The sequence below is a fragment of the Nocardiopsis listeri NBRC 13360 genome (assembly GCF_001570765.1).
Classification (GTDB): domain Bacteria; phylum Actinomycetota; class Actinomycetes; order Streptosporangiales; family Streptosporangiaceae; genus Nocardiopsis; species Nocardiopsis listeri.
The window spans coordinates 1-52,317 of the sequence record NZ_BCSH01000027.1 but is presented as its reverse complement, the minus strand read 5'-3'; the positions used below and the strand labels follow the sequence as shown (position 1 = coordinate 52,317).

Below are 52,317 nucleotides of genomic sequence, written 5' to 3'. Positions count from 1 at the left end.
GAGCGACTCGTGTACCTCGGTGAGGATGTCGGCATGCCTGACCGTGGGCGTAGGCGACACGATGATGCTCCCGTTGATGATCTCCGTGCGGTAACCATCCGGGAGTTCGATGCTTTCGGCCAGTGCGTGGAGGTCCATCTCAGACTTCTCCGTCCGCTCCTGCACAGCACACGTCATAGGTGACTCCCCGTGGTATCCAGAACGTTTCCGAGCGTAGCGAGATCACCCTCCCAGCGTACGCCTTTCCTCGAAGGATCCCCGGGAAAGCGACGTGTGGGCAGCGCGAAGTGGGAGAAGTTCGATGCCCCCCGAATTCGAGGAGACCACACGCCGAAGGCCCGGCGCCACCGTGGACGGCCGGGCCTTTGGACAACGTCTGGAAGGGCTCTATCGTAGACCGGGGTCGCGGCGCAGGGCGGTGGTGATCATGCGCTCCACCAGGGTCGCGTAGTCCACGCCGGTGGCCTCCCACATCTTCGGGAAGGCCGACGCCAGGGTGAAGCCGGGCATGGTGTTGAGCTCGTTGACGAGGACTTCGCCGTCCTCGGTGTAGAAGAAGTCCACCCGGGCCAGGCCCTCGCAGCCCATGGCCTCGAACACGTCGGCGGCCATCTGGCGCAGACGTGCCGTGACATCCTCCGGGATCTGCGCCGGGATGGTCAGGCTGGAGGTGGACAGGTACTTGGCCTCGAAGTCGTAGAAGTCGAAGCCGTCGGCCACGTGCACCTCGGCGGGGAAGGACACGTCGGGAACGCCGCCGTCCTGGGACTCCAGCACCCCGCACTCGATCTCCCGGCCGATGACCTGGGCCTCGACGAGCACCTTGGGGTCGTGCTCGCGGGCGGCCTCGACGGCGGCCACCACCGCGTCGGTGTCGGAGGCGTCCCGCACCCGGGTGATGCCGACGCTACTGCCGGCACGGGCCGGCTTGACGAACACCGTCGTGCCCAGTTCGGCGACGTCGTCCAAGACCTTCTTGCGCTCGTTGCGCCAGGTGCGTTCGGTGATGGCGACGAACGGGCTGGTGGGGATGCCGTTGCCGACCAGCAGCGCCTTCATGAACACCTTGTCCATGGCGGCGGCGCTGGAGAACACCCCGGCGCCCGCGTAGCGCACGCCCATCATCTCGAACAGGCCCTGGATGGTGCCGTCCTCGCCGAAGGGGCCGTGCAGCAGCGGCAGCACGACGTCGACCTCGGCCAGACGCTGCGTGCCCTGGTCCGGGGAGACGGTCATGAGCCGACCCGGGCCGTCGAACGGCAGCGCCAGCTCGACGCCCTCCTCGGAGACCGACGGCAGCGCCTTGGTCACCGCGTCGATGCGCAGTACCTCGGGGTCGCCCGAGGTCAGGACCCAGTTTCCGGAGGGGGTGATCCCGACCGGGACGATCTCGTAGCGATCGGGGTCGATGACGGACATGACGCTGCCCGCGGTGACGCAGGAGATCTCGTGCTCGGAACTACGACCGCCGAAGACGACGGCGACCCGAATCTTGCGCTGCTCGGACGACATGCTGACAGACCTTATCTCGCCTAACGATGGAACCGGAACGAGTGGAATTCGTCCCGAGTGTCACTTTCCCCCGTCGAGCGCCGTCAAGGCGTCGTCGATGAGGTCCTGGGGATCCTCCAAACCGATGGAGAACCGTACCGCGCCCGGTGAGACGCCCGCGGCCGCCAGTTCGGCCGCGCTCATCAACCGGTGCGAGGTCGAGCCCACATGTCCGACCAGGGTGTGGGTGCCGCCCAGGGACGCGGCGATCGTGGCCACCCGCAGACGGTCGACGAAGGCCATGCCGTCGTCGCGTCCGCCCTTGAGGTGCACGGTGACCACGGCGCCGTAACGGCCCGCGTCGAACAGCTTGTCCGCGAGGTCGTGTTGGGGGTGGGCGGCCAGTGACGGATGGTCGACCCGTTCCACGGCCGGGTGGTCCTCCAGCGCGGCGGCGAACGCCGCGGCGGTCTCGCACTGGCGCCGCACGCGCAGCGGCAGGGTCTCCAGACCGCGGTGCAGCAGGTACGCCTCGTCCGGGGCCAGGCACGGGCCCAGGTCGACGCGGGCCGCGCGGATCCGCTCGATCAGCGAGGGCGAGGCCACGGCCACACCACCGGTGGTGTCGCTGTGTCCACCCAGGTACTTGGTGGCCGAGTGCACCACCACGTCCGCGCCGAACTCCAGGGGACGGCAGATCGCCGGGGAGGCGAACGTGGAGTCCACCACCAGCGCGGCGCCCGTCGAACGGCAGATCCCCGCCAGCTCCGGCAGGTCGGAGACGATCATGGTGGGGTTGGACAGCGTCTCGGTGAACACCATCCGCGTGTTCGGAGTGATCGCCGCCCGCACCGCGTCCAGGTCGGTGATGTCCACGAAGTCGGTGCGCACGCCGAACCTGCGCATCATCCGGTCCAGCAGCGAGTAGGTGTTGCCGTAGATCGAACGGGACGCCACCACGTGCGCCCCCGCCTCGGTCAGGGCCAGGAACACGGTGCTGATCGCCGCCATGCCGGAGGCGAACGCCTGGCCCAGGATCGGATCCGGGACCCCCACGCCCTCCAGCGCGGCGACGGCCTCGGCGAAGGCGTCCGAGGTGGGGCCGTCGATGCGCGCGTAGGAGTAGCCGTCGGTCCTGCCCTCCAGCACGTCGGCGAACCCCTGCGAGGTGTCGAACGCGTACGTGGTGGCGCGGTGGACCGGCATCCGCATCGGGCGTTGGGCGGGGGCGGAGGACTCCGGGAGGGAGACCGCCCTGGTGTGCTCGCCCGCGTTCCCGGACCCAGGTGTGTGTGACATCGTGCTCGCTCTCAGACCCCGTACCGCTCCGGCTTGCTGCTACGGGACATGAATTCCGCGAGCGCCCGGGCAGGACTCAGGTCGTGGTGCATCATCTTGACGACGGCCTCGGTGATCGGCATGTCGACCCCGTTGGCCCACCCGAGTTCGAGGATCGACTCGGACGACTTGACCCCTTCGGCCGTCTGCTTGGTCTCTTGGACGACCTGTTCCAGGGTCTTACCGGCGCCTAGTTTCTCACCGAAGGTCCGGTTCCGCGACAGCGGGGAGGAGCATGTCGCGACGAGGTCGCCCATTCCGGCCAGGCCGGACAGGGTGTGCTCGTCGGCGCCGAGCGTCACCGCCAGGCGGGTGGTCTCGGCCAGACCACGGGTGATGAGCGAGGCCTTGGTGTTGTCACCGAATCCCATGCCCTCCGCCACGCCCACGGCCAGCCCGATGACGTTCTTCATCGCGCCGCCGATCTCCACGCCCACCAGGTCGGTGCTGGTGTAGGGGCGGAAGTAGGCCGACTTGAACAGCGACTGCAACCGCACCGCCGTGGGCTCGTGCGGGCAGGCCACCACGGCGGTGGCCGGCTGGCGTTCGGCGATCTCCCTGGCCAGGTTGGGACCCGATACCACTGCGATCTGTTCCTCGGGCAGCTCCAGGACCTCGCCGATGACCTGGCTCATCCGCAGGAGGTTGCCCAGCTCGACGCCCTTCATGAGGCTGACGGCCACGGCGTTCCGGGGGAAGACGTCCTTCAGGTCGGCGAGGTTGGCCCGCAGCGACTGGGAGGGCACCGCCAGCACCACCACGGAGGCGCCTTCCAGCGCCTCGTTGACGTCGGTGGTCGCCCGTAGCTCCGCGTTGAGCATGAGCCCGGGGAGGTAGTCGGGGTTCTCCGAGGCCTCGTTGATCGCGTCCACGATCGTGGCCCGGCGCGCCCACAGGACCACCTCGGCGGCCTCCTGTCCCGACTTGCGGGCGAGATCGGCGGCGTCGGCGACGACGTTGGCGAACGTGGTCCCCCACGAGCCACCGCCCAAAATCGCGACCTTCACCTTGTCATCGCTCATGTACTCGGTCATGCCCCCGTGTCGTTCTTCCCGTTGTCGCCTTCGACGGCCTCGGCCCGCCCGGTCCCGTTCCCCGCGACCTCGGCGTCCCGTTCCTCCAGGGCACGCTCGGCGCGCTTGGCCTCGGCCTGTTCCCGGCGGGCCTTGGCGAAGTCGAAGGGCACCGCGGGCGGCTCCTCGCCACGGATCTCCGCCTGTAGGGCGGTGATGTCGGCCATGATCGCCTTGGTGGCCCCCTCCAGGACGGTGGCCGTGATCGGCTCGCCCCTGTAGGCGGACAGGTCCACCGGAGGGCCGGCCTTGAACTGGATGCGCTTGCGCGGTGGCAGGAGACGGGGCTTCTTCGAGCCGTAGGGCAGGATGTTCTGCTCGCCCCAGTGCGCCACCGGGACGACCGGGACGCCCGTGGTCAGCGCCAGGCGCGCCACACCGTTCTTGGCGGTCATCGGCCACAGGTTCGGATCACGGGTGCAGGTGCCCTCGGGGTAGAAGATCACCGAGGAACCGTCCTGGGTGAGCGCCTTCTCCGCCTCGCCCAGCGCCTTGACCGCGTCGGAGCTGCCGCGCTTGATCGGGATCTGCCCCGTGGCCTTGGCGACCGAGTTGACCACCGGGATCCTCATGACCGAGTCCTTCATGGTGAAGGTGGGCCAGCGCCGGGCACCGATGTAGAGGAAGTGGGCGACCGTCAGCGGGTCGGTCACGGACAGGTGGTTGGCCGCGATGATCGCACCGCCCCGCTCGGGGACGTTCTCGGTCCCCCGCCACTCCGGCTTGGTGATCATCCAGAGGACGATACGGACGATCCGGGACACGACCCAGACGACCCATCGTGATTCTCGTTGCTTGGCCACGGGACTCCTCACTTCAACACAACCGACTCATTCTAGGGTGTCCGCGCCGCGCCGATCCCCGAACATCTACCCTCGTCAGTGTCGTCGCCGTATCAAGTTCCGGGGGAACCGTGACCGGCTGTGGAGAGCGTGGCGGGTCCGCCCTGCCCGGGGTGCGCTGGTCCCTGATCGTCCCAGTCAAGCACCTCGGTCTGGCCAAGAGTCGACTGGCCCGGGCCGCCGGGGGGCTGCGTGAGGAGCTGGCGCTCGCGATCGCCTGCGACACGGTGGCCGCCGCGCGCCGGTGTCCTTCGGTGGGGACGCTGTTCGTGGTGACCGACGACCCCCGCGCGGACGCGGCCCTGTCCGCCCTGGGCGCCGTGGTGGTGTCCGGGGAGCCGGGAGGCGGTCTGAACCCGGCCCTGGCGCACGGGGCGCGCACCGCACGTGCCCTGGAACCCAGGCTCGGAGTGTGCGCGCTGTCGGCGGACCTGCCGGCGCTGCGACCGGTGGAGCTGGAGCGGGTCCTCACCGCCGCGGCCGACCACGAGCGGTCTTTCCTCGCGGACTCGCCCCGGGTGGGGACCACCCTGTTGGCCGCGGCACCGGGCCGGCCGTTCGCCCCCGCCTTCGAGGGAGCCTCCCGGGCCCGGCATCTGGCGGGTGGGGCACACGAGCTCTCACCGCCGAACGTGGAGTCGGTGCGCCGTGACGTGGACACGTCCGAGGACCTGGTCTCCGCGACCTCCCTGGGCCTGGGTCCGCGCACACGCACCCTGGTGGGGCGCGTGTCGACCAGGGAGGCACAGAAGAGCCCCTGAGGCGCTCTCGGTGCGCCTGAGCGCCGCCCAGGGCGTTCGGACGCCGAGCCCGGCCCGACGAGGACCCCCGAACCGGTGTCGAACGACCCCGGACAGCACTCCGCCCGGATTCCCATGGAGGGAACCCGGGCGGGTACTTCCACTCGCTCGGGGCGAGAGGACTACTTCTTGTCGCCGTTGACCAGAGCCTTGAAGTCAGCGCCGGCGCGGAACTTCGGGACGAAGCTCGCGGGGACGTTGATCGTGGCGCCGGTGGCGGGATTGCGAGCGGTACGCGCCGCGCGCTCGGACTTCTCGAACACTCCGAAGCCCGTGATGGCGACCTTGTCGCCCGACGCCACGGTGGCCTGAATGGTTTCAAGCACAGCGTTGACCGCTTCGGTCGCGGTCTTCTTGTCTCCGAGCCGGTCGGAGATCGCGTCGATCAGGTCACGCTTGTTCATAAGGTTCCTCCGGTTCCCCCTTGCTCGCACGAAATTAGGGGAAGCAGCGGCCCTTACACAAATACAAACGCCCGTGGGCAAGGCGTGTCGGGGCCTTTCCGACCTGCGGGGTCACGCTCCGCAACTACCGGGGCGGATGCACCCGGACGGGGAACGCGTCCTTTTTGCCCCCTTCTGTAGGCCTCAAAAGCCTACGTATAACCGGATTCCGGACTCCCCGACCTCCCGCCTTAAGGACACAAAGTCGGTAAGCGAATGCTCACGTCAAGTAAAGGTAAAATTATTCGGGATCGAGGGTGCGCTGCGTCACAACGACCCTCGATCCCGTGGTTCGAAGGGGCTTCCGGCCCTCGCGACCAAGCTCCGTCGTACACCGTTCGGGCGCCGTCGAGACCCGTCCTCCGACGAACCCGGGGAGGCGCCGTAGGTGGGATCGCGAGGAACGAGCCATCACACCGTAGGCGTCGAAGGCTCCTGAGCCGGTGGGCGCACGAACACCCCGAGGCGCCGGCGGAGGCCCCGAAGAACACCGCCTAGAGCGTGACCGGCTTCCAGTCCGGCCGGGTGCCCTCGAAGACCGTGATGTCGTCGGTGTGACGGAGCGTCAGGGCGATGTCGTCCAGGCCCTCCAGCAGCCGCCAGCGGGTGTAGTCGTCCAACTCGAACGGCTCCACCACGTCCGCGGCCGGCACTCGGACCCGACGCTCCACCAGGTCGACGGTCACCTCGGTGGTCGGGTCGGCCTCCACGGCCGCCCAGATCCGGTCGATGACCTCCTGGGGCAGCAGCACCGTGAGCAGACCGCCCTTGAGCGAGTTGCCACGGAAGATGTCGGCGAAGCGCGAGGACAGCACGGCCTTGAATCCGTAGTCCTGCAAGGCCCACACGGCGTGCTCACGGGACGAACCGGTACCGAAGTCGGGGCCGGCCACCAGCACGCTCGCGCCCTCGTACTCGGGACGGTTGAGCACGAAGTCCGGGTCGGACTTGCGCCACTCGGCGAACAGGCCGTCCTCGAAGCCGGTGCGGCTGACCCGCTTCAGGTAGACGGCGGGGATGATCTGGTCGGTGTCGACGTTGCTCGCGCGCAACGGCACGGCCCGACCGGTGTGGACGTCGAACTTCTCCATGGGAGGACTCTCCTTGACGGGTCGGGGCGACTACAGGTCGGCCGGGGAGGACAGGGTTCCGCGGACCGCGGTGGCCGCCGCCACCAGCGGCGAGACCAGGTGGGTGCGTCCGCCCCTGCCCTGGCGGCCCTCGAAGTTGCGGTTGGACGTGGAGGCACTGCGCTCGCCGGGCTTGAGCTGGTCCGGGTTCATGCCCAGGCACATCGAACAGCCCGCCTCACGCCACTCGGCGCCGGCCTCCTTGAAGACCTCGCCCAGGCCCTCCTCGTTGGCCTGCTCCTTGACCCGCATGGAGCCGGGCACGACCAGCATGCGCACGCCGTCCGCGACCCTGCGGCCGCGGATGACCTCGGCCGCGGCCCTCAGGTCCTCGATGCGACCGTTGGTGCACGAGCCCAGGAAGACCGTGTCGACGGAGACCTCGCGCATGGGCGTGCCGGCCTTCAGGTCCATGTAGGCCAGGGCCTTCTCGGCGGCGGCGCGGGCGGAGGGGTCCTCGAAGGAGGACGGCTCGGGCACACCGGCGTCCAGCGGTACGCCCTGCCCGGGGTTGGTGCCCCAGGTGACGAACGGACTGAGGTCGTCCGCGTCCAGGACCACCTCGGCGTCGAACTCGGCGCCCTCATCGGTGCGCAGGCTCTTCCAGTGCTCGACGGCGGCGTCGAAGTCGGCGCCCTGCGGGGCGTGCGGCCGCCCCTTGACGTAGTCGAAGGTGGTCTGGTCCGGGGCGATCATGCCGGCGCGGGCGCCCGCCTCGATGGACATGTTGCAGACCGTCATGCGCGATTCCATGGACAGGGCCTCGATGGCCTCGCCCCGGTACTCGATGACGTAGCCCTGGCCACCGCCGGTGCCGATCTTGGCGATGACGGCGAGGATGATGTCCTTGGACGTCACCCCGGGCCGGAGCCTGCCGTTGACCGTGACGGCCATGGTCTTGAACGGCTGCATCGGCAGGGTCTGGGTGGCCAGGACGTGCTCGACCTGGCTGGTGCCGATGCCGAAGGCCAACGCGCCGAACGCGCCGTGGGTGCTGGTGTGGCTGTCGCCGCAGACCACGGTCATGCCGGGCTGGGTGAGACCGAGCTGGGGACCGACGACGTGGACGACGCCCTGGTCGATGTCGCCCATGGGGTGCAGGCGCACGCCGAAGTCCGAGCAGTTCTTGCGCAGCGTCTCGACCTGCTTGCGGGAGACCGGGTCGGCGATGGGCGCGAGGAGGTCCATCGTGGGGACGTTGTGGTCCTCGGTGGCGATGGTGAGGTCGGGACGTCGAACGGGGCGACCGGCCAGACGCAGGCCCTCGAAGGCCTGGGGGCTGGTCACCTCGTGGACGAGGTGGAGGTCGATGTAGAGCAGGTCCGGCTCGCCTTCGGCACGTCGAACGACGTGCTCCTCCCAGACCTTCTCGGCCATCGTGCGTGCCATGGGAGATCGCCTCTCTCGTGTCTTCTCGGTCTTGGGTCCCGCCGTGCCTCGCACGTACCCGGACCCTTCGCGCGGATGGTCGGCCCGACTTGCATTCCATATATCGAGACGGCAATATCAAGCCATGGACAACTCTAGCTCATCCAGCGGTGTCGGTGTCCTGGACAAGACGATGTCCGTCCTCGACGCCCTGGAATCGGGGCCCGCGTCGCTGGCGCAACTGGTCCAGATCACCGGCCTGGCCCGCCCCACCGCCCACCGCCTCGCCGTCGCCCTGGAACGCCACCGCATGGTGACCAGGGACAGCCAGGGTCGATTCGTGCTCGGGCCACGCCTGGGTGAGTTGTCGATAGCCACCGGAGAGGACCGTCTGCTCGCCGTGGCCGCGCCGGTCCTGGTCCAGCTACGCGACCTCACCGGGGAGAGCGCCCAGCTCTACCGCCGACAGGGCGACCTTCGTGTGTGCGTGGCCGCCTCGGAGCGCAGCAGTGGTCTGCGCGACACCGTGCCCGTGGGCAGCGAACTCCCCATGAACGCGGGTTCGGCCGCCCAGGTGCTGCTCGCCTGGGAGGACTCCGATCGCATCCGTCGCTCCCTGGTGGGCGCGCGCTTCACCGCCGCGAGCCTTGCGCAGGTACGCCGTCGCCGTTGGGCCCAGAGCGTCGCCGAACGCGAGCAGGGCGTGGCCTCGGTGTCGGCCCCCGTCGCCGGCCCCGGTGGACGGGTGATCGCCGCGGTCTCGGTGTCCGGCCCGATAGAGCGCCTGACCCGCTCGCCCGGACGCATGCACTCCCAGGCCGTGGTGTCGGCCGCGGAGAAGATCAGCGAGTCCCTGCACACCTACGAGGGAGGTCACTGACCACCCGCCCCCGTCGACCCGATCCCCTGAGGGCGACACCCGAACCGGGAGTCGCCCTCGACACGTCCTGACCGCGCCGGAAGGCGTCTCCCTCGAACGACCCCCGAAAACGACGAAAGGCCCCACCCGAATGGGTGAGACCTTCAGTTCTTGTACCCCCGAGCGGATTCGAACCGCCGTTACCGCCTTGAGAGGGCGGCGTCCTAGGCCACTAGACGACGGGGGCCGGACGTGATCCGCGCGGATCATCGAAACCATGATAACCACACGAACCGGACACCGATGGCGAACATCGGCTCAGAAAGAAGGCTTCCACACCGTGGAAGCCGCTTCCTGTTGGTACCCCCGAGCGGATTCGAACCGCCGTTACCGCCTTGAGAGGGCGGCGTCCTAGGCCACTAGACGACGGGGGCGCACTTCTCGGATCCGAGGATCCGTGCGTCCGATGCGAAGACATCGAACTCGCTGGCCTACCAGGACTCGAACCTAGACTAACTGAACCAGAATCAGTCGTGCTGCCGATTACACCATAGGCCAATGTTTTGAGGGGATCCGGCCGCTTTCGCGCCCCTGTCCCCCTCGGCGACGTAGATAACTCTAGCGGACATTCAGAGTGCTCGCGAACCGAATACGGGGTGGTGGGGCCCACAGCCCCACCACCCCGTGACATCAGCCCTCCTGGGCGTCCTTCTCCTCGGTCCGCAGCTTCTCCAGCGCGGCCTCCAGACGTGCCTGGACGCGCTCGCGTCCCAGCAGTTCCAGGGACTCGAACAGCGGCAGCCCCACGGTCCGACCGGTGACGGCCACGCGTACCGGGGCCTGAGCCTTGCCCAGCTTCAGCCCGAGTGAGGCGCCGGTCTCCTCGGTGGCGACCTTGAGGTCGTCGGCGGTCCAGGGCAGCTCGGGGTCGGCGAAGCGCGCCAGGGCGGCCTCCACCATCTCCTTGCCCACGCCCGGCTTCATCGCCTTCCTCCAGCTCTTCTCGTCCTCCACCGGCTCCTTCAGGAACAGGAAGTCCACGTTGGGGACGATCTCGCTGAGCAGCGCGACCCGGCTCTGCGCCAGCGGGGCGACGGCGGCGAAGACGTCGGCGTCGTAGTCCTCGGCGTTCCAGGGGGTGTCCTCCCCGGTCAGCCACGGCCGGCAGCGCGCGATGAAGTCCTCGACCGACAGCGCGCGAATGTACTCGCCGTTGAAGGCGCGCAACTTCTTCTCGTCGAAGAACGCGCTGGAGCTGTTGACGTCCTGGATCGCGAAGAGCGGCATCATCTCCGACCACGGCATGATCTCGCGGTCCTCACCCGGCGCCCAGCCCAGCAGCATCAGGTAGTTGACCATCGCCTCGGCCAGGTAGCCCTCCTCCTGGTAGGACTCCAGGGCGACCTTGTCGCGGCGCTTGGACAGCTTCTTGCGCTGCTCGTTGACGATGACCGGCAGGTGCGCCCACACCGGCGGGGTCAGGTCCAGCGCCTCCCACAGCAATTGCTGCTTGGGGGTGTTGGACAGGTGCTCCTCACCGCGGATGACGTGCGTGATGCGCATCTCGACGTCGTCCAGGACGTTGGCCAGCACGAAAAGCGGGGAGCCGTCGGCACGGGCGATGACGAAGTCCTCGATGGCGGCGTGGTCGAACTCCACGTCGCCGCGGATCTGGTCGCGCACGATGGTGGGGCCACCGGCCGGCACCTGGAAGCGCAGCGCCCGACCCGGTCCGGCCTCCAGACCACGGTCTCGGCAGAAACCGTCGTAGCCCAGGTTCGGGTTGTCGCGGCGCTCCTGCACCTGCTCACGGGTGCAGTCGCAGTAGTAGGCGCGGCCGGAGCGGTACAGCTCCTGCGCGGTCTCGCGGTGCTTTTCGACGTAGGCCGACTGGAAGTAGGGGCCCTCGAAGTGCGGGTCGCTCTCGTCGATGCCGATCCACGACATCGCACGGATGATGCCCTCGGTCCACTCGGGCCGGTTGCGTGCGGCGTCGGTGTCCTCGATGCGCAGCACCATGCGACCCTCGGGCCGTTGCTGGGCCAGAGCCCAGTTGAAGAGCGCGGATCGAGCGCCACCGACGTGGAACATGCCCGTCGGGGACGGGGCGAAGCGGGTACGAATCGGAGTCTCAGTCACGGACCCCAGGGTATCGGTGGCCCATCTGCCGCATCGCGCTTTACCGGACCCCCGCCAAGACACCGCCTAAGGCGCGATGGGCAGTGGCCTCGGGTAGCCCGTCCCCAGACCGAAGTTCTCCGACAGGGCGTCGGCGAACCCGGCCGCGATCTTGATCTCACCGCCGTCGTTGGGGTGGGTGCCGTCGTAGGTGTCGGCCTTCACGTCCCAGGACTCGGCCTTGGCCAGGTCGAAGCCCACCACCGGCGAACGTTCGCTCGACAGTTCCAGGGTCAGCTTGCGGACCAGCTTGTTGTACGCGTACAGGCGCAGCGCGAAGCCTTGGTCCTGGTCGGCCATGGTGATGGGCAGGGCCTCGGCGAACAGGATGTGGATGTCCGGGTTCGCCTCGCGGGCGTCCCGAACATAGGCGCGGATGTTCGCCTCCATCTCCTCGGCGGTGATCGGGTGCAGCAGGTCGTTGAGACCGATCAGCACGCACAACACGTCGGGGCGGTGTTCGGCCACGTCGGCGCCGATGGTGGTGGCGGCGTCGGCCAGGGTGCGGCCCCAGCGGGCGTTGTGGTCCTGGTCGAAGTCCGGGTCGCGGTAGTCGACACCCTCGGGGTCTCCCCCGACCGGATCGGTGGGCTCGGCCCCCATCATCTCCGGCGGGATGATCTGCTCGGGGGTGGCGGGCGCGCTGTAGGGGCCGACGAAGTCCAGCCCGTCCACCTGCGGTTCCAGGTGGTTCCACAGGTGGTAGCGCCAGGTCCGGTCCCCGTCGGCGCCGTGGGTCATGGAGTCCCCGGCGAGCATGAGCCGCACCAGGGCGCGGCCGTCGCCGTCGGCGTCCCGCTCGGGTTCGCCCATGCTCCTGCCGAGGATCCACAGTCCCGAACCCACCAGGGCCAGGACGAGGGTGATGGCACCGGTGAGGGCGAAGGGCGGGATGCGGCGTTTTCGGGGGGCCAAGGTCGGACCTTCCGCTCGGTCGGGGCACGTGGCCCCGACGGGTGGCCCGTGCGCGGGCACCCGGCCCGCGCACGGCTCGCTCGGGGTCAGTCCCGTTCGACCACCCGGTTGCTGATGGTGCCCAGACCCTCGACCGTGACGGCCACTTCCTGGCCGACCTGGACGGGGCCCACACCGGCGGGCGTTCCGGTCAGGATCACGTCACCCGGGAGGAGGGTCATGAACGAGCTGACGTAGGAGATGATGCCCGCGATGTCGTGGATGAACTGTGATGTACGTCCGTCCTGACGCGTCTCACCGTCCACGGTGGTGGTGACCCGCAGGTCCTGGGCCTCTTCGATGCTCAGCCCGGTGGTGATCCACGGGCCGATCGGACAGAAGGAGTCGAACCCCTTGGCCCGTGTCCACTGCTTGTCCTTCTTCTGTAGGTCACGGGCGGTCACGTCGTTGGCGACCGTGTACCCGAAGATGACGTCCTTGGCGCGCTCGCGCGGCACCTCGCGGCAGGGGCGGGAGATGACGATGGCCATCTCGCCCTCGAAGTCCACCCGTTCCGACGCCGCCGGGTAGAAGACCGCGTCCTGTGGGCCGGTGACGGCCGTGGACGGCTTGAGGAACACCACCGGTTCGTCGGTGGACTCCCCCGTGACGTCCTTCATCTCCTCGACGTGCTCGGCGTAGTTCTTGCCGATGCACACGACCTTCGTCGGCAACACCGGTGACAGCAGTCGTACGTCGGTGAGCCTGGCGCGCTCACCGGTGAGCTTGATGTCACCCATCAACGGGTGGCCGCTCAGTCGGGCGACGAAGTCCTCCCCACTGTCCGTGTCCGTCTCGACCAGACCGAAACCGACCTCGTCGCCGGACGCGAAACGTGCGATACGCACCTGAATCCTCCAAGCAGCCCACTTCGACTCACTGTCCGAGTGAAGCGTAACCGCGCGGGAGTATCGATCGTGTCCGCAAGGCCTACCCTTTGTGGGTCCGCGACTCTGGCATGCTGGGGTTCGACGACCGTCGAGAGGTGGAGGGACCGTGGGTTCACGTGGTACCCGTGCCCGGCACCGCCGGCGCAGGAACCCCATGGGGTTGGCCATAGGTGTGTGTCTGGTCTCCGGCGCCTCCGCGGTGTTGATGGTGAGCGTCCCCGAGCCGAATGACGGGCCCGACGCCACTCAGGAGACCTCCGCCGAGGGCCCCGTCGGTGAGGGCGACCCGGACGGCAGCCGCAGGCACCCCGCCGGATCCCCCGCCGAGACCGAGGGCGCCGCAACGGACGCGGCCCCCGACGCCTCCCCCGACCCGAGCGCTTCTCCCACCGAGGAGGAGACCCCGGTGCTGCTGCGCTCGGTCGAGGACGAGGTCGACACCGCCGATGGCGACATCCGGGTCATGAAGGGCGAGAGCGAAGAGATGGGCGAGGGTCCGCTCACCACCTTCGCCGTGGAGGTCGAGAAGGGACTGCCCGGCGATGACTCGGACTTCGTCGAGGCCGTCGAGCTGATCCTGGGCGACCCCCGCAGCTGGGGCGAGGAGGGCGATCGCTCCCTGCAACGTGTGGACGGCGACGACGCCGACATCCGTGTGCTGCTGGCCGCGCCCGACACCGTGGACCGTCTGTGCGCGCCGCTGAACACCAACGGGTTCGTCTCCTGCGCCAACGGCAACCGCGCCATCATCAACCAGAACCGCTGGGTCGCGGGCGTGGAGGACTTCGAGGACGACCTGGAGACCTACCGCGTCTACGTGATCAACCACGAGGTCGGCCACACCCTGGGCCATGGGCACGTCGACTGCCCCGGCGAGGGCGAGCCGGCCCCCGTGATGCAGCAGCAGACCCTGGGGTTGCAGGGCTGCGAGGCCAACGGTTGGGTCGACCCCGACGCCGACTGACCTCGCACGACCTCGCGGTCACCTCGCGTGGCTTCGCCGGCGCGGAGCATCCTGACCGTGTTCGATGGGCTCGGCGGTGCCGTTGGAAGTCCCCGCACACGCGGGCGGGGCCGCGACGTCGCGCCGCGGCCCCGCCCCTCGTACCGGGTGGACCCGATCGACGATCAGTCCTCCACGGACAGGTTGTACTCCTCGATGGTGCCGCCCACGCCCCGGGCGGCCTCGGACATGGCCTCCTCGGCGGTCGCGTCGCTGGTCAGTGCGGCCTCCCAGCCCTCTTCGGCGGCGACGCGGGCCTCGGACATCACGCCCATCATGCAACCGGCGGTGTTCTCGTTGATCTCGGATTCGGCGAGCTGATTCGCGGCCACGGAGAACTGCGGGAACTCCTCGGAGCGCTCCTGCGCCTCGGGGCCGTCGTAGCCCTCGGTGTCGACCGCCAGGTAACCGGTGCCCGCGTGCCAGATCGACTGGGCCTCGGGGGTCAGCAGGTACTGCACGAACTCCCAGGAACCGCGGACCTCCTCCGGGCTGTGCCCCTCACCGTTGACCCACAGGGAGGCGCCGCCGATGATCGAGCCGCCCGGGTCGTCCGCGCCGACCAGCGGGAAGTAGCCCGCACCGACCTCGAAGTCGGACTGTTCGATGAAGCCGCCCAGGGAACCGGTGGACTCCAGGGTCATGGCGGCGCGGCCGGAGGTGAAGGCGGCCTGGCCGTCGTCGGTGTTGCGTCCGATCTGGACGGCGAGGTCGTCCTCGATCATCTGGTCCCACCATTCGACGAGTTCGATGATCTTGGGATCGTCGAAGAGCACCTCGGTGGCGCGACCGTCACGACCGTTGGCGTTGTCGCAGTAGGGCACGGCGGCGCGCGCCATGAACTGCTCGATGAACCACCCGTACACCGCGGCGCCGAAGCCGTACTGGACGACGGTGCCGTCGTCGTCGGTGACGGTGAGCTCCTCGGCGGCCGCACGGATCTCGGCGAGGTCGGTGGGCGGGGAGTCCGGGTCCAGGCCCGCCTCCTCGAACGCGTCCCGGTTGACGTACATCAGCGGGGTGGAGTTGTTGAACGGGAAGGACCGCAGCTCGCCCTCGACGGTGAAGTAGTTGAGGAGGGCGTCCTCGACCGTGGAGGTGTCGTAGTCGTCCTGGTCGAGGAAGGACTGGGCCGGCACGGTCTGCCCGGAGTCGATCATGAACTGGGTGCCCAGGTCGTAGATCATGATGAGTTCGGCGGTGTCGCCCTGCTGGATGGCGGCGCGGTGGTTGGCCAGCGCGGTGTCGTAGTCGCCTTGGAAGGACCCGGTGACCTGGACCCGGTCCTCGTTCTCGGCGTTGAAGCCCGCGATGAGCTCGTCGAGCACCTGGCCGTTGGTGGCGTCCATGCTGTGCCAGAACTCGACCTGGACCGCCTCGTCGAGTCCGTCCAGTACCTCCGGTCCGGGTGCGGTGAGGTCGGAGCCACCGCCACCACCATCTCCGGAACACGCGCTGAGCAGCAGGCCCAGGCTCGCGAGCAGGGCGGCGGCCTTGACGCCTCGCCGTCGGGGGAAGGTTGTCATCTCTCTCGTCTCCACTAGGTGTTTCGCGCCCTACTTGACCGCGCCCGCGGTGAGCCCTCGGACGATGAAGCGCTGTCCGAAGATCACGAGGGCGAGTGTGGGAAGGACCGACAGCGCGGCGCCGGCCAGGAGGAGTCCGGGGTTGGAGTACTCCCCCACCTTGAGGCTGTTGAGGCCGATCTGTAGGGTCTGCATCTCGGTGCTGCGGGTGATGATCAGCGGCCAGAAGTACATGTTCCAGCTGGTGATGAACACGTACACGCCGACGGCGGTCAGGGCCGGCTTGCTCAGCGGCATCAGGATGGTCCACAGGAACCGCAGGTGGCCCATGCCGTCGATGCGCGCGGCGTCGAACAGCTCGCGGGGGAACTGCTTGAAGCTCTGGCGTAGGAGGAACGTGCCGAAGGCGTAGGCCAGGAACGGCATGACCAGGCCGGCGTAGGTGTCGCCCATCCCCCACCCGGTGATGGTCAGGTAGTTGGGGATGAAGGTCGCCTCGGCCGGCACCATCAGCGTGGACAGGAACAGCGCGAAGACGACCGCGCTGCCGCGGAAGCGCAGGAACACGAACGCGTACGCGGCCAGGGCGGAGGTGGACAGCTGGCTCACCGTGATGATGCCCGCCATGACCAGCGAGTTCCCGTACATACGTAGCAGCGGCACCGCGTCCAGGGCGCCCTGGACGTTCTCCAGGTTCACACCGGTGGGCAGCAGCCTTGGTGGGAAGGCCGACAGGTCCTGCGACCCCATGAGCGCGCCCGCGAACACGTAGTAGACGGGGAACATCACCGGGATCAGGAAGACGGCCAGCGTCAGGTACAGCAGGACCCGGCCCGCGACGTGCCCTGGCGTGTGCCGGTGTCCGACACGGCCCGACCCGGCGCGGGCGGGCACGGTGTCACGTTCGACGGTCGTCATGAGTAGTGCACCTTCCGCTCGATGACACCGAACTGGAGCGCGGTGCACACCAGGACCACCAACAGCAGGACGAGCGCCTGGGCGCTGGCCCGACCGAAGTCGCTGGTGCCGTAGGCGAAGGCGTCCTGGAAGATGGAGTAGACGAGGGTGGTCGTGGAGCCGACCGGCCCTCCGCCGGTGAGGATGTGGATCTGGCCGAAGCTCTGTAGCGCGTTGATCGTGGAGATGACGATCAGGAAGAAGAGCTGTGGTCCGAGCATCGGGATGGTGACGTCCCAGGCCAGCCTCGGCCCGGTGGCGCCGTCGATGCGTGCGGCCTCGTTGACCTCCTTGGGGATGGAGCCGATACCGGCGGCCAGCACCAGCACCCCGTAGCCCAGGTTCATCCACACGGTGGTGATGACGATGGACCACAGGGCCATCTCCTGCGAGGTCAGCCAGGGCACCTGGTCCAGGCCCAAGCGGTACAGGATGCCGTTGAGCACGCTGTTGCCGGGGCTGTAGAAGACCGCGAAGATCACCGAGGCGCTGGCCACGGAGAACGCGAACGGCACCGCGAAGGCTCCGCGCAGGAACCTCTGTCCACGAATCACCCCCTCCATCAGGAGGACGATGATCAGCGCGCCGACCACTCCCGGCACGACCACGCCGACACTGAAGAGCACGGTGGTGATCAGCACCTGGACGTACTCGGCGGAGGCCATCTCGGCGAAGTGACTCAGGCCGACGAACCGGTCGGGTCTGCCGATGATGTCGTTGCCGTGCAACGACAGATAGACGGTGCGGCCCAGCGGGTAGACGAGGAAGAGCGCGAAGATCGCCACGGAGGGGCCGAGGAAGCCCCAGGCGAGCAAGGCGTCCTTTCCGGCTCGGGCTCGTTTCCTACGGGTCTTGGGGGATGGCGGTGACACGGCCGGCCGGTCGGTCGCCGAACCGGTGGTCACGCCGTTACCCCCACCCCGTGTGCGAATCGTGGGTGAGGACACGTCCCGAAGTCTTCAGGTGGCGCATGACCTGCGCTTCGCGGGAAGACGAACAGTGCGCCAACGGAGGGGCGCACCACGGTTTCGTTCGACATCTATCACCACTCGTCCATCGCGAACCAACTGAAAGTTCGCAGTATCGAGTGGTCCAGGTCACCGTGGCTATGGCCCTTCGGACAGGTATTTATTACCTGTAAGTAAGTTTCAAGCCCGTGACCTGCGACGTGCGTCCAACGGTGCGGTCGGGTGACGGGAGAACGTGACTTCTCCGTCACCCGACCGAGTGTCAATCCCTCGGGTAGCCCTGGCGCAGCAGGCCGTAGGTGAGGGCCTGCTCCAACGCGACCCAGGAGGCGTCGACGACGTTGGGGCCCACCCCCACCGTCGTCCACTCCCCCGCTCCGTCACTGAAGGTGATGAGGATCCGGGTGATCGCGTCGGTGCCCGAGGCGCCCTCCAGGATGCGGACCTTGTAGTCGGTCAGTTCCAGGCCTGCCAGCGCGGTGTAGGCGTTCTCCATCGAGCCGCGCAGCGCACGGTCCAGGGCGTTCACGGGGCCGTTGCCCTCAGCGGTGGCGATCACGCGCTCGCCCTTGACCCGCAGCTTCACGGTGGCCTCGGTCAGGCTCACGTAGTCGCTGGACAGCGGGCCCGATCCGGCGGCCGGGCGACGTTCGGTCAGCACCCGCCAGGACTCGGTCTCGAAGTAGCGGACGGGCTCGCCCATCTCCTCGCGCAGCAGCAGCTCCAGGGAGGCGTCGGCCGCCTCGAAGCTGTACCCGGACAGTTCCAGGCCCTTGACCCGTTCCACGACCCGGCCGGACAGGCCACGATCACCGGACAGGTCCAGCCCCAGTTCCTGGGCCTTGAGCTCCACCGACGCGCGCCCGGCCATGTCGGATACGAGCATGCGCATCCGGTTGCCGACCAACTCCGGGTCGGTGTGCTGGTACAGGTCGGGATCGACCTTGATCGCCGAGGCGTGCAGGCCCGCCTTGTGCGCGAAGGCCGAAACCCCCACGTAGGGCTGATGGGTGTCGGGGGCCAGGTTGACGATCTCGGCGATCGTGGTGGCCACCCGGGTCATCTCGCCGAGGCAGCCCTCGGGCAACACCTCGCGGCCGTACTTGAGGGTGAGCGCGCCCACCACGGAGAACAGGTCGGCGTTGCCCACCCGCTCGCCGTAGCCGTTGGCGGTGCACTGCACGTGGGTGGCTCCGGCGTCCACGGCCGCCAGGGTGTTGGCGACGGCGCAGCCGGTGTCGTCCTGGGCGTGGATGCCCAGGCGCGCACCGGTGGCCTCCAGCACCTCGGTGACCACGCGTCGGACGTCGCCGGGCAGCATGCCGCCGTTGGTGTCGCACAGGACCACCACGTCGGCGCCGGCCTCGGCCGCGGCGCGCACCACGGACAGGGCGTACTCGGGGTTGTGGCGATAGCCGTCGAAGAAGTGCTCGCAGTCCACGAACACGCGCTGTCCGTGTTCACGCAGGTGCGAGACGGTGTCGGCGACCATGGCGAGGTTCTCGTCGAGGGTCGTGCGCAGGGCACGTTCGACGTGGCGGTCGTCACTCTTGGCGACAAGGGTGACGACCGACGCGCCGCTGTCGCGCAGCGCGGCCACCTGAGGATCGTCGGCGGCCTCCACACCGGCACGGCGGGTCGCGCCGAACGCGGTGAGTCGCGCGTGTTCCAGCCGGAGCTCTTGTGAAGCCCGCTGGAAGAACTCGGTGTCCTTGGGGTTGGAGCCGGGCCAACCGCCCTCGATGAACGCCACCCCGAAGTCGTCCAGCAACTTCGCGATGGCCAGCTTGTCGGAGACCCGAAGGTTGATCCCCTCGCGCTGGGCCCCATCGCGCAGCGTGGTGTCGAAGACGTGGAAACTGTCGTCCCTCATCAGTGGAACTCCCGAAGGTGGATGTGCACGGCGGCCCCGGCCAACAAAAAAGACCCCTCGTGGACACGAGAGGTCAGCGCGCCGGCAGGGTCCGGATTCTCTTCCCTGCGTCATCGCGGGAAGTCGTCAGCCAGCGCGCCCCTGAATAATCACGACCTGGGACGGCATGGGGCCAGTGTGCCATACCGACCCCGAAGAGTCGCACCTCGGGGCCGGTTTGTCTCACCCTTCAAGATATGAATTTCCCACTACGGACATCCCGGGCTTAGGGGTCCATGGGCGCCGGGGTCTGCGGAACCACGGCGGACTCGGCCTCCTGTGTCATGGCGTCGAGCTCCTCCTGTGTGATGAGCGGCTCCATCGGCGGGCGCTCCTGGGGTGTGTCGAGGATCTCGTCCAGGACCTCCCGACGCGGGTCGATCCGGCCCGGATCATCCTCACCTGGCGAGGCCGGTGGCGCCGGCGCGGTCTCCTGTCCACCGGCCGGGGCCCCGGACCCGGCCGGCGCGACCGCTTCGCCGCCGGGCTCCTCTTCCGCGACGCGCTCCTCCTCCGGTTCGTCGGGGCTGAGCAAGGTGGTCCTCGTACGCTCGGAGGTGGAGGGTTCGTCGGCGGACTCCGCCGGGGCCCGGGATGGCGGGTTCAGCGCCGCCGACACCTCCGCCGCGCCGTAGACGACGGCGCCCACCACCAGAGCCGCACAGGCGGTCAGCGCGACCCTGGCCGGCCAGGGGGATCGGTTTCGGGGGGAACCGTCCGGGGCGTGGGACGGGGACTCGGTCATGGGGCTCCAGGGGATGAGGGGGATCGATGGCGTGGGTCGCCCGGGGTGCCCCGGGCGACACCGCGACCGACTAGAACTTGGTGATCCAGTCGTACTTGTCGGCGCGCACGCCCGTTTGCAGGCCGACGAGCTCCTCGCGCAGACGCATGGTGACCGGGCCCGGGGTGCCGTCGCCGATGGTGAACTCACCGTCGTCGCTCTTGACGTGACCGACCGGGGTGACGACCGCAGCGGTACCGCAGGCGAACACCTCGGTCATCTCACCGGACTCGGCCGCGCTCTTCCACTCGTCGATGGACAGCGGCTTCTCCTCGGCGGGGATGCCCAGGTCGGGGGCGAGCCTGAGCAGCGACTCGCGGGTGATGCCGGGCAACAGGGTTCCGGTCAGCGAGGGGGTGCGCAGGCGCGCGTTCTCACCCTCACCGAACACGAACCACAGGTTCATGCCGCCCATCTCCTCGACCCAACGGTGCTCGCGGGCGTCCAGCCACACGACCTGGTCGCAGCCCTTCTCCACGGCCTGCGATTGGGCCAGGAAGCTCGCGGCGTAGTTGCCGGCGACCTTCGCCGCACCGGTGCCGCCCGGGGCGGCGCGGGTGAAGTCCTTGGACAACCAGACCGTCACCGGCTGGACGCCACCGGAGAAGTAGGAACCCACCGGCGAGGCGATGAGCAGGTAGACGTAGCTGCGGGAAGGGTGGTTGACCCCCAGGCCGACGTCCGTGGCGACCATGAACGGACGAAGGTAGAGGCTGAAGTACTCCTTGTCCGGGACCCAGGCACCGTCGTGTTCGATGAGCAGTTCGATGGACTTGAGGAAGAGTTCCTCGGGCAGCGCCGGCATGGCCATGCGCGCGGCGCTCCGGTTGAAGCGGGCGGCGTTGGCCTCCGGGCGGAAGGAGGCGAGCGAACCGTCCGGGTGACGGTAGGCCTTGAGTCCCTCGAAGATCTCCTGCCCGTAGTGGAGGGCGGCCGTGGCGGGGTCCAGGGACAGCGGGCCGTACGGTTCGATTTTGGCGTCGTGCCAGCCCTCGCCCTCGGTGTAGCGGATGCTCACCATGTGATCGGTGAACACCTGACCGAACCCGGGGTTCTCCAGCAGTGCCTCACGTTCCTGCGGGGTCTTCCGCCGGTCGGAGAGCTGGACGTCGAACGTCAACCCAGTGGTGGTGGTGTTGTTGTTCATGTTGTCGGTGGTCCTCTCGGGTGCATCGGGTCGGCAGCGCCGCCGACCTGGAATCCAGTGTGTCGGAAGAGCGCACCCGGGGCCAGAGCCGGCCTTGGACGGTCGAACTGACGACGGGCGCGCCGGATACTCCGGACGCGCCCGATCGTGGGTCGTGAGGTGGCTGAAGTCCCGCTACGGCCGCGCCCGCTGTTCGAGGCAGGGCCGGAGGCGGTCGCCTCAGCCCTGCTCGGCTACTCGCGCGGCGAGGTCGTCGCCGATCCGGGAGGTGGACCGGACCTCGTCGCTCTGGGCGCGGGTCTTCAGGTCCTTGGAGACCGCCTGCTCGATGCGGCGAGCGGCCTCGGGAACCCCCAGGTGGTCCAGCATGGCGGCGGCCGACAGCACGGTGGCGGTCGGGTCGGCCTTGCCTTGGCCCGCGATGTCGGGCGCCGAACCGTGGACCGGCTCGAACATGCTGGGGAAGGTGTTGTCGGGGTTGATGTTACCGCTGGCGGCGAGGCCGATGCCGCCGGTGATGGCGGCGCCGATGTCGGTGATGATGTCGCCGAACAGGTTGTCTGTGACGACCACGTCGAAGCGGCCCGGCTGACCGACGAAGAACATCGACGCGGCGTCGACGTGGCAGTAGTCCACGGACACCTGCGGGTACTCGGCGCCGACCTCCTTGACGGTGCGCTGCCACAGCTCACCGGCGAAGGTCAGGACGTTGTCCTTGTGCACCAGGGTCAGCTTCTTGCGGGAACGCTCGGCGGCCTTGTCGAAGGCGTACCGGACCACGCGCTCGACCCCGAAGCGGGTGTTGACGCTGTCCTGGGTGGCGATCTCGTGCGGGGTGCCCTTGCGCAGCACACCGCCGGCACCGGCGTAGGGGCCCTCGGTGCCCTCCCGAACGACCAGCATGTCGATGTCCTCGGGGGAAACGTCCGCCAGGGGGCTGTCCACGCCCGGGTAGAGCCGGACGGGGCGCAGGTTCACGTAGTGGTCGAAGTCGAAGCGCAGGCGCAACAGCAGGCCGCGCTCCAGCACGCCGCTGGGGACGGAGGGGTCGCCGACCGCGCCCAGGTAGATGGCGTCGTGTCCGCGCAGTTCCTCGGCGACGGTGTCGGGCAGCGTCTCACCGGTGCGGTGCCAGAGCCGGGCGCCGAGCTCGTATTCGGTGGTCTCGATGGCCAGGTCGTGTCGGGCGGCCACGACCCCCAGCACCTTGAGGCCTTCGGCGACGACCTCGGGTCCGATCCCGTCTCCGGGGATGACGGCCAGTTTCACGGTGCGCGCTGCCATACGGACTGCCTCTAACTCAGACGTGACCACGCCCGTGCTTCTCACATGGCGAGATCAAATGAACATTAGGTGAGACAACTGTACCGGCCCGAACGACCGGCACAGCCCCCCACCCGCGAATTCGCTCAGGCGCGACGGTTGATCGCGTCCTGCAGGGCGCGAGCGATCTCGTCATCGGTGTCGGGAGCGGACGGGTACTCGATCATGTCGTACATGTGATCCTCCGGATGCGTTGTGCGATGGCACCCGAGCACGACGGGGCCATCACCGCTGAACGGCGTGGGCGACGGTGTCCACGAAGGAAGGGGGACAAGGAGTTCGCCCCGGCGGGATCGCCTGCCGGAGTCGCCGCGACGGGCCCCGGTGGGGGCGGGTTCGGCGTGGATCGTGGCGTCGGGCAGTGCGCCTACACCACTGACTCCTAGGACTTCAGACTATCGGATGTCCAACTATATGACCAGAACTTCTCACCATGTGAGAAGACTTTGTGTTCTCCCTGATCACATCGGTGCGAACGAACCGCGTCGACGCGGGGATTCGCCTTGTGTCACCTACGGAGCCCGCCGAGCAACAACCACGCACCGCGTCCCTGAGTCAGCGCCCGAATCCGGCGTTCCCACCGCTCGACCTCCGTCCGCCAGCGGGTCGCGTCCCGCTCCGCCTTGCACATCTTCTTGTGCCACTCCTTCGGCGGCACCTCCTCGCCCTTCTTCGACGCGGTGAGAACCTCGGCGTGATCCAGCACGTGCACACCCCACAACCGGGCGACGGCGGCGTCCCGGCCCGCCATGTCCACCCCCAGGTGCCGCGCGCGAGCGAAGGCCGCGGTGCGCTCCAGACGTAGTGGTTCGGCCCTTCCACCCGCGCCCACCGACCGCACGAGGCCGGCCCCCTCACGGTCGGCGGTCCCTGTCAGGACGCGTACCGCGCACCTCCTCTGGCGTGTACCGGGAGACAGCAGGAGCCGGAAGGGGACGTCCGGGTCGGGCTCCGGTTCGGTTTCGGCGAAGCGCGTCCTCGGCTCACAGCGGTAGTTCTCGTGGAGGAGCCGCACGTCCACCGCCGGATCGTCGATCGTGGCGTATCGCCCCGGCGTGACCCGCCACCATTCGCCCACCAAGGTGACCCGGATGTCCGCCACGTCACCCGCGAGCAGGGCGTCCACCGTTTCGACCACGTCGTCGAACGTGCGACCCACCGTGTCGACCACCACGTCGACGAAGGGCACCTGCCAGGTCCGCCCGGGTATCCGGCGGCGGGTGTACTTGCGAGGAACCCGGTTCTCCAGGAAGGGACGCCCATAGCGCGCCGCCTCCTCCCCGCGTCGCTCCGTCGTCGGTACTCCCAGGTGCAGACCCACGGACTCGTGCTCCGGGACGAACACCGCGCCCCGTTGCGAAAGCCGGTACCCGAGTTCGCTGTCCTCTCCCAGGACCAGGTCCGGTGACATCCCACCGACCGCCTCGAACAACTCGCGCCGCGTCGAGGCCGTGGCCCCCGTGAACACCTCCCAGGCCCGGTGCCCGGCCGAGCGCAGGTCATCGGTGCCTTCCAGGATCTCGGCCACCCACTCCATGCCGCCCGCGCCCGGGAACAGGTGCTCGCCCGTCTCCGCCCGGGACACGTGTTCGTGGACACCGGCGGGGGTGAACCCGCGAGCCTGCTCCTCACCAAAGACGACCCGACCCATGACGACGAGGTAATCGGCCAGGTGGTGCCAGCGCATCTGCGCCTCGACGTGCCGCCGACCGACGACCATGTCGGCGTCCAACCGCAGCACGACCGACGTCGAGCAGGCCGCCACACCCGCCGCGACCGCGTGCCCCGGCCCCCAGCCCTTCTCTGAAGCGACCAGTAGACGGGTGTGCTCCGGGCGGATCGGAGGCAGCCGCAGCGGCGGATCACTGCCGTCGTCCACCACCACGACCTCCATCAGACCACCCGGATAACTCTGCGCCGCCAACGAGGCCAGGGTCAGATCCAACCCCTCCTGACCGCCATAGGCCGGAACGACCACACCCACCGACAACTCGGGCTCCCACTCCCCCAACGCGGGCGGCTCCAACACCGAATAGTCGTTACGGCGAATGAGCGGACGAGGCGCGGATCGCGACCGCACCGGTCCGGCTTGAACAAGCGTCATCGTCGACTCCCGGATGTCGTCATGTCGAGGGGGCTCTCGCCGGGTGCCCTCACCGGCGCGTCCATGAGGTCGGGCTCCAGCAACACGCTGGGCCGCCAACCACGCCACTGTCGGTGTGCTCCCCGCAAGAAGTAGCCGGGGTCCTCTCGCCAGGTGTGCCCGGCCGGCCTGCGGCGGATGACGCACCCCAGACCATGGGTGCGGTAGATCGCGCCACCCATAACGCGTACGTCGTCGAGGAGACCGGCGTCCTCATCGACCTTCCATGGCCGGAAACCGCCGACCTCCTCCAGGACCGTGCGGTCGGTCAGCATCGCGGCACCGGTCACGTGCCGGGCGAAGCACTCGGAGCGGACCGGACGTCGAACGGTGAGATCCAACTGTTCCAGGTGGTGGTACTCCGCGGCACAGCCGACCAGGTCGGCGCCGGAATAGCGGCGGGCCGCCACCAGATCCCACAGATGATCCGGCCCGTACCAATCGTCGTCGTCCATCTTCGCCACCAACGAACCACTCGCCCGCGCGATCGCCCCGTTCAACACCGAACCGAACACCATCTCCGAATCCGGCTCCCACACCACCAGGGGACGCCCACTCCGCCGGTAGGTCTCGATCGCCTCCCGCACCCCCGAAGTGCCGGCCCCGAACCCGTGCAGGGCCAACACCACCTCCACGCCCACACCCCGCTGCCGCGCCACCTGCCGCAGAGCGAACCCCACCATCTCCGGCCGCCGCGTACACAACACCACCGACACCGAAGGCTCTACCGGCTCCCCACCGGACCGATACCAGCGCGCCTGCCGCCCGTACACCCGCAACGCCACCCGCCGCCACCGCACACTGTGCTCCTCACGCAACAGCTCGTCGACGAACCCCTCCTCACTCGCTCGTCCGAGAAGCGCGTGGAGTTCCTCGCCCAAGGGCCACGCCCACATCGGCGGTCGGGCTCCCACCAGCGGAACACCCGCCGCGGCCAACCCGACCACCGCGCGCACCGCCGCCACCGGCCCGCTGTGCCGACCCCACTCCACCCGCACCGCACGCAGATCACGCAGACCCGCCACCACCACATCGGTCACGGCACCGTCCTCCGGCACCCGCCACCGCACCCTGTCCCCCACGGCCAACACCCACCGACCACCACGCGAGACCAACCGCCCCACCTTGGGCTTCGCAGACCTGACGAACCCCATCGGATTCACCACCCGCTCATCGACAGCGGGCACGGCGTCCACCGACACACCCGGCCCGACGACACGACCGACCAACGCGCCGGAACGACCCAACTCCTCCCAGGTGGGGCCCGTGTCAGGGGCACCGTCCAAGCCCTCCGGCACCGGTACTCGCCGGTCCCGCCGACCGCCCAACATCCCCTGGGCGACCGCGCGAAGGACCACCTGTATCTCCACCGGGTCGGTGAAGGCGAACGCGCAGGACCAGCCACGGTCCGCCAGACGACCCACCTGGAAGTCCAGTAACCCCTCCCACTGCCCCGAACCGGGCACCACCGGAAAGGGCGGCCCGATGTGCGGAGCCGAGGTCATGACCACGATCCGGACCTCGGCCGCCGACGGCAACCCGCCACTCAGGGGGATGGCCGCGCGCAAGTCCGCTGTGGTCGCCGCGAGGAGAACGACACGTTCGACGGTCGCCCCGAACGAGAGCCCGGTCACGCGTGGCAGGTCGACGACCTCGATCCCGGTCACTGAGCGGGAAGGAGCCGGTGTGCTTCCCCTGCCGATGTGGCACAGCATCAGACGCCCCGGCCCACGGCCCTTGAGGGCCTCGTCCAGAACTTCGACCTTCATGAGAGCACCCTTGCCGGCACCGAGGTGTTCCCGAACACCTGCGCACCGGGCGGCCCACGGCGGATCTCCGTGTGAAGTTCGGTCACTGAACGGCCCACCTCGTCCAGCCGTTCGGTCAGTTCATCGGCTCGACCGAACAGCTCGGCCCGGTTCTCCCCCGCGATCTCGGTGACCTCTCGTACCTGCCGATCGAAACCACGACTCAGATGCCTGATCTGGACCGTGATACGCCGCACCTGGACCACGAGTTGCAGGATCAGACCGGAGAGGGACGCCAAAGCGATTATCTGCACGGCCGACCAAACATCGATCAGACCCTGGGCGAACAACAGTCCGAAAAGCACGGAAACAGCGATTATCGAAGACAAGAATAAGAGGACAGAACGCCGCCGCAGAAATCGCAATTCGAACTCCATTCGAACGGATCGGTAGAATTACCCCCAACCGACCCGAAAGAACGCTCACCTGCGGCCGGCCCGAGGCCATGACCACAACAGTCTCACAGCGACAAAGAAAAAGAGCAGCAGCCGCCCTCTTCTCTTTACTAATTTTTGACGCACATTAGATCACCGAAACGGCATTCAGGAATGACTGCACCCAGTAACACATAATGGAATTCACGCAACACAACAGAAGGGCCGCCCAGACCAGATATCAATAAACGAAATCTGGACGGAACGGCCCTATTCCATCAGCCCGGGGTCAGTCCTCCAGGTCGATCTGGCGGACGATGTCCGCCTCGATCTCCGCGCCGATCGAGGTCAGGATCTCGTCCGGCACCGCGGAGTCGACGGTCAACGCGATCAGCGCCTTGCCGCCCTCCTTGTCCCGGATGACCTGCATGCCCGCGATGTTGACCTCGGAGTCGCCGAGCAGCGCGCCGACCTTACCGACGATGCCGGGGCGGTCCTCGTAGGAGAGGAACACCATGTGCTCGGCGAGGCCGATCTCCATCGTGTAGTTGTTGATCTCCACCAGCTTCTCGGTCTGGCGGGGGCCGGTGAGGGTACCGGAGACCGACACCCGGGTGCCGTCGGCCAGCACACCGCGTACCGAGATCAGGTTGCGCCAGTCGCTGCTGTCGTCGCTGGTCACGAGGTTGACCTCGACCCCCCGCTCCTTGGCCAGCAGTGGGGCGTTCACGAACGTCACGGTGTCCTCGACCACGTCGGTGAACACACCCTTGAGTGCGGCGAGCTCCAGCACCTTCACGTCGTGCTGGGCGATCTCGCCCCGCACCTCGACGTCGATGCGGGCGGCGAGCGCGCCGGCCAGCGACGTGAACACCCGCCCCAGCTTCTCGGTGAGCGGCAGTCCCGGCTTGATCTCCTCGGCCACGCCGGTGCCCTGCACGTTCACCGCGTCCGGCACGAACTCCCCGGACAGGGCCAGCTTCACCGAACGGGCGACCTGGGTGCCGGCCTTCTCCTGCGCCTCGGAGGTGCTGGCGCCCAGGTGCGGAGCCACCACGACGTTCTCGAACTCGAACAGCGGGCTGTCGGTGGTCGGCTCCTTGGCGAACACGTCGATGCCCGCGCCGGCCACGCGCCCTTCCTTCAGGGCCCGGTACAGGGCGTCCTCGTCGAGGATGCCGCCGCGCGCGGCGTTGATGACCCGAACCGAGGGCTTGACCTTGGACAGCGCCTCGTCCCCGATGAGCCCCAGGGTGTCCTTGTTCTTGGGCAGGTGGATGGTGATGAAGTCGGCACGCGCCAGGAGGTCGTCGAGCGTGGTCATTTCCACGCCGATCTGCGCGGCGCGGGCCGGCTGCACGAACGGGTCGTAGGCGATGACCTTGGTGCCGAACGCCAGCAGACGCTGGGCGACCAGCGCGCCGATACGGCCGAGGCCGACCACGCCGACGACCTTCTCGTACAGTTCCACACCCGTGTACTTGGAGCGCTTCCACTCACCGTTGATGAGGGCGTTGTGCGCGGGGGCGGTGTTACGGGCGCTGGCCAGCAACAGGTTGATGGCCTGCTCGGCGGCGCTGATGATGTTGGAGGTGGGGGCGTTGACGACGAGCACGCCGGCCTTGGTGGCCGCGTCCACGTCGACGTTGTCCAGCCCCACGCCCGCGCGGGCCACGACCTGGAGGCGGTCGGCGGCGCCGACGGCCTCGGCGTCCACCTGGGTCGCGCTGCGCACGATCAGGGCGTCGACGCCGCTCAGGGCGGGAAGGAGCCGGGACCGGTCCGCACCGTCCACATGACGGACTTCGAAGTCCTCTTCGAGGAGCGCGATTCCGGCGGGCGAGAGCTTTTCCGCGACGAGTACGACGGGTTTGGGCACAACGGTTCCTTTTCAGGTGGTGCGACCCGATCGCGCAGGTGGAGGCGCTGCCCGAATCGGGTGTGACGGCCGGTCCAAAGTCTACCTGTGGGGTAGGGAAGCCCACTGGGCAAGGGGCGAAAAAAGGGGGGAAAGATGTCTCACCTTCCCCCCTTCGTATGCGAGAGTCCCGCGGACGTCAGGCCTTGAGCCAGCTCATCAGCGGACGCAGCTCGGCGCCCACCTTCTCGATCTGCTCGGCCTGCTCGGCCTCACGACGCTTGGTGAAGGTCGGCTTCCCGTTGTCGAACTCGTCCATGAGCTCCTTGGCGTAGGTGCCGTCCTGGATCTCACCGAGGATCTTGCGCATCTCCTCGCGGGTCTGCTCGGTGATCAGACGCGGGCCACGGGTGTAGCCGCCGTACTCGGCGTTGTCCGAGATCGACCAGTTCATCTTGGAGATGCCGCCCTCGTACAGGAGGTCGACGATCAGCTTCAACTCGTGCAGGCACTCGAAGTAGGCGATCTCCGGCTGGTAGCCCGCCTCCACCAGGGTGGCGAAACCGGCCTTGACCAGCTCCTCCGTGCCACCGCACAGCACCGTCTGCTCACCGAACAGGTCGGTCTCGGTCTCCTCGGTGAAGGTGGTCTTGATGACGCCGGCCTTGGTACCGCCGATGCCCTTGGCCCAGGACAGGGCCAGGTCCCAGGCCTGTCCGCTGGCGTCCCTCTCGACCGCGACCAGGCAGGGCACGCCGCGCCCGGCCTCGTACTGGCGACGGACCAGGTGGCCGGGGCCCTTGGGGGCGACCATGGCGACGTCGACGCCCTCGGGGGCCTCGATGAGGCCATAGCGGATGCTGAAGCCGTGCGCGAAGAACAGCGCGTTGCCGGCCTCCAGGTTGGGGGCGATCTCCTCGGTGTAGAGGTCACGCTGGATGTGGTCGGGGACCAGGATCATGATGACGTCGGCCTCGCGGGTGGCCTCCGCGGGGGTGAGGACGCGCAGGCCCTCCTCCTCGACCTTGGCCCGGCTCTTGGAGCCTTCGGCCAGACCGATGCGGACGTCCACGCCCGAGTCCCGCAGCGACAGCGCGTGCGCGTGACCCTGGCTGCCGTAACCGATCACGGCGACCTTCTTGCTCTGGATGAGCGCGAGGTCCGCGGCGTCGTCGTAGTACATCTCTGCTGCCACTTGGGATTACTCCTTGTTTCTGCGTTCTCAGGGGCTCAGGCGCTGCGTTCGATCGCTCGCAGGGAGCGGTCAGTGATGGAACGCGGTCCCCGGCCCAGGGCGACCAGCCCTGATTTGACCAGTTCCCTGATTCCGAAGGGTTCCAGATTCTTGACCAGGGCATCGAGCTTCTCGGGGTCACCGGTGGCCTCGATGACGACGACGTCCGGGCTGACGTCCACGACGTGCGCGCGGAAGAGCTCGGCCGTCTGAAGCACATGTGTGCGGCTGTTCGCGTCGGCCTTGACCTTGATCAAGAGCAGCTCGCGCTGCACCGACGCGGTGGCGTCCATCTCCACGATCTTGACGACGTTGACCAGCTTGTTGAGCTGTTTGGTCACCTGCTCCAAGGGGTGGAGGTCACAGTTGACCGCGATCGTCATCCTGGACAGACCGGGGTACTCAGTGGTGCTGACACTGAGCGAGTCGATGTTGAACCCACGACGGGAGAAGAGAGCGGAGGCTCGGGCGAGGATGCCCGGTGTGTCCTCCACCAGAACGGAAAGCGTGTGACTGCTCATGCTTGTTCGGCCTTCTCCTAGTCCTGGTGTTCCCAGTTCGGCGCCATGTCCCGCGCGTACTGGATGTTGTCGTTGCTGACGCCGGGACCGACCATCGGCCAGACCATGGCGTCGTGGTTGACGGTGAAGTCGACGACCACGGGGACGTCGTTGATCGACATCGCCTTCTCGATGGTGGCGTCGATGTCCTCGGGACGTTCGCAACGCAGTCCGACACAACCGTAGGCCTCGGACAGGCGCACGAAGTCCGGGATCCGGACCTTCTCGTCCTTCGGTGAGGTCTGTAGGTCGGTGTTGGAGTAGCGGCCCTCGTAGAACAGGGTCTGCCACTGGCGGACCATGCCCAGGTTGCCGTTGTTGACGATGGCGACCTTGATCGGGATGCCCTCGACGGCGCAGGTGGCGAGTTCCTGGTTGGTCATCTGGAAGCAGCCGTCGCCGTCGACCGCCCAGACCACGCGGTCGGGGTCGCCGGCCTTGGCGCCCAGGGCGGCCGGGACGGAGAAGCCCATGGTGCCCAGACCACCGGAGTTGACGAAGGAGCCGGGACGCTCGTAGTCGATGAACTGCGCGGCCCACATCTGGTGCTGGCCGACGCCCGCCACGTAGGTGGCCTCGGGACCCACGACCTGGCCCAGACGCTCGATGACGGCCTGCGGGGACAGGGAGCCGTCGTCGGGGACGTCGTAGCCCTTGGGGTAGGTGGTGCGCAGCTGGTTCAGCCGGTTCCACCAGGCCTCGTAGTCGCCCTGGCGGCCCTTCTCCTGGTCGGCGCGCACCGCCACGACCAGGTCGGCGATGACCTCACGGGCGTCGCCGACGATGGGAACGTCCGCGTGCCGGTTCTTGGAGATCTCGGCGGGGTCGATGTCGGCGTGGACGACCTTGGCGTCGGGGGCGAAGCTGTCCAGCCGGCCGGTGACGCGGTCGTCGAAGCGAGCGCCCAGGGCGATCATGAGGTCGGCCTGTTGCAGCGCTCCGACGGCGGCGACGTCGCCGTGCATGCCCGGCATGCCCACGTACTGCGGGTGCGAGTCGGGGAAGACACCGCGGGCCATCAGGGTGGTGACCACGGGGACGCCGGTGAGTTCGGCCAGGACCCGCAGTTCGGCGGCGGCGTTGGCGCGCAGGACCCCTCCGCCCACGTAGAGGACGGGGCGCTTGGCGTCGGCGATCATCCGGGCGGCCTCGCGGACCTGCTTGCCGTGCGGCTTGGTGACCGGGCGGTAGCCGGGCAGGTCCAGACGTTCGGGCCAGACGAACTCGGCGGCGGCCTGTAGGGCGTCCTTGGAGATGTCGACCAGGACCGGGCCGGGGCGACCGCTGGAGGCGATGTGGAAGGCCTCGGCGATGGTGCGCGGGATGTCGCGCACGTCCTTGACCAGGAAGTTGTGCTTGGTGATCGGCATCGTGATGCCGCAGATGTCGGCTTCCTGGAAGGCGTCGGTGCCGATCATCGGGGCGGCGACCTGGCCGGTGATGGCGACCATGGGGACGGAGTCCATGTGGGCGTCGGCCAGCGGCGTGACCAGGTTGGTGGCACCGGGGCCGCTGGTGGCCATACAAACCCCGGGTCGTCCCGTGGCGTAGGCGTAGCCCTCGGCCGCGTGTCCAGCCCCTTGCTCGTGGCGCATCAGGATGTGGCGCACCTTGGCCGAGTCGTAGAGGGGGTCGTACGCGGGGAGGATGGCGCCGCCGGGAATCCCGAAGACAGTGTCAACGCCGACGTGCTCCAGCGACCTGATCAGCGATTGGGCGCCGGTCATCTGCTCGGTCATCTCAAGATCCTTCAGCGATGTCCCAGAGCGGCGGTGGGGGCTCTGGAAGTGGTGGTTTCCGGTCTCATGGCCTGGTGCGGCAATAAAAAAACCCCCACCGCCCGGTGGCGGTCGAGGGGTGGCGCGCAGCAGAAGAAACTCAGTGGGCTGCGCGCCGACCAAGTACGAGAATCAGGAGGTTGTTCTGCACGCTGTCAACATTGGCCGAAAGAGCCCGTTCGCGTCAACCGGTTCCACATATTGTCTCACCATGCAAGACGCCGATTTCAGTATCCGGCGAGACTCGCACCACCGAGAAACGCCCTGGCCTGCACATATGCACGAAGGACCCCTGCCGCGTGTAACACAGAACACGTGACAGGGGTCGGACACATCCACCCTGAGTCGGACTCGCCAGTCCATCCCGGACTACTCCCCGAAGAGGTCCTCGACAGGCCCGTCCACGCGCCCCTCCACGCGCCCCTCTCGGAAAGGCCGCCCGATCAGCTCGGTCTTGAACTCGTAGTCCTTCAGCATGATGAGCTTCTCCAATGCGCCGGGAGCCGCGACGGAGAGGGCCAAGAGCACCACCGGGCATGCCGGCCGTAGCCGGGTGTTGGCCACGTAGGCGGGCCATCGACAGTACTTGCGGCGGTCGGGCCGATTCTGGAGTTCGACGATGATCCCCACAACGGGAACCGGAGCGTCCCGCTTCTCGTACGGGTAGGGCGGCCGTTCGCAGACCACCACCGAATCCGAGGTCAGGTGGGTCGGCGCCGTGCTCGTGGCCTCGGTGGAGTCACATCGGACCCGGGTGTGCTCCGGCAGTGGCTCGCCGGAGATCTCCTCGAGGAGTTCGACCACCGAGCCAGGATCGTTGCGGATCAGGTCGAGTGGGAACTCGTGCTGATGAGAGGGCATGACGGAGAATTAGCGCCCGTATCCGTGTCTCCGCAGGTGAACGGCGCTATATCCGGTTCGAGGATGGTTCGTGCTACAGGTTGACGCCGGCTTCGCCACCGACGAGGGACTCCACTCCGCTCGCGGGCATCGGGCGGGCCACCAGGAAGCCCTGGCCGTGGTCACAGCCCATCACCCGCAGCTGCTCCAGTTGCTCGGGGCGTTCGATGCCCTCGGCGACCACCTGGACGCCCAGGTCCCGTCCCAGTTGGACGATCGTGTGGGTGAGCAGTGTGACCGTGTCGTCGCGGCCCAGGTCGGCGATGAACGAAGGATCGATCTTGATGGCGTCCACGCTCAGCTCCCGCAGGTGCGCCAGGGACGCGTACCCCATGCCGTAGTCGTCGATGGCCAGCCGAACACCCAGCCCACGGAGCTCACCGAGGCGCTCCACCGCGTCACCCTGGTCGTCGAGGAGGACCTCCTCGTCCACCTCCAAGGTCAACACCTCCGAGGACAGGCCCGTCTCGTTGAGGACGCCCTCCACGGTGCGCACGAAGCGGGGCGACAGCACCTGCTTGACCGAGAGGTTCACCGACAGGCCGATGTCCCAGTCCGAGACCCGCCACACGGCGACCTTCTCGCAGGCCTCACGCAGGATCCACTCCCCCAGCGGCACGATCAGGCCCGACTCCTCGACCGCGCCGATGAACGCGTCCGGGCCGACGATTTCGCCGTCACGGTCCCAACGCACCAACGCCTCCACCGCGGTGACCTGGGACGTCCCAAGGTCCACGATCGGCTGGTACTCCAGGAAGAACTCGCCGTTGCTGAGCGCCTGGCGCAGCCGGATCTGCAGCTCCAGCCGGGACACGACCATGTCGTGCATGTGGGCCGCGTAGACCTCGACGTTGCCCGCGCCGCGCTCCTTGGCGCGGGTCATCGCCACGTCGGCGTTGCGCAGCAGCTCACCGCTGTCCGTGGCGGGTTCGGCGAAGGCCACCCCGATGCTCGCGGTCAGCAGGATGTCGCGGTCGGCCACTTGGAAGGGTTCGGAGGCGATCACCCGGCCCAGACGTTCGGCCAGGTCCACCACGCGCTGGGCCTTGGGAACGTCCTCGACCAGGACCGCGAACTCGTCGCCGCCCCAGCGCGCCAGGGTGGCGTTGGAGTCCAGTTCACCGCGCAAGCGACGCGCGGCCTGCCCCAGCATGTGGTCGCCCCGCACGTGTCCGGCGGAGTCGTTGACCGACGTGAACCCGTCCAGGTCCAGGAAGATCACCGCGACGTCGCCCGTGTGCTCGTCGTTGATGGCCCGGTGCGCCAGCACGTCGCTGGCCCGCTCCTCCAGGTAGGCCCGGTTGGGCAGGCCCGTCACACCATCGTGGAAGGTCAGGTGTTCCACCTGGTCCTGTAGGGCCACCTGCGCACTGATGTCGCGGGTGGTCACCAGCAGTCGGTCGGGTTCGCCGGGCTGTTCGTAGAGCGAGACGGTGGACTCGGTGTGCCGCCAGGTCCCGTCCGCGGCCCGTACCCGTAGCCGCAGGTGCACCCCCTGGCCGCTGCGTTGGCCGAACAGGTCCAGGACGGCGTTGGTGCGCGACAGGTCCTCGGGGTGGATGAGCGTGGTCACCGGCGCGGCGAGCACGTCGTCCAGCCGGTAGCCGAACGCCTCGGCCGTGCCCGGGCTGAGGTAGAACACCCCGCCGTCGCGGTCCAACACCAGGATGACGTCGCCGCTGTTGCGGGCCAGTTCGTTGAAGTGCCCCTCACGGTTGCGGACCATGCGGGTGAGGGTGGCGTTCTCCTCCAGCATTCCCAGTACGCGCACCACGAGCACGATCACGGCGGTGCCCGCGGCGATCGGCAGGACCACGGCGACCTCGGACATCCGCAACGCCCCGGCGGTGAGCACGACGGTGGCGGCCAGGATCGCGGCCAAGGCGGCGAACTCGGGGGCGAACCGGTACAGCCCACGTCCGGTGATCCGGCGTGGCTCGGCGCCCGGCCGATGCTCCACCAGCCACGGAAGCGCGCCCAACAGCGCGAAGCCCAGGAACCGCACCGGCTGTTCGATCCCCCCGGCCACCGGCGGCCCGGTGAGGCGGGTGACCGCGCCGATCATGTCGGAGGCGGCGATGGCGATGAGGGCTCCGGTCGCCACCAGCACCGCGCGCCGGGTGCTGTGCGGCGACATGAACACCAGCGGGATGAGCAGACACAACACCACGATGTCGGCCACCGGGTACACCAGCGCGAACCCGAGCAGCCCCGCTCCTTGGCCCAGCTCCTCGTACAACGGCGAGAACAGCAGGACCCACACCACGGAGAAGACCGCGGCAGCGCACACGTAACTGTCGGTGATGTGCCGGATCGCCGTACGCAGTCCGCCCGGCCAAGGCGCGAACTTGGTGAAACCGATCACGAAGAGAGGCAGCGCCGCCAAGGCGAACAGATCCCCCAGGGTGAGGGAGAAGACCGATCCGGTACTGAACGTCCGGGTGATGGCGTGGGTCAAGGCACTCGCGCACCAGGCCAGAGACGAGAAACCGAGGAACCTCAACGCGGCCGGACCGTCCGCCCCGTCGACGTGCGCGTCCCGGTCGGCCCCGGTTCGAGCCCACCGTTTGGCGGCCAACAACAGGGACGCGCCCGCGCCACCCGCGACCACGGCCCCGGGCCACTGCCCGAGGGCGTCCGCGACCGTGCTCTCCCCCGCCGGGATCAACGTCCCGAGGACGTAGAGGAGAAAGAGCGCGCCCAAACCGAACACCGCAAGCCGACGTGCCCTGAGACCCATCAGGGGCCTCCCCAACGCCTGGCTCTCTCCTCGGACATGGAGCACCCACCTCGTGTATTTCTCGACTCAGGACGCGGTGGAACGCACGCACCCCCATGCATGGACACCCTACGCAACCAAGGTCACACGGCGATTGAGGACCGGCTGAGAGATGGCGACGGAACGCCTACTCTCGGTCACCTTGGTTTCAGGTTCGTCCCACCCCGGACCCGCCCCTCAAAAAGGATCGGCGTCGTGGGGCCCCTCGTGCCCCCACGACGCCGCATGAAGCCTGGAAGGCTCCGTGTAAGCCACGGATCGGCACCGTTGCGGGTGCCGGGTCCAAGGCGCGAACCTCGACTCAGCCGGCGAGCTTCTCCAGGATGAGTTCGCGGGCCCGGCCCGCGTCGGCCTGACCACGAGTGGCCTTCATGACCGCGCCGACCAGGGCGCCGGCCGCGGCGACCTTGCCACCGCGCACCTTGTCCGCGGCGTCGGGGTTGGCCGCGATCGCCTCGTCGACTGCCACACCGAGCGCACCGTCGTCGCTGACGACCTTGAGACCGCGTGCCTCCACCACGGCGTCGGGCTCGCCCTCGCCGGCCAGGACGCCCTCGACCACCTGACGGGCGAGCTTGTTGGTGAGCGTACCCTCGGCGACCAGCGCGATGATCCGGGCCACCTGGGCGGGGGTGATGGGCAGCACGCCCAGCTCCACCTCCTGCTCGGTCGCGCGGCGCGAGAGCTCGTTCAGCCACAGCTTGCGGGCCTCGGCGGAGGGGGCGCCCTCGGCGACGGTGGCCTCCACCAAGGCGATGGCGTCGGCGTTGACCAGGTCGCGCAGCTCGGTGTCGGTGAGCTTCCACTCGGTCTTGATCCGGGCGCGCTGGGCGGCGGGCAGCTCGGGCAGGGTGGCGCGCAGCTCCTCGACCCACTCGGCCGACGGAGCGACCGGGACCAGGTCGGGGTCCGGGAAGTAGCGGTAGTCCTGGGCCTCCTCCTTGGAGCGGCCCGAGGTGCTACGCCCCAGGTGCTCCTGGAAGTGACGGGTCTCCTGGACCACGCGCTCCCCCGCTTCGAGCACGCCGGCCTGACGCTCGATCTCCGAGCTCACGGAGCGTTCCACCGAGCGCAGCGAGTTGACGTTCTTGGTCTCGCTACGGGTGCCCCACTGCGAGGCGCCGATCTCGTTGATGGACACGTTCACGTCGCAGCGCATGGAGCCCTCCTCCATGCGCACGTCGGAGATGCCCAGGGAACGGACCAGGTCGCGCAGCTCGGCCGCGTAGGCGCGGGCCACCAGCGGGGCGAGCTCACCGGTACCGGTGATGGGCTTGGTGACGATCTCCAGCAACGGGATGCCGGCGCGGTTGTAGTCCACGTTGGAGTGGCTGGCGCCGTGGATCCGCCCGGTGGAACCGCCCACGTGGGAGGACTTGCCGGTGTCCTCCTCCATGTGCACGCGCTCGATCTCGATACGGAACTCGCGCGGGCCGTCGGGGGTGTCGACCGTGACGTCCAGGTGCCCGTCGACGCAGATCGGCTCGTCGTACTGGGAGATCTGGTAGTTCTTCGGCATGTCCGGGTAGAAGTAGTTCTTCCGCGCGAACCTGCCCCACGGGGCGATGGAGCAATCGAGCGCCAACCCCAGACGGATCGCGCCCTCCACCGCCTTCTCGTTGACCACCGGCAAGGAGCCGGGGAAGGCCAGACACACCGGGCACACCTGGGTGTTGGGCTCGGCACCGAACGCGGTCGGGCATGAGCAGAACATCTTGGAGGCGGTGCCCAGTTCGATGTGGGTCTCCAGGCCGAGCACAGGCTCGTACCTGGTCAGCGCCTGCTCGAAGCTAGGAGTTACCGCGTGGGCCATCGCCGCAAACCCGTTTCAGTAGAGGACATACCTTCCAGGTCAGCCTACCGAGGTCGAGGGGCCCTCTGTGCCCGTCCCCGACTCTCGCGGGACAAACGGATGTCACGGCGAGCACACGATTGGGCCGCTAAGGAGGAGATCTACCGTCACCCAGGGTGCCGGACCGTTAGTCTTGATTGCCAGGAAACACGAATTCGCCGGTCGGGGCAGGGTCGCCCCAACCGCCCTTCCGCACGGGAGCGCCCGCATGTCCGGCATCCTGCGTCGGTGCGCCGCGTTGCTTTGCGCGAGCACGCTGATCGGCGCCCTTTCCACTTCACCGGTCCACGCTGACGGTTTCTCGCGCGTGGACCGCGACCCGATGGCGGGTTCCCCGGTCCTGCTCGAAGACGGCCGGGAACTACAGACCGCCCTGTTCAGCCTGCGTGTGGCCGACGAGGACTCCGTGCGGGCCTACGCGATGATGGTGGACGAGGAGGTGCGCCCGAGCACCGCCTACGTCGAGTCCGCGTGGGCCGACCGTCCGGAGTGGACGGACACGGCCCGGGAGAAGGAGCCGGCCGACCGCGCGAACTGGATCGTGCGTCACTCCTACCCCAACCTGCCGCTGACGTCGTTGGCCTCCGAAGCCGGGTTACCGGCCCTTGAGGAGCACACGGCGATCGCCGCCACCCAGGCCGCGTTGTGGCACGTGTTGGACGAGGTGGACCTCGACTCCGAGGGCAACTCCGACGAGATGCTGCGTCTTTTCGACCACTTGGTCGAGGGCGGTTCGGCGGCCGAGGGCGGCACCACCGCCCGATCGTTGGAGATCTCCCCCACCCAGGTGGAGGAGATCACGCCGGGCGAGCCCTTGGGCCCGTTGACGGTGTCCAGTTCGGGTGAGGGGGAGGTGCAGGTGTCCGTGCGCGGCGCACCCGCGTCCTGGCTCGTGGACTCCGAGGGGCAGGAGGTCTCGAAGGTCTCTGACGGTGACGAGGTCTACCTCGACGTCGACCCGTCGGTGCCGGCCGGAGTGGCCACCCTGCACGCGCGCGGCCCGGGCGTTCCCCTCCCGGAGGGGCGTCTGTTCACCGGCCGCGAGGGGGTGCGCACCCAGCCGCTCATCACCGCGGAACCGGGCATCGCCACCAGTTCCACCACCGCGACGGTCACCTGGCACGCCGAGGAACCCGCCGAGTCCGGTACCGCGGACGAACCGGCGCCCCCCGAACCGGAGCCGGCGACCGCGCCCACCGAGGACACCACCGACGAACCCGAAGTCGTGACAGAGGTCCCAAAGGAAGAGGACCGAAACCAGGGGGACGGCTTGGCCCTGACCGGCACCTGGCTGTCGGGACTCCTGGTCATCGCGGGCGCGCTGGTGGTGTCAGGCCTGCTCATCCTGATTCTGGGCCGTAAGCGCCGAGATTAGGCGTCCGAAACGACATCACCGCGCCGACCTCCTTCTATAACATCTCGTCGCAATCCGGATTTGCTCTGCCCAGATATTGGACTTGCCCGTAATGGGCCACATTTTTCGCGAAGCGGGTTGGAAAGCTCGAACCGTCTCGCTAGTATCGGCCGGGCGATCGGCGACCCAGGACCCACGCGGCCCGCTCCCGCGTCTGACGGCCCCCTCGGAGAGATCGCTCCCCCTGATGGGCTCCGCGCCCCCTGACCCCGACCGTGGCGTCCATTCACTTCCGCACCGGCGGATCATCCGGTTCACCCCTAATAAGACACCGGGAAACAACTTGAGTAACTTCTCCCTCCCCCGCATCGCCGGCCGCACCGGCCTCGCGGCCTCCGCGGCCGCCTTCCTGGCCTTCGGTCTGGCCGCCCCCGCGGCCGCCGACGAGGTCGAGACCTACGAAGGTTCCGCCGAGGGCACCTACATCGGCAACGCCGAGAGCGGTCCCAAGGTCCACATGGGCGGCAGCTCGGTCCCGACCAGCCTGTTCAACCTGGAACTGACCGACGGCAGCGTCTTCACGATGTACTGCATCGACTTCCGGACCAACATCGTCGATCAGGCCGAGTACAAGGAAGACGACTGGGCCGACTACCCGGGCAAGGGCAAGTTCGCCGAGCCCGGCAAGGTCCTGTGGATCCTGCAGAACGCCTACCCGAACACCGACGCCGCCGCCCTCGGTGAGGCCGCCGGCGTCGAGGGTCTGAGCAACGAGGACGCCCTCGGCGCCACCCAGGCCGCCATCTGGCACTTCAGCAACGACATGGACCTCTCCGACGGCAACAGCGAAGCCGTCGTGTCGGTCTACGAGTACCTGACCACCAACGCCGAGAGCATCGAGGAGGAGCCCGGCGCCGCGCTGAGCATCACCCCGAACTCCGCCGAGGGCACCGCCGGTTCGACCGTCGGTGAATTCGAGATCTCCACCAACGCTTCGGAGATCCCGGTCACCCTGGACGCCCCCGATGGTGTCGATCTGGTCGACGTCGAGACCGGCGAGAAGGCCGACACCGTCGACAACGGCGACAAGGTCGGCTTCGCCGTGCCCGAGGACACCGAGCCGGGCGAGGCCTCCTTCTCCCTGGAGGCGTCCTCCTCCGTGGAGACCGGCCGTCTGTTCCAGGGCAAGTCCGCCACCGAGCCCACCCAGACGCTGATCACCGTCGACGGTGACGAGACCTCGGTCACCGCCTCGGCCTCCGCCACCTGGGCCGCGGGCGAGACCCCGACCGAGCCGGAGCCGACCCCGACTCCGTCCGAGGAGCCCAGCGAGCCGGCCCCGACCCCGACCGATGAGCCCAGCGAGCCGGGCGACGACAAGCCCACTCCCCCGGCCGAGAGCGACGAGCCCACCCTGCCGGTCACCGGTGGAGCGCTGGCCGGCCTGGTCGCCGCGGGCATCGCCGCCCTCGGTGCCGGTGGTGGAGCCATCTACCTGAGCCGCAAGCGCAAGGCCGGCGACGCCGCTGAGGACACCGACGCGTAACAGCCGGCGCGTCCTTACCAGCCGGTAAGCAAGAGGGGCCCGTTCCAAAGGACGGGCCCCTTCGGTATTATCGGACAGGAACAAATCGGTACCGTTGTGCCACCGGGCTCCAAAGAGCCCAAACCCTCTCCGCCCACTCGGGCACTTGTTCTCCTCCCTCCCCGCTGTCGTACACACGTGGCACAACACCTAGCGACAGGACACGACTTGAAGCTTTCCCCCTCCCCCCGCGCCTTCTCCCGCGCGGGTGTCGCGGTCTCCGCCGCCGCCTTCCTCGCCCTCGGTCTGGCCGCCCCCGCCGCGGCCGACAACGACGACGTGGTGCGCGCTCAGTACACGAGCAACCACCAGTCCGGTGTGACGGTCCACATGGACGGGCGCACGATCGGCACCAACCTGTTCAACCTGGACATCGAGGCCGGCGGTAAGGCCATCACTTACTGCATCGACATCGAGACCGGTATCCGGTCGGACGCCTGGTACAACGAGGACGACTGGGCGAACTACCCCGGCAAGGGCGCGTTCGCCGACTCCGAGCCCGGCAAGGTCCTCTGGATCCTCCAGAACGGCTACCCGGCCCTGTCCGGTTCGGAGCTGGCCACCGCCGCCGGCACCAACATCCGGGTCAGCGACGAAGAGGCTCTGGGCGCCACCCAGGCCGCCATCTGGCACTTCAGCAACGGTGCCTCCCTGGACCAGCGCAACAAGCCGGCAGTGAAGGCCGTCTACGACCACCTGGTCGAGAACGCCGAGGAGCTGGCCCAGTCGCCGGCGTCCCTGAGCGTCAGCCCGGACTCGGCCACCGGCAAGGCCGGCGAGACCGTCGGTGAGTTCGTGATCTCCACCACCGCTTCGGAGATCCCGGTCACCCTGGACGCCCCCGATGGTGTCGAGCTGGTCGACGTCGAGACCGGCGAGGCCGTCACCACCGTCGACAACGGCGACAAGGTCGGCTTCGCGGTCCCCGAGGACTCGGAGGCCGGTCAGGCGTCCTTCTCCCTGGAGACCACCTCCACCATCCAGCGGGGCCGTCTGTTCAAGGGTGAGGACCCCAACAAGGCCACCCAGACGCTGATCACCGCCGAGGACACCGAGACCTCCGTCCAGACCGGTGCCGGTGTCGAGTGGTCCGCGGCCGACCAGCCCACCCCCGAGCCGGAGCCCGAGCCCGAGCCGGAGCCCACCCCGGACGAGACCGACGAGCCGAGCCCCAAGCCGACCCCGACCGACGAGCCGGAAGAGGACGACAAGCCCGCTCCCGGCAAGGAGGACGAGCCCACCCTGCCGGTCACCGGTGGAGCGCTGGCCGGCCTGGTCGCCGCGGGCATCGCCGCCCTCGGTGCCGGTGGTGGAGCCATCTACCTGAGCCGCAAGCGCAAGGCCGGCGACGCTGACGTCACCGACGCCTAAGCCCGGCGGGTAGTAGGGCCTCAGGTCCGAAACCGATAGGGGTCCGTTCCCGTGCATGTCACGGGGACGGGCCCCTTTGGTTTACCCGTGGTCGTCCGAATGGCTGATACCGGCCAGTTCGTAATAGATCCGTTGTTGCCTGTGACCCGGTGTGAAAGCCTCTCTCCGCCGCCTCCCAGGAAGAGAAGTGACGCACGTGTCCCGCCGCGCATCCTCCGTTCTCCTCGCTCTCGCCCTGATCCTCGTCCCCCTTTCCGTGACCGGCTCCGCGTCCGCCGAACCCGCCCCCTACCGTGGTTCCGCCGAAGGTCGGTACACCGGGGTCGCCGAACACGGGCACGCCGTCACCATGGCGGGCGAGCCCTACACCACCACCGCGACCTTCAACGTCCACCTACAGGAGAGCGACCAGCGGCTCACCACCTACTGCATCGACGTGCGCACCGGGCTGGTCGAGGACGCCTGGTACCGCGAGGACCAGTGGGAGAACTACCCGGGACAGGGCGACTTCGCCGATCCCGGCAAGGTGCACTGGATCCTGAAGAACTCCTATCCGGTGGTGGACGTCGAGGAGCTCCAGGAGGAGGCGGAGCTGGCCAGGCTCACCGAGTCCGAGGCGCTCACCGCCACCCAGGCGGCCATCTGGCACTTCAGCAACGGCGTGGACCTGGACCGGGTCGAGCAGGGCCCCGAACTGGATACCAACGTCAACGCCGGCAACGTCACACACCTGTACCGGTACCTGATCGACAACGCCGAGGAACTTCCGAACGAGCCGGCCTCACCGCTCACCGTCAGCCCCGGCGCGGACTCCGGACTGGCCGGGGACACCATCGGCGAGTTCACCGTGGAGACCAGCGGGGAGAGCATCCCGGTCGGTGTGGAGGGACCCGACGGGGTCGAGGTGGTGGACGCCGACAGCGGCGACACCGTCGAGGAGGTGTCCGACGGCGACGTGGTGGCCTTCTCCGTGCCCGCGGACGCCGAGGCGGGCGAGGCCACGCTGGTCCTGGAGACGACCGCGGCGGTGGAGACCGGTCGCCTGTTCAAGGGCGAGGACTCCGAAGAGCCCACCCAGACGCTCATCTCCGCCCAGGACAGCGAGATCGTCATCGGTGACACCGCCGCCATCGCGTGGGACGCCGCGGGCGGCACCCCGCCGGAGGTGGAGCCCACCACCGAAACCGACCCGTCGCCGGTGGCCGACCAGGCCGCCACACCCACCTCCGGCGGTCTGGCCTTCACCGGCAACGCCGTGATCGCCCTGGTCGCCGCGGCCCTGGTCGCGATCGCCGCCGGCACGGGCGTGATGTACCTGACCCGCCGCCGCAGGGCACAGGCCGGCGAGTAGCCCACCCGGCCCCGAACAGACCGAAGGCCCCACGCCCGTGAACGGGTGCGGGGCCTTCGTGATGCCGAACCGGCCGCTAGGCGACCGCGTAGGGGCTGCGGGCGATCAGGGAACCGTCCCGGTCGGTCAGGGCGCGCTCGACGGCGGCCGCGACCCGGTAGGTACGGTCGTCGGCCAGCGGCGGCGCCATGATCTGGAAGCCGACCGGCAGGCCGTCCTCCGGCGCCAGGCCGCACGGCACCGACAGCGACGCGTTCCCGGCCAGGTTGGACGGGATCGTGCACAGGTCGGCCAGGTACATCGCCATCGGGTCCTCGGCGCGCTCACCAAGCGGGAAGGCCGTGGTAGGCGTGGTCGGCGAGACCAGCACGTCCACCTTCTCGAAGGCGGCCTCGAAGTCGCGCTTGATGAGCGTGCGGACCTGCTGGGCGCTGCCGTAGAAGGCGTCGTAGTAGCCGCTGGACAGCGCGTAGGTGCCGAGCATGATCCGGCGCTTGACCTCCGGACCGAAGCCCTGGGCGCGGGTCAGCGACATGACCTCCTCGGCGCTGCGCGTACCGTCGTCGCCCACCCGCAGGCCGTACCGCATGGCGTCGAAACGGGCCAGGTTGGAGGAGGCCTCACTGGGCGCGATGAGGTAGTAGGCGCTCAGGGCGGCGTCGAAGCTGGGGCAGGACACCTCGACGACCTTGGCGCCCATGGACTCCAGCAGCTCCACGGTCTCGCGGAAGCGCTGACGCACACCCGGCTGGAAGCCGTCGTTGTCCAGTTCCTTGACCACGCCGACGGTCAGGCCCTCGACGTCGCCGCTACGGGCGGCCTCGACCACCGGCGGCACCGCGGCATCGATGGAGGTGGAGTCGCGCGGGTCGTGTCCGGAGAACGCCTCGTGGAGCAGGGCCGCGTCCAGCACGTTACGCGCGAAGGGGCCGGCGGTGTCCAGGGAGGAGGCGAAGGCGATCATCCCGTACCGGGAGGAGCCACCGTAGGTCGGCTTTGCCCCGACCAGACCGCACACGGCGGCGGGCTGGCGGATGGAACCACCGGTGTCGGTTCCGGTGGCCAGGGGGGCCTCGAACGCGGCGACCGCGGCGGAGGAACCACCGGAGGATCCACCGGGGATCCGCGTGGTGTCCCACGGGTTGCGGGTGACCTGGTAGGCGGAGTTCTCCGTGGAGGAGCCCATGGCGAACTCGTCCATGTTGGTCTTGCCCAGGATGATCATCCCGGCCTCGCGCAGGCGCGCGGTGACCGTGGCGTCGTAGGGCGGCTGCCAACCTTCGAGGATCTTGGAGGCCGCGGTGGTGGGCATGTCCTGGGTGGTGAACACGTCCTTGTGCGCGATCGGCACACCCGCGAGGGGGCCCTGTTCGGTGCCCTGGGCACGCTTGGCGTCCACCGCGCGGGCCTGTTCCAGCGCGGCTTCGCGGCCCACGTGAAGGAAGGCGCCGATGTCGCCGTCGACCTTCTCGATCCGGTCGAGGTAGGCGGTGGTGGCCTCCACCGAGGAGACCTCTCCCGCCTTGATCGCGGCACCGAGTTCGGCGGCACCGAGACGAATGACGTCGCTCATCTACTCTTCCTCCCCAAGGATCCGCGGGACCCGGAAGCGCTGGTCCTCCACCGCGGGGGCTCCGGCCAGGGCCTGCTCGGGAGTGAGGCCGTTCCTGGCCTCGTCGGGGCGGTAGACGTTGGTCAGCGGCAGGGCGTGCGAGCTCGGCGGGATGTCGCCCTGGGCGACCTCCTGCACCTTGGCCACGGCGGTGAGGATGTCACCGAGCTGGGCGGCGAGCGTTTCGAGCTCGCCCTCGTCGAGCGCCAGCCGTGACAACCGGGCGAGGTGCGCGACCTCATCGCGGGTGATGGCGGTCATCAGTTGAGAACCGTTTCTTCGGCGGACGGGTGATCAGCACAATCCTATTGGCCCCCGCCCGTGTCACGGTCCCGTTCCTCCTCACCTGAGTCCCATGACACCCGGTTCACCGTCGGCCGTGTAGGAGAGGGCCACCGCACCGGGAACGCTCAACGCCTCGTGACCGGGCAGGCCGTCACCGGGGTCCGGCGGGGGTTCGGGTGGTGTGGGCGGTCCACCAGGGCAGCACGTCGCGGGGGTGCATGGGTTCGGCGAAGTGGTGGCCCTGCGCGGAGTGGCAACCGGCCTCCAGTGCGGCCTCGGCCAACTCCGCGCTGCTCACGCCCTCGGCGGTGGCCCGCATGCCCAGGGCTCGAACCAGGGTGATGGCGGCGTGCACCACGGTGTGCCCCCGGGATGCCTCCTCGGCCAGGCGCGTGGTGAACGACTCGTGGATCTTCACCTCGTCCAGGGGCAGCCCCGCGAGCTGGGCGAGGGTGAAGTGTCCGGTGCCGAAGTCGTCCAGGGCCAACCCCACGCCGAGCGTACGGAGCCGCTCCACGGCCTCGGTAGCGGCCTCGGGATCGGTGATGAGGGACTGTTCAGCGATCTCCAGGACCAGGCGCCGGGCCGGCACCCCGTATTCGCGCAGGGCCGCGGCGACGGTGTCAGGCAGCTCGGGGTCGAGGAGTTCGCGTACGCCCAGGTTGACCGAGACCGGCAGGGTGAGGCCCTCGGCGTGCCAGTCGGCCGCGCGGGCCAGGGTGATGTCCAGGACCTGGGCGGAGAAGGCCCTGAACAGGTTGGAGTGTTCGACGATCGGCAGGAACTCGTCGGGGGTGAGCAACCCCTGGGAGGGGTGTCGCCACCGCACCAGGGCCTCCAATCCGACGGCGCGACCGTCGGCCAACCCGATCTTGGGCTGGTAACGCATCTCCAGGGCGCCGTCGACCAGCCCGCGTCGAAGCTCGCTGTACATGCTCAGCCGGGCGGTGGAATTACGGTCCTTGCCCGGGTCGTAGGACTCCACCCCGGTGCGGTCGGTCTTGGCGACGTACATGGCGATGTCGGCGCGCTGCATGAGCGACTCGAAGTCGGGTGCGTCGTCCGGGTAGAGGGCGATTCCGGTGCTGACCTGCAAGTCGAAGTCCATGCCGTCCAGGCGCACCGGTTCGGCGAGCGCGCCGCGCAGTCGCAGGGCCACCTCGCGGGCGGACTCGGTGTCTCGGACCTTGGGCAGCAGGATCGCGAACTCGTCGCCGCCCAGCCGGGACACCAGGTCGTTGGGACGCACGCTGTGGGTGAGTCGTTGCGCCAGGGTCTGTAGCAGCCGGTCCCCGGTGGGGTGGCCGAGGGTGTCGTTGACCTCCTTGAACCTGTCCAGGTCCAGGATGAGCAGGCCCACCCGGGCGCCCTCCTGGTGCGCGCGAACGATCTCGCGGCGCGATCGAACGGTGAGGAGCTTGCGGTTGGCCAGCCCGGTGAGTTCGTCGTGGTTGGCCTGGTGGTCGCGTTTGACCAGCAGCAAGGCGCTGGTGTACAGGGCGCCGAGCGGGAACGCGAACAGCGGCACGTACAGCACCGAGTGGGTCATGGCGATGACGATCAGCGGTGCCAGGCTGAGCAGCACCCCGTTGACGTAGATCTGCTGGCGCAGTCCCTTGAACATGACCTGGCGCAGCGGCACGCGTTCGTGCATGGCCACGGCGCACAGCACCAGGACGCGGTTGACCACGAAGGAGGCCGCTCCGGCCAGGGCGATGACGACGATCTCGCCGCCCACCGGCACCCACGGGGTGGTGACGAGCCCGGGCATGACCAGGCGCAGGACGGCGTCGGCCACACCCAGGGACAGCACGTACTGGGCGGCGTTGAAGGCGGTGCGGTGCGGTGCGTGGGTGCGGGCCACACCCGCGACGATCGTGGCGGAACACTGGACGATCGCGGCGATGGGCAGCCCGTAGAAGATGACGAGTGCGAAGGTGAAGGGCAGCGAGGTGGGCGCGCCGGAGCCCGGGGACTGTCCGGGCATGGCGATGGGTCTGAGTTCGCCCAACATCACCATGCACAGCATGACCCAGACCAGGGGTTCCCGGCTGAGCAGGATGAGCTGTTCCATGCCGAGTTCGAGACTGGAGACGCCCAGGAGCAGGGCCCCGGCCGCGGTGGTGCCCGCCATGTAGAGCCACAGCGGAGTACCGGCGCGGGGCCCGACGTCCCGGGTAGCGATGGGGTCCTTCATCCGTGTCCTCGAACCTCATGACCGTAATCCGAGATACGGGCGGGTCCGTATCCGGTGAGTTGGCGCCCAGCTTACGCGGTTTCGTCACCAACTGTCGCATGACAGGAACTATGCGTTAACCAATTTGTTGGTCACTCCCAGAAGAAGGAAACGGGCGGGATGCACCCGCCCGTTTCTCATCACGCCCTGACCAGGGGATTCACTCCCCCGTGTCCTCCTCGGGTTCCTCCTGCGGGTTGATCCGCACGCTCTCGGCGGCCTCCGCTCCCTGTTCCAGCAGGATTCGGAACCCCGCCTCGTCCAGGACCGGAACACCCAACTTCACGGCCTTGTCGTACTTGGAACCGGGGGCGTCGCCCACCACCACGAACGAGGTCCTCTTGGACACCGAGCTCGTGGCCCGGCCGCCCTCCTCGGCGATGGACTCCTTGGCGCCATCGCGGGTGAAGCCCTCCAGGGAACCGGTGACCACCACCGACACCCCCTCCAGCAGCCGCGACCCCGGGGCCTGCCCCTCGTCCTCCATGCGCACGCCCGCCTCCGCCCACTTCCGGACGATCTCGGCGTGCCAGTCCACCTCGAACCACTCGCGCACCGACTTGGCGATCGTCGGGCCGATGCCGTCCACCGCGGCCAGTTCCTCCTCGGAGGCCTGCCGGATGGCGTCCATCGACCGGAAGTGCCGGGCCAGGTCCTCGGCCGCGCGCGGGCCCACGTGTCGGATGGACAGGGAGACCAGGATCCGCCACAGCGGCTTCTTCTTGGCCTCCTCCAGCTGGTCGAAGAGCTTCTCCACGGTCTTCTTCGGCTCGCCCTTGAGGTTGGCGAAGAAGGAGACGACCTTGGGGTCGCCGGTCTTGGGGTCGGTCTTGGGCTCGGTGGTGTCCGGGTCCAGCACGTAGGTGCGGATCGGCAGCAGTTGGTCGACGGTGAGGTCGAACAGGTCGCCCTCGTCCTTGAGCGGTGGGTCGGCCGGCTCCAGCGGCTGCGTGAGCGCGGTGGCGGCCACGTACCCCAGCGCCTCGATGTCCAGGGCCTTGCGACCGGCGATGAAGGCGATGCGCTCGCGAAGCTGTCCCGGGCAGGAACGTGCGTTGGGGCAGCGCAGGTCGACGTCGCCCTCCTTCTGCTGCCCCAGCCTCGTGCCGCACTCGGGGCACTCCTTGGGCATGACGAACTCGCGCTCGGTGCCATCACGGCGCTCGGTCACCGGGCCGACGATCTCGGGAATGACGTCGCCCGCCTTGCGCAACACCACGGTGTCACCGATCAGCACGGCCTTGCGGGCCACCTCCTGGGCGTTGTGCAGGGTCGCGAACTCCACCTCCGAACCCGCGACCAACACCGGTTCCATGACCCCGTACGGGGTGACCCGGCCGGTGCGACCCACACCCACCTTGATGTCGACCAGCTTGGTGGTGACCTCCTCCGGCGGATACTTGTAGGCGATGGCCCAACGCGGTGCCCGGCTGGTGGAACCGAGCCGACGCTGCAACGCGAAGTCGTCCACCTTGACGACGATGCCGTCGATCTCGTAGGCGGGATCGTGCCGGTGTTCCCGGTAGTGGCCCACGTACTCGCGGACCTCGTCCATGGTGGCCACCACCTTGTACCGGTCGCTGAGCGGCAGTCCCCACTCGCCGAGCAGGGCGTAGGTCTTCGACTGGCTGGTGAACTTGACCTCCTCCGGTGCGCTCTCGGGGGAGTCGACGCCCCAGCCGCCCTCCGCCTCGCTGTACCCGGCGGGGACGTACGCGCCCACACCGTGCACGATCATCGACAGTGGTCGGGTCGCGGTCACCCGCGGGTCCTTCTGCCGCAGCGAACCGGCGGCGGCGTTGCGAGGGTTGGCGAACGGCGCGTGCGAGCCCTCGTCGGCGATGCGCTTGTTGAGCTCGTGGAAGTCCTCCACCGGCAGGAAGACCTCGCCGCGCACCTCCAGCAGTTCGGGAGCGGCCCGCACGCTCTCGTCGAGCCGCTCGGGGACCACCCCGATGGTGCGCACGTTCAGGGTGATGTCCTCGCCCACCCGGCCGTCGCCACGGGTGGCGGCCCGTACCAGCCGGCCCCGCTCGTAGACCAGGTCCACGGCCAGCCCGTCGATCTTCAGCTCGCACAGGTAGGCGTCGACCGGGACCTCCGCCGAGGCGCGGTCGGCCCAGGCGTTGAGCTCGTCGAAGTCGAAGGCGTTGCCCAGGCTCTCCATCCGCACCAGGTGTTCGACGGCGGCGAAGTCGACGCTGATGGGCGCCCCCACCTTCTGGGTGGGCGAGTCCTGGGTGATGAGGATCGGGTGTCGGTCCTCGATGTCGCGCAATTCGAGCATGAGCGTGTCGTACTCGGCGTCGGAGACGATGGGGGCGCCCATGTAGTACCGGTAGCCGTGGTCGTCCAGCTCACGACACAACTCGGCGTGCCGGGCGCGTACCTCGTCGGGAACAGTGGTGTTGTCGGGCGCGCTCACTGCAGCCTTTCTGGTTGTTCTCGCGGGGGTGTGTCCGGGGGGAGGGCGGTTTCGGGGGAGGCTTATTCGCGGGGTTCGTCCCGAAGGACCCGGGCCCCGTCCCTGACGGCCTTGAGGGCCGCTCTGGCGTGCCGGGGCGAGGCGCCCGCCAACCCACAGGTGGGTGTGGTGACCACCGCGCGGGCGAGCAGGTCGGGGCCCAACCCCAACCGGTTCCAGAGCTCGCGTACGGGATCGACGTTACGCGCGGGGTCGGACATTTCAGGGCCGTCCACCGAGGGCACGACGCCGAACATGAGGCCCACTCCGTCCTCCGCGGCGGTGCCGAGCATCTCGTCGTGGGCACGGTCGATCAGGTGCGCGTCCATGCCGATCGCGCGGGCCCCGCTGCGCCGCAACAGGTCGACGGGGACCGAGGGGGCGCAGCAGTGCGCGGCCGGTACCGCGCCGGCCTCGTCGAGCGCGACGAACAGGTCGCGCAGAGTCGCTTCCACTCGCACCCGGTCCACGGCGGGCAGGAGCCCGAAGCCACTGGCGGTGGGCAGCGAACCCACCAGCACCGCGGGTAGTGAGGGCTCGTCGACCTGCACGATGATCCGGGCTCCGGGGGCGCGGGTGCGCACGTCGGCGAGGTGGGCGAGCACGCCCTCCAGGTGCGATTCGGCCAGGTCGCGGCAGGCTCCGAGGTCGGAGACCATCCGCTGCCCGTTGCGCAGTTCCATCGACGCCGCCATCGTCCACGGCCCCGCCACCTGGATCTTCAACGGACCCTCGTAGGCGTGGGCGTGGTCGGTGAGTGCGTCCAGGTCATAGGACAGGAAGCTGCCGGCGCGGACCAGGTCACGGCCGGGGGTGTCGGCCACCCGCCACCCGGTGGGTCGTGTCTCCACGGGCAGGTCCACGAGGAGTCCGGCGGTGCGACCGATCATGTCGGCGCCGGCACCCCGCTCGGGGAGTTCGGGCAGGTGTGGAAGGTCCGGGAGTTCGCCGAGGACGGTGCGCATGGCCTCGGCCGGGTCCGCACCGGGCCAGGATCCGACACCGGTGGCGGACGCGACGGGCCAAGGGTAGGGCTGCTGTTGACTCACGTTGCCCAAGGTTAGAGCAATACGATCTCAGGCCCTGATTCGTGAACCACGGGGGGTTACCCGTTCGGGCGCCGTCAGGCCCTGTTCTCTGGAAACCCGTGGAGGTGCCGGCGGTGGGACAGCACGCTTTTCGCTATCACACCAAAGGCACCGAAGGTTCCTGACTTATTGCGGCGCCCGAACACCCGACAGGGCTGCGCCGCAGGCGTCCGTTGAGGGTTGGTGGTGGGCGACGGGTGGGCCAAAGCGAAGCAGAGGCGCAAAACGAATACGTCCTCAGACCAGCGTGAGCACGGGGCCGTCGGGGGTGATCTCCAGTGTGCAGGCGGTGAGGTCGTCGACGATGGCGACGGCGCCCAGGCCCTCCAGGTCGGTGGCGTCGTGGGAGGTGGCCACGGCCAGCACGGTGGCCCCGGAGGCCACCCCCGCGCGGATTCCGGCGGGCGCGTCCTCGATGACCAGGCAGCGTTGGGCGTCGTGGCCGAGCGCGGCGGCGGCCTTCAGGTAGCCCTGTGGGTCGGGTTTGCCGACGCTGACGTCCTCCGCCGCGACCAGGACCTCGGGGAGGGGCAGCCCGGCGGCGGCCAGACGCTCGCACATGAGCCGGCGTCCGCCGGAGGTGATGGCGGCCCAACGGTCGGCGGGCAGGGCCTTGAGGAGTTCGCCGGTGGCGGGCAGGGCCTTCACCGCGTCCACGCCGTCGAGTTCGAGTTCCTCCAGCTCGTCGGCGGCCGCCTT

Annotated in this window: 40 protein-coding genes and 3 tRNA genes; 7 read left to right on the top strand and 36 right to left on the bottom strand. The window is 68.7% G+C overall.

Going from position 1 to position 52,317, the window contains the following annotated elements; translation table 11 throughout:
• Positions 1-387 precede the first annotated feature (387 nt).
• From NLI01S_RS09790 to NLI01S_RS09775, 4 genes are read right to left on the bottom strand one after another with little or no spacing between them, the layout of a single operon-like run.
• Complete coding sequence (locus NLI01S_RS09790) at positions 388-1,512, bottom strand: D-alanine--D-alanine ligase family protein (RefSeq protein ID WP_067602625.1); 1,125 nt, start codon at positions 1,510-1,512, stop codon at positions 388-390.
• A 60-nt stretch (positions 1,513-1,572) separates the two neighbouring features.
• On the bottom strand, positions 1,573-2,790 hold the full coding sequence (locus NLI01S_RS09785; RefSeq protein ID WP_067602622.1) for a trans-sulfuration enzyme family protein: 1,218 nt from the start codon (positions 2,788-2,790) through the stop codon (positions 1,573-1,575).
• 11 nt (positions 2,791-2,801) lie between these two features.
• Positions 2,802-3,863: an NAD(P)H-dependent glycerol-3-phosphate dehydrogenase gene (locus tag NLI01S_RS09780; RefSeq protein ID WP_190318419.1), complete on the bottom strand. Its 1,062-nt coding sequence runs from the start codon at positions 3,861-3,863 to the stop codon at positions 2,802-2,804.
• Positions 3,860-4,705, bottom strand: coding sequence for a lysophospholipid acyltransferase family protein (locus tag NLI01S_RS09775; RefSeq protein WP_067602619.1), 846 nt, complete (start codon positions 4,703-4,705; stop codon positions 3,860-3,862). The genes NLI01S_RS09780 and NLI01S_RS09775 overlap by 4 nt, the downstream gene beginning before the upstream one ends.
• 152 nt (positions 4,706-4,857) lie before the next feature.
• Between NLI01S_RS09775 and cofC the strand changes: the two genes are divergently transcribed.
• Complete coding sequence (gene cofC, locus NLI01S_RS09770) at positions 4,858-5,505, top strand: 2-phospho-L-lactate guanylyltransferase (protein WP_067602638.1); 648 nt, start codon at positions 4,858-4,860, stop codon at positions 5,503-5,505.
• Positions 5,506-5,666: 161 nt separating this feature from the next.
• Here cofC and NLI01S_RS09765 read toward each other — a convergent pair whose 3' ends face one another.
• From NLI01S_RS09765 to leuC, 3 genes are all read right to left on the bottom strand, one after another.
• Positions 5,667-5,948, bottom strand: a complete 282-nt coding sequence (locus tag NLI01S_RS09765) for an HU family DNA-binding protein (RefSeq protein ID WP_014910144.1) — start codon at positions 5,946-5,948, stop codon at positions 5,667-5,669.
• A gap of 533 nt (positions 5,949-6,481) precedes the next feature.
• Positions 6,482-7,078, bottom strand: a complete 597-nt coding sequence (leuD, locus tag NLI01S_RS09760) for a 3-isopropylmalate dehydratase small subunit (RefSeq protein ID WP_067602616.1) — start codon at positions 7,076-7,078, stop codon at positions 6,482-6,484.
• A gap of 30 nt (positions 7,079-7,108) precedes the next feature.
• Positions 7,109-8,506 carry a 3-isopropylmalate dehydratase large subunit gene (gene leuC / locus NLI01S_RS09755; protein WP_067602613.1) on the bottom strand — a complete coding sequence of 466 codons (1,398 nt, stop codon included), beginning with the start codon at positions 8,504-8,506 and terminating at the stop codon, positions 7,109-7,111.
• Positions 8,507-8,678: 172 nt separating this feature from the next.
• On the opposite strand from leuC, the gene NLI01S_RS09750 reads away from it, so the two are divergent.
• A complete protein-coding gene (locus NLI01S_RS09750) occupies positions 8,679-9,365 on the top strand; it encodes an IclR family transcriptional regulator (protein ID WP_067602634.1) in 687 nt (228 codons plus the stop codon).
• 153 nt (positions 9,366-9,518) lie between these two features.
• Here NLI01S_RS09750 and NLI01S_RS09745 read toward each other — a convergent pair.
• The 6 genes from NLI01S_RS09745 to NLI01S_RS09720 all read right to left on the bottom strand — a co-directional run bounded on the left by NLI01S_RS09745 (position 9,519) and on the right by NLI01S_RS09720 (position 13,324).
• Positions 9,519-9,591, bottom strand: a tRNA-Glu gene (locus NLI01S_RS09745).
• A gap of 111 nt (positions 9,592-9,702) precedes the next feature.
• Positions 9,703-9,778: transfer RNA gene (locus NLI01S_RS09740), tRNA-Glu, on the bottom strand.
• Positions 9,779-9,830: 52 nt separating this feature from the next.
• Positions 9,831-9,902 (bottom strand) — tRNA-Gln (locus tag NLI01S_RS09735).
• Positions 9,903-10,034: 132 nt separating this feature from the next.
• Complete coding sequence (gltX, locus tag NLI01S_RS09730; RefSeq protein ID WP_084392446.1) at positions 10,035-11,483, bottom strand: glutamate--tRNA ligase; 1,449 nt, start codon at positions 11,481-11,483, stop codon at positions 10,035-10,037.
• A 66-nt stretch (positions 11,484-11,549) separates the two neighbouring features.
• A complete protein-coding gene (locus NLI01S_RS09725) occupies positions 11,550-12,437 on the bottom strand; it encodes a GDSL-type esterase/lipase family protein (protein ID WP_067602607.1) in 888 nt (295 codons plus the stop codon).
• A gap of 86 nt (positions 12,438-12,523) precedes the next feature.
• The gene (locus NLI01S_RS09720) at positions 12,524-13,324 is read right to left on the bottom strand and encodes a fumarylacetoacetate hydrolase family protein (protein ID WP_067602604.1); all 801 of its coding nucleotides are present in this window, start codon (positions 13,322-13,324) and stop codon (positions 12,524-12,526) included.
• 196 nt (positions 13,325-13,520) lie between these two features.
• Here NLI01S_RS09720 and NLI01S_RS09715 point away from each other — a divergent pair, with 196 nt between their 5' ends.
• Positions 13,521-14,330, top strand: coding sequence for a DUF3152 domain-containing protein (locus tag NLI01S_RS09715; RefSeq protein ID WP_067602601.1), 810 nt, complete (start codon positions 13,521-13,523; stop codon positions 14,328-14,330).
• 164 nt (positions 14,331-14,494) lie between these two features.
• Here NLI01S_RS09715 and NLI01S_RS09710 read toward each other — a convergent pair whose 3' ends face one another.
• From NLI01S_RS09710 to gatB, 17 genes are all read right to left on the bottom strand, one after another.
• Positions 14,495-15,895, bottom strand: a complete 1,401-nt coding sequence (locus NLI01S_RS09710) for an ABC transporter substrate-binding protein (protein WP_067602598.1) — start codon at positions 15,893-15,895, stop codon at positions 14,495-14,497.
• Positions 15,896-15,925: 30 nt separating this feature from the next.
• Positions 15,926-16,813, bottom strand: a complete 888-nt coding sequence (locus tag NLI01S_RS09705; RefSeq protein ID WP_067602595.1) for a carbohydrate ABC transporter permease — start codon at positions 16,811-16,813, stop codon at positions 15,926-15,928.
• Positions 16,810-17,757: a carbohydrate ABC transporter permease gene (locus NLI01S_RS09700; protein ID WP_067602592.1), complete on the bottom strand. Its 948-nt coding sequence runs from the start codon at positions 17,755-17,757 to the stop codon at positions 16,810-16,812. Before NLI01S_RS09700 ends, NLI01S_RS09705 begins: the two co-directional genes overlap by 4 nt.
• A gap of 325 nt (positions 17,758-18,082) precedes the next feature.
• Positions 18,083-19,693, bottom strand: coding sequence for a citramalate synthase (gene cimA, locus NLI01S_RS09695; RefSeq protein WP_067602589.1), 1,611 nt, complete (start codon positions 19,691-19,693; stop codon positions 18,083-18,085).
• Between the two features lie 265 nt (positions 19,694-19,958).
• Positions 19,959-20,477 (bottom strand): hypothetical protein, encoded by a 519-nt coding sequence (locus tag NLI01S_RS09690; RefSeq protein WP_067602586.1) that lies wholly within the window; start codon positions 20,475-20,477, stop codon positions 19,959-19,961.
• Between the two features lie 70 nt (positions 20,478-20,547).
• Positions 20,548-21,663 carry a branched-chain amino acid aminotransferase gene (locus NLI01S_RS09685; protein WP_067602582.1) on the bottom strand — a complete coding sequence of 372 codons (1,116 nt, stop codon included), beginning with the start codon at positions 21,661-21,663 and terminating at the stop codon, positions 20,548-20,550.
• A gap of 219 nt (positions 21,664-21,882) precedes the next feature.
• Positions 21,883-22,947, bottom strand: a complete 1,065-nt coding sequence (locus NLI01S_RS09680) for a 3-isopropylmalate dehydrogenase (protein WP_067602579.1) — start codon at positions 22,945-22,947, stop codon at positions 21,883-21,885.
• A 547-nt stretch (positions 22,948-23,494) separates the two neighbouring features.
• The gene (locus tag NLI01S_RS09675) at positions 23,495-25,090 is read right to left on the bottom strand and encodes a glycosyltransferase (protein WP_067602576.1); all 1,596 of its coding nucleotides are present in this window, start codon (positions 25,088-25,090) and stop codon (positions 23,495-23,497) included.
• Positions 25,087-26,898 carry a glycosyltransferase gene (locus NLI01S_RS09670; protein WP_067602573.1) on the bottom strand — a complete coding sequence of 604 codons (1,812 nt, stop codon included), beginning with the start codon at positions 26,896-26,898 and terminating at the stop codon, positions 25,087-25,089. The genes NLI01S_RS09675 and NLI01S_RS09670 overlap by 4 nt, the downstream gene beginning before the upstream one ends.
• A complete protein-coding gene (locus tag NLI01S_RS09665; RefSeq protein ID WP_067602570.1) occupies positions 26,895-27,314 on the bottom strand; it encodes a hypothetical protein in 420 nt (139 codons plus the stop codon). Before NLI01S_RS09665 ends, NLI01S_RS09670 begins: the two co-directional genes overlap by 4 nt.
• 286 nt (positions 27,315-27,600) lie before the next feature.
• Entirely contained in the window at positions 27,601-29,190 is a 1,590-nt protein-coding gene (serA, locus tag NLI01S_RS09660) for a phosphoglycerate dehydrogenase (RefSeq protein WP_067602565.1), read from the bottom strand.
• Between the two features lie 178 nt (positions 29,191-29,368).
• Complete coding sequence (gene ilvC / locus NLI01S_RS09655) at positions 29,369-30,364, bottom strand: ketol-acid reductoisomerase (RefSeq protein ID WP_190318417.1); 996 nt, start codon at positions 30,362-30,364, stop codon at positions 29,369-29,371.
• A 35-nt stretch (positions 30,365-30,399) separates the two neighbouring features.
• Entirely contained in the window at positions 30,400-30,924 is a 525-nt protein-coding gene (gene ilvN, locus NLI01S_RS09650) for an acetolactate synthase small subunit (RefSeq protein ID WP_067602559.1), read from the bottom strand.
• Between the two features lie 17 nt (positions 30,925-30,941).
• Entirely contained in the window at positions 30,942-32,864 is a 1,923-nt protein-coding gene (locus NLI01S_RS09645; protein WP_263363281.1) for an acetolactate synthase large subunit, read from the bottom strand.
• Positions 32,865-33,110: 246 nt separating this feature from the next.
• On the bottom strand, positions 33,111-33,602 hold the full coding sequence (locus tag NLI01S_RS09640; protein ID WP_067602553.1) for a hypothetical protein: 492 nt from the start codon (positions 33,600-33,602) through the stop codon (positions 33,111-33,113).
• Positions 33,603-33,675: 73 nt separating this feature from the next.
• Complete coding sequence (locus tag NLI01S_RS09635) at positions 33,676-36,381, bottom strand: putative bifunctional diguanylate cyclase/phosphodiesterase (RefSeq protein WP_067602550.1); 2,706 nt, start codon at positions 36,379-36,381, stop codon at positions 33,676-33,678.
• Positions 36,382-36,721: 340 nt separating this feature from the next.
• Positions 36,722-38,233: an Asp-tRNA(Asn)/Glu-tRNA(Gln) amidotransferase subunit GatB gene (gatB, locus tag NLI01S_RS09630; RefSeq protein WP_067602547.1), complete on the bottom strand. Its 1,512-nt coding sequence runs from the start codon at positions 38,231-38,233 to the stop codon at positions 36,722-36,724.
• Between the two features lie 247 nt (positions 38,234-38,480).
• Here gatB and NLI01S_RS09625 point away from each other — a divergent pair, with 247 nt between their 5' ends.
• From NLI01S_RS09625 to NLI01S_RS09610, 4 genes are all read left to right on the top strand, one after another.
• Positions 38,481-39,647 carry a thioester domain-containing protein gene (locus tag NLI01S_RS09625; RefSeq protein ID WP_084392444.1) on the top strand — a complete coding sequence of 389 codons (1,167 nt, stop codon included), beginning with the start codon at positions 38,481-38,483 and terminating at the stop codon, positions 39,645-39,647.
• 322 nt (positions 39,648-39,969) lie between these two features.
• A complete protein-coding gene (locus tag NLI01S_RS09620; protein ID WP_067602545.1) occupies positions 39,970-41,172 on the top strand; it encodes a thioester domain-containing protein in 1,203 nt (400 codons plus the stop codon).
• A gap of 207 nt (positions 41,173-41,379) precedes the next feature.
• Positions 41,380-42,582 (top strand): thioester domain-containing protein, encoded by a 1,203-nt coding sequence (locus NLI01S_RS09615; protein ID WP_067602542.1) that lies wholly within the window; start codon positions 41,380-41,382, stop codon positions 42,580-42,582.
• Between the two features lie 187 nt (positions 42,583-42,769).
• Entirely contained in the window at positions 42,770-43,933 is a 1,164-nt protein-coding gene (locus NLI01S_RS09610; protein WP_067602539.1) for a thioester domain-containing protein, read from the top strand.
• 76 nt (positions 43,934-44,009) lie between these two features.
• Here the strand turns inward: NLI01S_RS09610 and gatA are convergent, their stop codons facing one another.
• From gatA to NLI01S_RS09580, 6 genes are all read right to left on the bottom strand, one after another.
• Positions 44,010-45,506: an Asp-tRNA(Asn)/Glu-tRNA(Gln) amidotransferase subunit GatA gene (gene gatA, locus NLI01S_RS09605; protein ID WP_067602536.1), complete on the bottom strand. Its 1,497-nt coding sequence runs from the start codon at positions 45,504-45,506 to the stop codon at positions 44,010-44,012.
• Positions 45,507-45,806: an Asp-tRNA(Asn)/Glu-tRNA(Gln) amidotransferase subunit GatC gene (gene gatC / locus NLI01S_RS09600; RefSeq protein WP_067602534.1), complete on the bottom strand. Its 300-nt coding sequence runs from the start codon at positions 45,804-45,806 to the stop codon at positions 45,507-45,509.
• 175 nt (positions 45,807-45,981) lie between these two features.
• Positions 45,982-48,027 (bottom strand): putative bifunctional diguanylate cyclase/phosphodiesterase, encoded by a 2,046-nt coding sequence (locus NLI01S_RS09595; protein ID WP_067602531.1) that lies wholly within the window; start codon positions 48,025-48,027, stop codon positions 45,982-45,984.
• Between the two features lie 199 nt (positions 48,028-48,226).
• A complete protein-coding gene (ligA, locus tag NLI01S_RS09590; protein ID WP_067602528.1) occupies positions 48,227-50,491 on the bottom strand; it encodes an NAD-dependent DNA ligase LigA in 2,265 nt (754 codons plus the stop codon).
• A 62-nt stretch (positions 50,492-50,553) separates the two neighbouring features.
• Positions 50,554-51,588 carry a methionine synthase gene (locus NLI01S_RS09585; RefSeq protein WP_190318416.1) on the bottom strand — a complete coding sequence of 345 codons (1,035 nt, stop codon included), beginning with the start codon at positions 51,586-51,588 and terminating at the stop codon, positions 50,554-50,556.
• 267 nt (positions 51,589-51,855) lie between these two features.
• The coding region (locus NLI01S_RS09580; RefSeq protein ID WP_067602526.1) for an HAD-IA family hydrolase at positions 51,856-52,317 on the bottom strand (462 nt) is incomplete at its 5' end.

What these genes read in the sequence shown, in the direction of transcription:
- NLI01S_RS09790 (WP_067602625.1), bottom strand. Translation starts at nt 1,512, where the DNA reads ATGTCGTCCGAGCAGCGCAAGATTCGGGTCGCCGTCGTCTTCGGCGGT.
- NLI01S_RS09785 (WP_067602622.1), bottom strand. Translation starts at nt 2,790, where the DNA reads ATGTCACACACACCTGGGTCCGGGAACGCGGGCGAGCACACCAGGGCG.
- NLI01S_RS09780 (WP_190318419.1), bottom strand. Translation starts at nt 3,863, where the DNA reads ATGACCGAGTACATGAGCGATGACAAGGTGAAGGTCGCGATTTTGGGC.
- NLI01S_RS09765 (WP_014910144.1), bottom strand. Translation starts at nt 5,948, where the DNA reads ATGAACAAGCGTGACCTGATCGACGCGATCTCCGACCGGCTCGGAGAC.
- leuD (WP_067602616.1), bottom strand. Translation starts at nt 7,078, where the DNA reads ATGGAGAAGTTCGACGTCCACACCGGTCGGGCCGTGCCGTTGCGCGCG.
- leuC (WP_067602613.1), bottom strand. Translation starts at nt 8,506, where the DNA reads ATGGCACGCACGATGGCCGAGAAGGTCTGGGAGGAGCACGTCGTTCGA.
- NLI01S_RS09750 (WP_067602634.1), top strand. Translation starts at nt 8,679, where the DNA reads ATGTCCGTCCTCGACGCCCTGGAATCGGGGCCCGCGTCGCTGGCGCAA.
- NLI01S_RS09715 (WP_067602601.1), top strand. Translation starts at nt 13,521, where the DNA reads ATGGGGTTGGCCATAGGTGTGTGTCTGGTCTCCGGCGCCTCCGCGGTG.
- NLI01S_RS09710 (WP_067602598.1), bottom strand. Translation starts at nt 15,895, where the DNA reads ATGACAACCTTCCCCCGACGGCGAGGCGTCAAGGCCGCCGCCCTGCTC.
- NLI01S_RS09705 (WP_067602595.1), bottom strand. Translation starts at nt 16,813, where the DNA reads ATGACGACCGTCGAACGTGACACCGTGCCCGCCCGCGCCGGGTCGGGC.
- cimA (WP_067602589.1), bottom strand. Translation starts at nt 19,693, where the DNA reads ATGAGGGACGACAGTTTCCACGTCTTCGACACCACGCTGCGCGATGGG.
- NLI01S_RS09690 (WP_067602586.1), bottom strand. Translation starts at nt 20,477, where the DNA reads ATGACCGAGTCCCCGTCCCACGCCCCGGACGGTTCCCCCCGAAACCGA.
- NLI01S_RS09685 (WP_067602582.1), bottom strand. Translation starts at nt 21,663, where the DNA reads ATGAACAACAACACCACCACCACTGGGTTGACGTTCGACGTCCAGCTC.
- NLI01S_RS09680 (WP_067602579.1), bottom strand. Translation starts at nt 22,947, where the DNA reads ATGGCAGCGCGCACCGTGAAACTGGCCGTCATCCCCGGAGACGGGATC.
- NLI01S_RS09675 (WP_067602576.1), bottom strand. Translation starts at nt 25,090, where the DNA reads ATGACGCTTGTTCAAGCCGGACCGGTGCGGTCGCGATCCGCGCCTCGT.
- NLI01S_RS09670 (WP_067602573.1), bottom strand. Translation starts at nt 26,898, where the DNA reads ATGAAGGTCGAAGTTCTGGACGAGGCCCTCAAGGGCCGTGGGCCGGGG.
- NLI01S_RS09665 (WP_067602570.1), bottom strand. Translation starts at nt 27,314, where the DNA reads ATGGAGTTCGAATTGCGATTTCTGCGGCGGCGTTCTGTCCTCTTATTC.
- ilvN (WP_067602559.1), bottom strand. Translation starts at nt 30,924, where the DNA reads ATGAGCAGTCACACGCTTTCCGTTCTGGTGGAGGACACACCGGGCATC.
- NLI01S_RS09640 (WP_067602553.1), bottom strand. Translation starts at nt 33,602, where the DNA reads ATGCCCTCTCATCAGCACGAGTTCCCACTCGACCTGATCCGCAACGAT.
- NLI01S_RS09635 (WP_067602550.1), bottom strand. Translation starts at nt 36,381, where the DNA reads ATGGGTCTCAGGGCACGTCGGCTTGCGGTGTTCGGTTTGGGCGCGCTC.
- gatB (WP_067602547.1), bottom strand. Translation starts at nt 38,233, where the DNA reads ATGGCCCACGCGGTAACTCCTAGCTTCGAGCAGGCGCTGACCAGGTAC.
- NLI01S_RS09625 (WP_084392444.1), top strand. Translation starts at nt 38,481, where the DNA reads ATGTCCGGCATCCTGCGTCGGTGCGCCGCGTTGCTTTGCGCGAGCACG.
- gatA (WP_067602536.1), bottom strand. Translation starts at nt 45,506, where the DNA reads ATGAGCGACGTCATTCGTCTCGGTGCCGCCGAACTCGGTGCCGCGATC.
- gatC (WP_067602534.1), bottom strand. Translation starts at nt 45,806, where the DNA reads ATGACCGCCATCACCCGCGATGAGGTCGCGCACCTCGCCCGGTTGTCA.
- NLI01S_RS09595 (WP_067602531.1), bottom strand. Translation starts at nt 48,027, where the DNA reads ATGAAGGACCCCATCGCTACCCGGGACGTCGGGCCCCGCGCCGGTACT.